This window comes from Ensifer sp. LBL, from assembly GCF_050435225.1.
GTDB lineage: Bacteria > Pseudomonadota > Alphaproteobacteria > Rhizobiales > Rhizobiaceae > Ensifer.
Genome location: NZ_JBNDJY010000002.1, coordinates 169,683 through 227,353, shown reverse-complemented (window position 1 = coordinate 227,353; position 57,671 = coordinate 169,683). Strand labels below are relative to the sequence as shown.

The following is a 57,671-nucleotide window of genomic DNA, read 5'->3' as shown; positions in this document are numbered from 1 at the left end:
ATGCGTTCATGACCGTCGACGAGGAGGATGCCGTTTCGGTGATGAACCGGCTGGCGCGGCCCGCAGGCTCTGATCCAGCGATCGTGTCCGGCGAAAGCGGCGGCGTCGGCCTGGCCGGATTGCTGTCGGTTGCCCGTGATCCGGCGCTACGGGAGACGCTCGGATTGACGGCCCAATCGCGCGTCTTCGTCATCAATACCGAGGGCGCGACCGACCCCGAGCGTTATGCCGCCCTCGTCGGCCTGTCGCCCGAGACCGTTGCCAACACATCGAACGAGAGAGGGTGAGCCATGGCGGAAATGGATTTCGACCGGCTTGTGAAGGACATGACTGCCTGGCGGCGCGACCTGCATGCGCACCCGGAATTCGGCTTCGAGGAACAGCGTACCTCATCCTTCGTCGCGGCCAAGCTCCGGGAGTTCGGGCTCGACGAGGTGGTGGAGGGGGTCGGAGGCACCGGTGTCGTCGGCCGCTTGAAACGGGGCAGCGGCAACCGCGCGATCGCGCTTCGGGCCGACATGGATGCGCTCAGGATACCGGAGCAGGGAGAGCTGCCCTACCGCTCGACGAAGCCCGGCACCATGCACGCCTGTGGCCATGACGGTCACACGGCCATGCTGCTCGGCGCCGCCAAGATGCTCGCCGAGGATGGCGGCTTCGACGGCACTGCCTGTTTCATTTTCCAGCCGGCCGAGGAGTGGGGCAAGGGCGCTCTCGCGATGCTCGACGACGGGCTGATGGAGCGCTTTCCCTTCGACGAAATCTACGGCCTGCACAACATGCCGGGGTTGCCCGTCGGCCGTTTCGAGACCCGGGTCGGCGCGATCATGTCGGCGGAGGACAATTTCGAGATCGTGCTGAAGGGCGTCGGCGGGCACGCGGCGCGGCCGCACTCAGGCAATGAGACGCTGGTTGCCGCCTGCGCCACCGTCGTCAATCTGCAGACGATCGTCTCGCGCCGCCTGTCGCCGACGGATATCGGCGTTGTCTCTGTCACCGAGCTTTTGACCGACGGCACGCGCAACGCGCTACCCGGTCTCGCCCGCATCCTCGGCGATGCCCGCAGCTTCCGCCCGCAGGTCAGCGCCAAGATCGAGGCGGAGATGCGAGTGATCGCCCAGGGGACGGCGGATGCCTATGGCTGCGCGGTCGAGGTCAACTACACCCGCGAGTTCGTTCCGTTGATCAACGATGCGGCCCTGACCGGCCACGCCTTTGCCGCAGCGGAAACGGTGTTCGGTGCTGCGAATGTCGCGACGGCCGCCGAGCCGATGACCGGCTCGGAGGATTTCGCGCGCTTCCTCGAGCACGTGCCGGGTTGTTTCGTCTTCATCGGCAATGGCGAGGCGTCGGCGCCGCTGCACAATCCGCGTTACGACTTCAACGACGACGCCCTGATCTTCGGCGCGCGTTATCACGCCGAGATTGTTCGGCAGAGACTGGCGCCCACCGAAAGCCGGCCATGAACCGAAATCCGCATGAAAGCAGGACAGAGATGCCATTTCCTTCCATCGACTCCGCGCGTCTGATTGGCCGCATCCGTGAACTCGGCGACATCGGCTGCGACGCGGAGGGGCGATTGACCCGGCTCGCCGGCTCCGACAACGACAAGGCCGGTCGCGATCGCCTCGTCGCCTGGATCGAGGCGGCCGGGCTCGACGTTGCCGTCGACCGTATCGGCAACATCTTCGGCATCTGGCGCGACGACGCGAACGGCGGCGAAGCGCCTGTTTTGCTCGGCTCGCACATCGATACGGTCATCAATGCCGGCATCTATGACGGCTGCTACGGCGTGCTTGCCGCGCTCGAAGTGATCGAGACGTTGCGGGAACGTGGCGTGACGCCGACCCGACCGGTCGTCGTTGCCGCCTTTACCAATGAGGAGGGCGTGCGATTTGCGCCCGACATGCTCGGCTCGCTCGTCTATGTCGGCGGCCTGCCGCTGGGCGCAGCGCTCGCGACCATCGGCACGGATGGCTCGTCGCTGGGCGAGGAACTCGAGCGGATTGGCTATGCCGGCAACGTCGAGCCGGGGTTCCTCAAGCCCCACGCCTATGTCGAGCTCCATATCGAGCAGGGGCCGGTGCTGCAGCGCGAGGGCTTTGCGATTGGTGCGGTCGAGAACCTGCAGGGCATCTCCTGGCAGCGCATCACCATCGATGGCGTCGCCAACCACGCCGGCACGACGCCGATGGCTATGCGCAGCGATGCCGGTCTTGCCGCCGCCCGCGTTGGCCTGTTTCTGCGTGAACATATCGCACGCTCGAACGCGCCGAGCGTCGCGACCATCGGCACGATGCGTTTCGAGCCCGATGCGATCAACGTCATCCCGTCGCGCGCGGTCTTCACCGCCGATCTGCGCGACCCGGACGAGGAACGGCTGCAGGCATTGGAAACGGTGCTCGCGGACTTTCTTGCCCGCGTCGCAGAGGAGGAGGGCGTCGAGATCTCGGTCGAGCGCCTGGCGCGCTTCCAGCCGGTGGTCTTCGATCCGGCCATCGTCGCGGCCATCGAGGCGTCGGCACGCACACGAGGCCTCAAAAGCCGGCGCATGACTTCGGGTGCCGGCCACGATGCGCAGATGCTCGCCCGCATCGCCCCGACGGCGATGATCTTCGTCCCGAGCCGCGACGGCATCAGCCACAATCCGCGCGAGCACACCGACCCGGATGATCTGGTGGCCGGCGCCAACGTGCTGCTCGATGTGGTCGAGCGGATTGCTTGCAGCGGCTGGAAAGGAAGTTAGGAAGATTCACGACGAGAATGACGAGGCTCTGTATCCATGGCTCCGCCGCCTTACTCGGGCAGGTCGCAATCGGGATAGACGTATCTCGAACGTAATATTCTGACCCCGCTGATCTGTTCTCGCGCGTCAGAAACCGTTCCTGCACGCACATCCGAAGTCCGGTTTCGAGAAGGAGCGCAGGCCCGCCTTCGTTGCAACGAAGTTGACCTCCCTTCAAGGCTCTCAATTCGTGTGAACTGTCTTCTGCCGGGCAGACGATTGAGGCTGGCTCCCTTCGCCGCGCCGTTCCGGCGTCTGGCGGAACAGGTTCAGGAAGCTGCTGCCGCCGTGCCAAGTGCTGCCGCCAGGTCCGTAATCCCGCGAGTCGCGCATCGATGAGTGGGGCTCGCTGTGGCTGTTGCGATCGATGACGGCAGCACCTCCGCCGCCTGCGCCGGTACCGCCGGGCTCAAGGCCGGGCTCAGGGCCTGCGCCGCTACCGTCGCCGGAGCCCCAGTTGCCGCCACTCCCGTCACCGCCACCCTCGGTGCCGCCGCTCCCGACGTTTTCGCCGCCTTGGTCGCCGCCGCCCGGAGCACCTTCACCATTCCCGCCGCCGGTATTGGCGTCGTCCGCATGGGCGGCGGAAATCCAGGAAAGGCCCGCGGTAAAGCTCCCATCGCGCGGCAGGTCGCCTGCGAATGCAAGGACCCCGATGGACAGGGCCGTCAGTCTCAGCAGGCGTGTCCTCAAGTCTTTCTCCTTGTGCGAACGGCGTTGTTGCGTCGTTCTGCAACACCTTCTGCGCGTCATAGGACTGCAGCGCGTCGCGAATGAATTTCGGCGACAGCGACTTTTGCGAGTGCCTTGCATACCGTTCAATCGACGCGGGGACAAGCTATTCGGGTGCCGCGCAAGGTGCGGGCCCATGGCGGTGGCCGCAACACGCCGATGATCGCGGGTTCGACAGGGGGGCGCGTTCGCCGATTGGGCGGGTCGGTAGCGCGCCTCCCACTCTGGTCAAACCCGAACATGAAGAAGGAGGAGGAGACCGTTGGCGAACACCGGGAGATCCTGAGCGAATTGAAGGGGCCGTGACCGGCCCCTTCAATGGGCTTTGCCGCCTACTCGGCCGCGCCAGCCGCCTCTTCCACCGGCATGTAGAGGTCGCCGCCCTCGCGGTATTTTGCGGCCATCGCCTCCAGCCCTTCCTTCTGCGCCTCGGCACGGATGTCGTGCGAGATCCGCATCGAGCAGAATTTCGGGCCGCACATGGAGCAGAAATGCGCGACCTTGTGCGCCTCCTTCGGCAGGGTCTCGTCGTGGAAATTGCGGGCTGTTTCCGGGTCGAGCGAGAGGTTGAACTGGTCCTCCCAGCGGAACTCGAAGCGGGCGCGCGACAGCGCGTCGTCGCGCACCTGGGCTGCCGGATGCCCCTTGGCGAGGTCGGCTGCGTGGGCGGCGATCTTGTAGGTGATGACGCCGACCTTGACGTCGTTGCGGTCAGGCAGGCCGAGATGCTCCTTCGGCGTGACATAGCAGAGCATGGCTGTGCCGAACCAGCCGATCATCGCAGCACCGATACCCGAGGTGATGTGGTCGTAGCCGGGTGCGATGTCCGTCGTCAGCGGTCCGAGCGTGTAGAACGGCGCCTCGCCGCAGACGGCGAGCTGCTTGTCCATGTTCTCCTTGATCTTGTGCATTGGCACGTGGCCGGGGCCCTCGATCATCACCTGACAATCCTTGGCCCAGGCGATCTTGGTGAGTTCGCCGAGCGTTTCGAGTTCGGCGAATTGTGCCGCGTCATTGGCGTCGGCGATCGAGCCCGGGCGCAGGCCGTCGCCGAGCGAGAAGGAGACGTCATAGGCGCGGCAGATGTCGCAGATTTCCTCGAAATGTTCGTAGAGGAAGCTCTCGCGGTGATGATGCAGACACCACTTGGCCATGATCGAGCCGCCACGCGAGACGATGCCGGTGACGCGATCGACGGTAAGCGGGATGTAGTGCAGGCGGACGCCGGCATGGATGGTGAAATAGTCGACGCCCTGTTCGGCCTGCTCGATCAGGGTGTCGCGATAGACTTCCCAGGTGAGGTCCTCGGCAATGCCGTTGACCTTTTCCAGCGCCTGGTAGAGCGGCACGGTGCCGATCGGAACCGGCGAGTTGCGGATGATCCATTCGCGGATGTTGTGAATGTTGCGGCCGGTCGAAAGGTCCATGACCGTGTCGGCACCCCAGCGCGTCGCCCAGACCATCTTCTCGACTTCCTCGGCCATCGACGAGGTGACGGCGGAGTTGCCGATATTGGCGTTGATCTTCACCAGGAAGTTCCGGCCGATGATCATCGGTTCGGATTCCGGATGGTTGATGTTGGCGGGCAGGATAGCGCGGCCGCTGGCGATTTCCTGGCGCACGAATTCGGGCGTCACGTGATCGGGAACGTGGGCGCCGAAACTTTCGCCGTCGCGGGCCTTCGCGCGCGCCGCGTCGCGGCCGAGGTTCTCGCGGATCGCCACGAACTCCATCTCCGGCGTGATGATGCCGGCGCGGGCATAGGCAAGCTGCGTCACTGCCCGGCCACCCGTGGCCTTCAGCGGCGCATGCTGGAACGGGAAGGTTGGCGTCAGGCGGTCGCCGCTCACGAAGCCGTTGTCTTCGGGACGAACCGTCCGTCCCTCATAGGTCTCGACATCGCCGCGGTCGACGATCCAGTTGCGGCGCAGCCGCGGCAGGCCGTCCTCGATGCGGATCTCGGCACCGTCGGCGGTATAGGCGCCGGAGGAGTCATAGACCGTGACCGGTTGCTCGCCCGAGGTCGGGTGCAGAGCAATCTCGCGCATCGGCACGCGAATATCCGGATGAAGAACGCCCGGCTTGTGGATCTTTCGGGAGGCCGGAAGCGGGCCTTGCGTGACCGTGAGGGCTGCGGGTTTGGTGGCAATATTCATGACGAGGCTCCAAGTTTGCGATTGGAGACCCAGTTCTGATGCCGGAAAGATGAAAGACGCTCCGCCAGGTGCTCACCGCACGGAATCCTGGCTTCGATATCTGCACCGTCCCTACGCCAGTATGAACTGGATCAGGTTCAACGGGTCACTGCGCTATAGCCGGCAAGCCGGCCATCCAGCAGAATCTCAGCCCCTTGCGGGACCCCCCTGGTGAATGCCTAGATCATAGCCATCGAACGGCCCGGGTCGTCAAGCGTGAATTCGCCTGTCGACAAAGATGCACCTAGTGCGTGTGTTTTCGGATTCGAATTTGGCGCTAGCGGCCGGCCTTTTCCGGTGCTGTCCGCTCGGCATAGTCGGCGCGGTTGATGCCGTGGCGCTGGAGCTTGTCGTAGAAGGTCTTGCGCGGGATGCCGAGCGCCTCGATCGTCGCCTTGACGTCGCCGCGCTGGGCGCGCAGCACCTCCTTCAGGATCTCCGCCTCGTAGCGTTCAAGCCGTTCCGGCAGCGCAAATCCGGGTTGTTCGACCGGCGCAACCGTTTGGCCCAGCGGACCTTCCACACCAAGCGCCACCCGCTCGGCAAAATGCGAGAGTTCACGCACATTGCCCGGCCAGGCATGCGTCATCAGATGCCGTTGTACGGCCGGAGAGATCATCGGCACGTCGCGCTTGAAGCGCTCGGCCGCCCGGGTCAGGAAGTGCGAGAAGAGTAGCGGGATATCGTCACGGCGTTCGCGCAGCGGCGGGATCGACAGCGTCACGACGTTCAATCGGAAGTAGAGGTCCTCGCGAAAATCGCCACGCTCCGCCGGATTGCCAAGATCGATCTTGGCGGCCGCGATGACGCGGATATCGACCGGACGAACCTGGTTGGTGCCAAGCGGCGTGATCTCACGCGCTTCCAGAACGCGCAGCATCTTCACCTGCGTTGCCGGCGGCATCGCCTCGATCTCGTCGAGGAACAGCGTTCCGCCGCTCGCATGCTCGATCCGTCCGATACGCTTCTTCAAGGCGCCGGTGAAGGCGCCCGGTTCATGGCCGAAGAGTTCGCTTTCGATGACCGTTTCGGGGAGCGCGCCGCAATTCAGCGCCACGAAGTTGCCGTTACGGCGGCGGCTCCAATTGTGAAGCAGCGTCGCCACCACCTCCTTGCCGCTGCCGGTCTCGCCGGCGACGAGCACGTCGACATCGGTATCGGCGATGTGCCGGATGGTCTGGCGCAGGTGCTCCATGGCTGGCGTCTGGCCGATCAGCGGCAGGCTGTCGCCGGCCGTCTCTGCGGCCCGCTTCAGCGCGCGGTTTTCCATCACGAGCCGGCGTTTTTCGAGCGCCCGGTGCACGCTTTGCACCAGCCGATCGGCGGCAAAGGGTTTTGGGATGAAGTCGTAGACGCCGTCCTGAAGCGCCTGCACCGCCATCGGGATATCCCCATGACCGGTCACCAGGATCACCGGCAGGTCTGCGTCGAAGGCTTCGATACGGCGGAAGAAGGCGAGGCCGTCGATGCCCGGCATGCGGATATCGCTGACGACGATGCCGTCGAAATTGGCATCGAGCGTCTTCAACGCTTCGGCGGCGCTGGCAAACGGGATGACGGTGAGGCCGGCGAGTTCCAGCGTCTGCGTCATCGCCTTGCGCAGATGGGTATCGTCGTCGACGAGATAGACGGTCGGCTGCATCGCTCAGGCCCTCTTCAGGCGAACCGTGAAGACGGTGCCCTTGTCGCTGGTGTCGACGGTGATATCGCCGCCATAATCGGCGACGATCTCCTTGGAGATGGCAAGGCCGAGGCCGAGGCCCTCGTCCTTCGAGGTGTTGAACGGCGTGAACAGATCCTCGCGGATATGCGGGGCAATGCCCGGGCCGTTGTCGGCAACGACGAGCGAAACCGTCCCGGAGGTGCTGTCCTCGCAGCGCACGCGGATCTCGGCATCGCCGCGCGCGCCGAGCGCTTCCAGCGCGTTCTGGAGAAGATTGATCAGCACCTGTTCCAGCCGGATGCGGCTGCCGAGCACGCGGAGGCCATTTTCCGGCAGGTCGATGACGATCGCATCCATGCGGCCGGCAAAGCGGCTGCGCAGCAACAACATCGCCCCTTCGATCACGTCGCGCATCGGCGTCGGTTCGGCGACGAAGCGGCCCTTGCGGGCAAAGCTTCTGAGTTCGTCGGTGATGGTGCCGACCCGGTCGGTCAGTTCGGCGATGCTGACGAGGTTCTCGACCGCCGTCTGCTGCTGGCCCCGGTCAAGGAAGGTGCGGGCGTTGTCGGCATAGGCGCGGATGGTCGCGACCGGCTGGTTGATCTCGTGGGCGACGCCGGCTGCTACCTGGCCGAGGATCGCCAGCCGGTTCGCCTGGACGAGCTCCTGTTGCACCGCCTGCAGCTTTTCGCCGGTGCGCCGATGGTCGGCGATCTCCGTTTCGAGATGATCGCGGGCAAGGCTGAGATCATGGGTGCGCTCCGCCACACGGGTTTCCAACTCGTCGCGGGCGGCGCGATCGCGCGCTGAGACGAGCGCCAGCGTCTGGCGGCGGCGCAGGAGAAAGGCGGTAAGGGCGAGCAGCGGTGCGAGGAGGGCGAGCGCAATCAGCCGGGCCTCGCGGGTTGCCGCCGAGATTGCGCCGTCGAGCGGCGCCAGTTGCTCCAGCCGCCAGCTTGTGGTCGGCACCATGGTTTCGACCCGGAGGAACCGCCGTTCGCTGTCGCCGGGCAAAAGCGCGCGCAACTCGCTGGAGCCGTCGCTCGTCGGCTCGATGTCTCGGAAGGGCAGCGGCAGCAGCGAGGCATCGCCGAACTGCAGGCTGTCACGGATGGCGGCGACACGGTCGCGTGGAATGGTCCTCGTCGTCATGAAGCGCCAGGAGGGGAAGCTGGTGATCAGCACGATGCCGCGCCGGTCGGTGACGTAGACCGGCTTGCCGGAGGCGAACCATTCGGCTTCCACGTCGTCGAACTCGAGCTTTGCGACGACGACGCCGATCGGACCGTTAGGGCCCTGGACCCGCCGGGAGATATAGAGGCCGGGCCGCTTGCTGACATTGCCCATGGCGAAATGCTCGGCCTTGCCGTCGCGCATCGCCATGCGGAAATATTCGCGGAAGGCATAGTCGTTGCCGACGAAACTCGTCGGCTCGCGCCAATTGCTGGCAGCGACCGCGACGCCATCAAGGCCGATCACGTAGATGACGGCGGCATCCGTATTGGTGGCGAGCGCCTGAAGCTTCTCGTCCAGCCGCTGCAGCGCCGCTGGGCTGCGGGTCGAAAGGGCCGCCTTCACCTCGACATCGTCGGCCAGCACCAGCGGCGTCGAGCGCTGGCGCTCGAGCACGGCGCGCAGCAGCGAGGCCTTCAGATTGGCATCGATCCGGCTCTGGGCATCGACAGTTTCGAGCGCCTGGCTTCGGCCGTATTCGCCGGCAAGCAGCAGCGCGGCGACAAGCAGCGCGACGGCAAGGCCGGCAAAGACCAGCCAGGTGCGGCGCATCGACTGGTCGAGATCTGCCAGATTGAAGGGGGCGGAGAGGGCATCGAACATAGCCCAATTGTGCATTTTTTCGCTCAGGCTTCCAGATGGGCTGTGCGGAAATCCGCTCAACTCTTTGTGCGCACCAAGCCGCCCGCACAAAACATCCTCATCAATTCAAAGGCTTGGTTCCTGCCGCGGCGAACTGGCACGGCCGTTGCAAATGACATCCTCATGACAGCCCGCGCTGTCGCGCATCGGAAATTGACCCGGGAGGCCCGGCATGACGCCGGACTGGGTCCAGTGGAGGATCTCATGATTATCGAACAATCCGCGGAACCGCGCGGCAAGACACCTTTCTATCGCCATCTCTATGTCCAGGTTCTGGTGGCGATCGCCGCCGGCATCCTGCTCGGCCATTTCTATCCGTCGCTCGGCACGGAACTGAAGCCCCTCGGCGACGCCTTCATCCGTCTCGTCAAGATGATCATCGCGCCGGTCATCTTCCTGACGGTCGCGACCGGCATTGCCGGCATGACCGATCTTGCCAAGGTCGGCCGCGTCGCCGGCAAGGCGATGATCTATTTCCTGACGTTTTCGACGCTCGCGCTGATCATCGGCCTGATCGTCGCCAATGTCGTCCAGCCGGGCGCCGGCATGCACATCGATCCGGCTTCGCTCGACGTCAAGGCCGTGACGACCTATGCCGAGAAGGCGCATGAGCAGACGATCACCGGCTTTCTGATGGGTATCATCCCGACGACGCTGGTCGGTGCCTTCGCCGATGGCGACATTCTGCAGGTGCTGTTCATCTCCGTGCTCTTCGGCCTGTCGCTCGCCATGGTCGGCAAGAAGGCCGAGCCCGTCGTCGACTTCCTGCACGCGCTGACGCTGCCGGTGTTCAAGCTCGTCGGCATCCTGATGAAGGCGGCCCCGATCGGCGCCTTCGGTGCGATGGCGTTCACCATCGGCAAGTACGGCGTCGGCTCGATCGCCAACCTCGCGATGCTGATCGGCACCTTCTACATCACGTCCTTCCTCTTCGTGTTCATCGTTCTCGGCGCCGTTGCCCGCTACAACGGTTTCTCGATCGTGGCGCTCATCCGCTACATCAAGGAAGAGCTGCTGCTCGTTCTCGGCACCTCCTCGTCGGAAGCAGCCCTTCCGGGCCTGATGAGCAAGATGGAAAAGGCCGGCTGCAAGCGCTCGGTCGTCGGCCTGGTCATCCCGACCGGCTACTCCTTCAACCTCGACGGCACCAACATCTACATGACGCTGGCCGCGCTCTTCATCGCCCAGGCGATGGATATCCCGCTGTCGCTCGGCGATCAGGTGCTGCTGCTGCTCGTCGCGATGCTGAGCTCCAAGGGTGCTGCCGGCATCACCGGCGCCGGTTTCATCACGCTGGCTGCGACGCTTTCGGTCGTCCCGGCCGTACCGGTCGCCGGCATGGCGCTGATCCTCGGCATCGATCGCTTCATGTCGGAATGCCGGGCGCTGACCAACTTCGTCGGCAATGCGGTCGCAACCATCGTCGTAGCGAAGTGGGAAGGCGAACTGGATGAAGCGCAGATGGCGGCCGTTCTTGGCGGTCGCACGCCGGAAGCGCTGCCCCAGCCGGCACTGCAGCCGGCTGAATAAGTTTGCCTCCCAAGGCATGACTGCGAAAGCAGTCCGGACGCGGCTCGTGGCAACACGGGCCGCGTTTTCGTTTGGGTTATTGGCCGCTCAAGGTCATCTTCGACGTCTCAGGCGCACCGGCGTTCAGATAGGCGACGAAATCCCGGAGCATCGGCACCCGGCGCGGGCGGAAACTCTCCTCCGTCATCGCGACATCGACGATGCGGTCGACGCGGAACTTGCGGAAATCCTGGCGCAGGCAGCACCAGGCAAGCAGCACCAGCATCCGCTCGAGATAGACGATCGCCAGCGGCAGGACCTGTCGTTCGGTCCGCTGCTGGTCGGCGTCGACATAGCCGATCATGACTGCGCGCTCCTGCCAGCAGGCCTCACGCAAAAGAGCGACATCGGCAACCGGCGGCTCCCGGCGCTCGAAGCGGTAGACCTGCGATGCCGCATGCAGCGCCTGGCGCTGCAACCGATCGGGCAATGTCGCCGTTATCTTGGAAAGCACGGCGCCTGCTGCGGCCGCGAGATCCGGCTCTCCCATGTGCTGCACCTCGGCAAGGCCGAGCACCAGTGCCTCGATCTCCAGGCGCGTGAAAGTCTGTGGCGGCAAGGCGATGTCCTCCGTCAGCCGGTAGCCGAAGCCGCGCTCGCCGTCGATGACGGCGCCGGCGGCGCGCAGGCTGTCGATGTCCCGATAGAGCGAGCGCAACGACACGCCCGTTTCCTCGGCGAGGCGCGCGGCCGTTACCGGGGAGGGGAGTGTGCGAAGCGCCTGGAGCAGGCGGAACAGACGATCACTGCGGGCCATGACTTTGGAGGATAGAGGAAGCCTACTGACGAAAACTGGCAGTTGGCCGACTGTATAAGATCCGCATTGCCAAACGCAACCGAGGAACCAGACCATGCTGACACTCTTTCACGCCCCGCGCTCGCGCTCGTCGCGCATCATCACCCTGCTTCGCGAACTCGATGCCGTGGACAAGGTCGCGATCGAGATCGTCGATATCACTCGAGGCGATGGCAGCGGCCGCAAGGATCCGAAGAACCCGCATCCGGAAGGCAAGGTTCCGCTGCTCGTCCATGACGGCGTCGTGCTCTGGGAGAGCATCGCGATCATCCAGTACCTGACGGATCTCTTTCCGGAAAAGCAGATGGCGCCGGTCGCAGGCGACCCGCAGCGCGGCCGATATCTGAGCTGGCTTGCCTGGTATGCCGGCGTCGTCGAGCCGGTACTGATCACCCACGCTGCCGGGCTCTCGCACCCCTATCTCGACGCCACGTTCCGCGGCCCGGCGGAAATCGCAGAGCGGCTCGAAAACGCCTTGAAGGACAGTCCCTATCTGATGGGCGACCGCTATACGGCCGTCGACCTTCTGCTGCACTCGCCCTTTGCCTGGTATCCGGCGGCAACGCCCGATAGCGCCGTCGTCAATGCCTGGGTCGAGCGCTGCGGCGAGCGCCCGTCGCTGCAATGGACCACCGACTTCGACAATCGCACCACGGCTGCGGCCTGATCGCCGGCCAAGGCCGCTCCGGTGGGGCGGCCTATTTTCGCTTGAGATTGATCTCGCTCGTCACCACCCGCTTTCCCGAAGCGGGATCGACATCGATGGTCGTCAACCGCATTCCATTGGCGCCGATCTTGCGCAAGGTGAGGTCGGCGCTGCGGTCGCCGTTGACTTCCTTGGCCCAGCGGATGGTGAGGTTGATCGCGTCGCCGCGCCGGCTGCCATTAAGGCCGGCGCGCCCGCCGCGCGGGCCGAGATAGGAGCCGCTATAGGTCGAGCCGGAATAGCGCAGCTTCGCGTCGACCGAGCGCGAGATCACGAGCAGGCCGCGGCAGACGCCCTCCATCGACAGGGCAAGGCCGCTGGCCTCGGAATTGAAGCTGCAGGTGACATTGACCGGTGACAGGTTGGTGCGGATGCGCACCGTTCCTGTTCCCGCCCAGTTGCCGCCGAGCGTCTTCAGGAACGCGCCTTCGTCTGCGCGCGCACCGCCGGCAGCGAGTGCGGTCATGGCGACAAGCAGCAACCATTGGGGCATGGACGCAACCCTCCCTCCAGGGCGTCGATCTTACAAAAAGGGCATCTGGATAACCAGCCGAACGTGTGACGGCGGCGGATGTTCCGTTCGCGGCGTCATATTCCGTGCAGAACCTGCGTGGCTTTCACCGCGGCGGATGCCCGGTTCTCGACGCCGAGCTTCACATAGATCTGCTCCAGATGCTTGGTGACCGTGCGCGCGCTCAGGCCGAGGATCTCGCCGATGTCGCGGTTCGCCTTGCCCTTGGCGATCCAGAGCAGCACCTCCGATTCCCTGGGGGTCAATGCGAAGTGCTGACGCAACACCGCATCGTCTGAGCGGCGACTTTCGGCCGTGAGGCGGAAGAGGTGTTCATTCGGACCGATCGAGCCGAGGAAGGATATCTGCAGCGACGACTGCTCGGGCTGGTCGAGCGTGAAGCTGCCGTCTTCGGGCACGCTGGCGCGCAGGCGGCTTGCCATCCAGCCCGCGATGCGCCGGGTGACGATTGCCATGCCATCGTCGCGGCCGGTTGCGGCGTTGACGAGACGCGTTGCCTGCGGCGTCGACCAGCAGACGCTCCCGTCGCTACGCACCGCGAGCAGATGACGGCCGGCCGCGTCGAGGGCGACCCGTGCGCTCTGGGCCGAGCGGGCATTGGAGAGATGGACGCGGATGCGCGCCCTCAACTCGTCGATGTTGATCGGCTTGGTCAGATAGTCGACGCCGCCGGCTTCAAGCGCGCGCACCACGTGTTCGGTCTCTGTCAGCCCGGTCATGAACAGCACGGGCGTCTGGCCGACAGCGGCGTTGCCCTTGAGGCGGCGGCAGGTCTCGAAGCCGTCGATGCCGGGCATGACGGCATCGAGCAGGATGACGTCGGGCGTGATGCGCTCGGCAATCGAAAGGGCGGCGTTGCCGGAGGTCGCGATCAGCACGGAAAAGCCGGATTGCTCCAGCGCTTCCGTCAGGAAGCCGAGCGCCTCCGGGGAATCGTCGACGAGAAGCACGATGTCGCGGCGGTCGCTGGTCTCAGCCATGGGCGTCGTCTCCGTTGGCCGCGTTGTTCTTGAGGAAAGCGTCGTAGCCCGAGAGGTCGAAGGCCTGCACATAGGCGCGGGCGGCCTCGGCGAAGGGCTGGTGTTCAGGCTGCAGGGCAATCTCCGTCAGCTTGGCCTCGATGCCCCTGACGTAGCCGATCTCTCCAAGGCGGATCAGTTCTTCGACGTGATAGGCGTCGGGGCGCATCAGCGGTTTTGTGGCCGGTGCCGGGCCGGCTTGCTTCTCCTCTCCCTCGTGAACCCAGGTAAGGCCAAGGTGCACAGCGAGCTTGTCGGCGAGTTGGCCGACGGGGAAGGGCTTGGCGAGCGTGTCGCTGTGGCCGCGGAACGCTCCGGTCGCCGAACCGTCGCCGATATTGGCCGACAGCATGATGATCGGCGCGACCTGTCCGCCCTGACGCAGCCGATCGACAAGCTCCCAGCCGCTCATGCCCGGCATCGAGATATCGATGAGAAAGAGGTCGGCGCCGAGGTCTTGAAGCAGCGCCAGGCAATCGGCTCCGGAGGCGGCGGTCAGCACCGTGAAGTCCATCGGCACGAGGATCTCGCGCATCAGGTCACGATGGTCGGCGTTGTCGTCGACGACAATGATGGTGCGGCGCGGGCCGAGATAGGAGGTGATGCGGCGCGGGGCTGCGGGAGGTAGCGGACGATCGACCGCCGACAGCATCAGCCGCACCCGGAAGCTGGTGCCTTGCCCGAGCGCACTGGTGACTGAAATTTCGCCGCCAAGCGTCTGCGTCAAAAGCCGCGTGATCGTGAGGCCAAGGCCGAGGCCCGGCATGCCGCCTTGATGTTCGGCCTCGCCGCGCTGGAAGGGATCGAAGATGCGCGGCAGGTCCTTGTCGGCAATGCCGCGGCCGCTGTCGGCAATGGTGAAGGTCGCCACCTGGCTGCGATAGGTGACATCCAGACGAATTCCGCCGCGCTCGGTGAACTTCAATGCGTTGGAAAGGAGGTTGACGAGGATCTGGCGCAGGCGCTTCTCGTCGGTCTTCACGTAGCGTGGCAGGCTGGCGGCGCGCTCGTGCTCGAAGCTGATGCCCTTGGCCAATGCCTGCGGCCGGAACATCTCGACGATCTGGTCGAGGAAGTCGTGAATGTTGATCTCGTTGGAATAGACCTGCAGCTTGCCGGCCTCGATCTTCGAGATATCCAGCAAACCGTCGATCAGACCGGAGAGATGGTCGGCGCTGCGCTTGATGACCTTGATCGCGCCCTGGCGCGCCGGAGGGATCGTCTCGTCGCGCTCCAGCACCTGGGCGTAGCCGAGCACGGCGTTGAGTGGCGTTCGGAGTTCATGGCTGAGGCCAACGACATAGCGGCTCTTGGCGCGGTTGGCGGCCTCCGCCGTTTCCTTCGCTTGCTGCAGGGCGGCGTCGGTCTTCTTGTGGGCGGCGATTTCCTTCAGGAGCAACGTGTTCTGCCGGGAGGATTCTTCCTCGGCGACCACCCGGCTGTCATGGGCAAGCACGTAGAACCACGAGACGATGCCGGCGAGCATGGCAAAGACGAAGAAGACGACGGCGACGGTGCGTTCGACGACGGCCGCGACCTCCGGGGATGCGCCGGCCGCCTGATGCGCGATCATTGCGAGGATGAGGCCGATACCGGCGATCGACAGCACCGCGGAGATGGCGTAGCGGCCGAGCCGCGTCGCGAGCTTCTCGGTGACGGTGCGGGGAAGCAGTGCGTTGGCAACGGTCGCGACCTGGGTGTTGAAGCGCGCCTTCGGCTTGCACATGTCATGGCAGCGGCTATCGAGCGAGCAGCAGAGCGAGCAGATCGGCGCCGCATAGGCAGGACACCAGGCCATGTCCTCCGGTTCGAACGGGTGCTCGCAGATCGAGCAGGTGATGTCCGTCCGGTTCGCCCAACTCCGGCGCGGCTTGCGCGCGAGGTAGAACTTGCCGTCGGTCGCCAAAGCGATCGCAGGCGAGGCGATGAAGGCGGCGACTAGCGCGATATAGGGGGCGAGCGAGGCAGCGATTTCGCCGAAGGCGCCGAAATGCGCTGTCAGTGCCACCGTCGCCGAGATCGCCATGGCGCCGAGGCCGACAGGGTTGATGTCATAGAGATGGGCCCGCTTGAATTCGATGCCCGGCGGCGACAAACCAAGCGGCTTGTTGACGAAGAGGTCGGCCGAAATCGTGCAGAGCCAGGCCATGGCGATGATCGAGAAGACGCCGAGCGTTTCCTCGAGCAGCCGGTAGATGCCGAGTTCCATCAACAGAAGCGCGATCGCGACGTTGAACACCAGCCAAACGACGCGGCCCGGGTGGCTGTGGGTGAGCCGCGAGAAGAAGTTCGACCAGGCGAGCGACCCGGCATAGGCGTTCATGACGTTGATCTTCAACTGCGACACGACGACGAAGGCGACCATCAGCAGCAGTGCTGCCGTTTCCGACGGGATCATGTAGCCGAAGGCGGTGTAGTACATCTGCGCCGGATCGGCAGCCTTGGTCGATGGCACCCCGGCCGAAAGCGCCAGCACCACCAGGAAGGAGCCTGCGAGCAATTTCGGCGCGCCGACGATCACCCAGCCAGAGCCGGCGAGAAAGACGGCGATGCGATGATGCAGCTTGCGCTGCCCGTCCGGTGGCAGGAAGCGCAGGAAGTCGACCTGTTCGCCGATCTGCGCCATCAGCGCGAAGATCACGGCAGATGCCGCGCCGAATTCGACGAGATCGAACGGCGCGAAGGTGCCGGGTGGACCCGATGCGTGATGCATGCCCGCATAGGCGAGCCAGGTGCCGACCTTTTCCCAATCGGCGAAGGCAATGAAGACGAAAGGCAGGACGTTGAGCACGATCCAGAACGGCTGCGTGATCAGCTGGAACTTGCTGATCAGCCGCACGCCGTGGGTGACGAGCGGGATGACGACGACTGCGCTCAGGATGTAGCCGATCCACAGGGGAATACCGAGCGCCAGTTCGAGCGCGCCCGACATGATCGAGGCCTCGATCGCAAAGAGGATGAAGGTGAAGCTGGCATAAATCAGCGAGGTCACCGTCGAGCCAATGTAGCCGAAGCTGGCGCCGCGGGTCAGAAGATCGATGTCGACGCCGTGGCGGATCGCATAACGGCTGATCGGCAGCCCGACAGTCAGGATCATCAGGCTGGCGACAACGATCGCGACGATCGCATTGGTCGTGCCGTAGGACATGGTGATGGCGCCGCCGATCGCTTCCAGCGCCAGGAAGGAGATGGCGCCGATGGCGGTCTGTGAAATGCGTTCGGAGGAAAACCGCCGGGCACTCTTGGCGGTGAAGCGCAGCGCATAGTCCTCGAGCGTCTGGTTGGCGACCCAACGATTGTATTCCCGCCTTATGGGAATGATGCGCTGGCGTGCCGCCATGGGTGTCCTAACGTGCCGTCGAGGGAACTTATGCCTCATTTATTAGCACGGAAGATTTCTGCTTAAAATTGCTGCACACGAAAAATTTGCGGGAAGGGCAGACTGGGGCGACCCGTTCCCAATGACCATAGGTCAACAGACGGCAGGCGGTAGCTGATGCCGTGGAAACCAATGCAAACGAGAGCAGGAAGCGTGCGTCAGCCAGCGCGGCAATAGACCGGGTTGCTGAGCGCTCGGCGGATCGTCTGGCGCGAAAGATCCTCCTCGGAAAGCTGCCAGGGCAGGCTTTTTCCGGCGAATGCGTCGCGGAACTCGGCAACGATCGTCTCGCGGCTTGCGATGGCGACGATTTCGGTCCGCAGGAAGCGATCAGGCGAACCGGCATAGTGACCGGTCCAATCGTCGGCTTCGATCACCTGTTCGTTGACGATGCCTGACGCGTCGAGCCACAGCAGCCTGTCGCCGCCGGCGCCGCGAACCAAAGCCTCCGCAGCCACCGGGCCAGCCACCGTCGATCCCATCGGCTGGCCGTTGGCAACGAGTTCCAGATGCGGCCCGGTTGGGCTTTCCGTGACGTAGCCGTGGCCTGATTTCATGGCCCCGAGCACGGCGTCTTCGGAAAGCTCATTCAGATAGAGAACCGTCGTCGGGCGGGCGAGGACCAGCGGTCCCTCGGGCATCAGTCGCGCCGGCTGATGGAAATCGCTGCCGCCGATGGCGGAGATCTTCAGGCCCGAGGCGAGGCGCTGCTGGTAGCGCTCCAGCGACACCCAGTTCCAGGCGAGCCAATGGGATTGCCAGACCTCCATGCAGTCGATCTTAGGCAGTTCGTAGTCCCAGGGGATCGTCGGCTTGTCGTGGTTGACCGAGATCAGGCCGTCGCTTTCGTGCACCAGGCGCGCGAGCGTGTGGGCATGTTCCGGCTTCGTCATGCGGAAATCGATCCAGGCGTCGACGCCGAAGACATTGGCGTGGCCGACCGCGGTGGTGATTTCCATGGCACGGACAAAGACGAGGTCGGCGGACGAGTGCGGATGGAAGTAGCGCCGCTGGGTGATGGTGTTGTGGTCGGCAACCGCAAGAAAATCGAGCCCCGCCTGTTTGGCGGCGGCGTGCAGCAATTCGGGCGAGCCGGCCGCATCGGAGTGGAAGGTGTGGCAGTGCAGATCGCCGCGATACCAGCCGGCCTGTCTGCGCACGGGGAAGGTTCTTTCCGGTTGCGGAGCAATCGGACGCGGGCTCTTGTCGAAATCGACCGTCACGAGAACCTCGGCGCCATCTTCGGGGATCTTGTAGAGACCGAGCATCACCTTCCACCGGCCGGGCGGTATCTGGCCGTGAATGTAGCCGGGCGTGGCGTCATCGGTGGCGATGAAGAAGCGGTCGCGCGCCCCGCCGCTCCAGCCGCGAAAACCTTGGCTGGTCGGATAGTCGGTCGCCCGCGGATCGAGCGCGCCGAGATCGATGATGCAATCCTCCGCTTTCGGATAGCTTAGCGTGGCCTCGATGCGCGTCACCCCATCGGGCACCTCGAAGGGGAGGTAGAAATAGGGATCGGCCGCCTGATGCTGCCGGGTGATCCGGATGGAAAACTCCTGCATGGTTGCCTCAGCGCTCGTCGGCGGCGGGAATACGGGCGCCGCTGTCGTCGAAGAGGGTGATGTGCCTGGCGTCGAAGGCGAGATGGACTGATGTTCCGACCTTGATCTCGTCGTCGGTGAAGATGCGCGCGGTGACGCGACCGTTGTCGCCGCGCTCCAACGTGACGAGGCTCTCCGGTCCCATGTTCTCGTTGGCGAAGAGTTCGCCGGAAACCACGTTCGGGTCACCCGCGGCAGCAATGCGCAGATGTTCGGGGCGGACGCCGAGCGTCATCTTGCCTGATTTTGCCGCCTTGGTGAACGCGTCCGTGAGCGTGATCGATGCAAGCTGGAGGCCATCGGCCTTCAGGTGCAATGCGCCTTCGCCGATGGATGCCTCGACCGGCACCAGGTTCATCGGCGGATTGCCGACGAAGTTGGCGACGAAGGTCGTTGCCGGCCGGCGGTAGATCTCGATCGGTGGCGCGAACTGAACGATCCGGCCCTTGTCCATGACGGCGATGCGGGTCGCAAGCGCCATGGCCTCGGCCTGATCGTGGGTGACGTACACCGCGGTCATGCCCATGTCGCGCTGCAGGTGGTTGAGAAAGCCGCGCGCTTCGAGCCGGAGCTTCGCGTCGAGGTTCGAAAGCGGTTCGTCGAAAAGATAGACCTCGCTCGGATAGACGAGCGCACGCGCCAGCGACGTGCGCTGCTGCTGGCCGCCGGAGATCTGGCTCGGCAGTCGCTTCATCAGGTCGCCAATCTTCAGGACATCGGCGACTTCCTTGGCCCGGGCATGGCGCTTGGTCTCCTGCTCGCCGCGTACCTTGAGAGGATAGGCGATGTTGTCGGCGATGTTCATGTGCGGGTAGAGCGCATAGTCCTGGAAGACCATGGAGATGCCGCGGTCCTTCGGATGCAGGTAGGTGACGTCGCGGCCGCCGATCATCACCCGGCCGGAGGTCGGGGTTTCGAGTCCCGCGATCATGCGCAGGCTCGTCGTCTTGCCGCAGCCCGATGGGCCGAGCAGGCAGATGAATTCGCCATCCGCGATCTGGAAGCTGATATCGGGCACGGCGACGAAGGCGCCGAAGGTCTTGGAGATGTTCTGGAATTCGACAGAGGCCATGACAGATTTCCGATTACGACTTGATGCCACCGAAGAACCGGAAACCGAATTTCCAATTCACGAAGAGATAGAGGGCGATGACCGGCAGGGAGTAGATCAGCGAATAGGCGGCAAGCAGCGTGACGATCGGCGTGCCGGCCTCCGAATAGAAGGAATAGATGGCGACCGACGCCGGCATCAGCTTGTCGCTGCGCAGCAGGATGAAGGGAATGAGGAAGCTGCCCCAGATGTTGACGAAGGCCCAGACGACGACCACGACGATGCCCGGCCGGATGACCGGCAGCGCCACATCGAAGAAGGCCTGGAGCGGCGAGGCGCCGGCGACCATTGCGCTCTCCTCATAGGAACGTGGAATGGCGTCGATGAAATCGCGCAGAATGAACATCGCCGTCGGCAGCAGCCCGCCGGCAAAGACGAGGATCACGGCGAGATGGGTATCGATCAGCCCGGCCGCCGAGATGATCAGGAAGATCGGTACCATCGCCGCCGAGCCTGAAACGACCGACGAGAAGAGCAGCAGGATATAGGTGACCGCGCCCTTGCCGGGGATCGGCGAGCGCGAGAGGGCATAGGCGGCAAGCGTCGCCGCCGCGCCGACCAGCACCACGCCGCCCGCCGCCTGGATCAGGCTATTCAGCAGTGCCTGCATCGCAAACGTGTTCTGGAAGACGGTGGCGAAGTTCGAGAGCGTGAAGGGCGAGGGGATCGCGAGCCCGAGTTCGGCACGCGCGTTGAACGGTGCGAAGATGAACCAGGCGAGCGGCAGCGCGAAGACAGTGCCGAGAAAGGTGGCGGCGGCCGCAAAGATCGTGCGCCGCACGAAGATGTTTTGAGTTTTCTTCCGCATCATTCCGCCTCCACCGGCTTCTTGTGGGCAAGCCGAAGATAGACGAGGGCGAATGCCAGGTTGATCAGCATGATGACGACGCCGACGGCAGCGCCCTTGCCGAACTCGAAGTCCTTGAAGGCGATGCGGTAGGTGTAGATCGAGAGGATCTCGGTGCGATAGGACGGTCCGCCATGGGTGAGCAGGAATGGCGTGAAGACGTTGAAGGTCCACATGGTGATGAGGATCAGGTCGGTGACGACATGGCCGCGGATCAGCGGCAGCGCGATGTCGCGCAGCTTCTGCCAGGAGGTGGCGCCGGCCACATCTGCCGCCTGGAAATAACTTGGCGGGATCGACTGGAAGGCCGAGTTGAACAGCATCATCGAGAAGGCGGCACCCCGCCAGGTGTTGAAGAACACGATCACCCAGAAGGGTTGCTGCAACAGCCAGTCGCCGGGCGGCAGGCCGAGGCCGCGCAGGATCATGTTGAGCGTGCCGTTGTCGTAGTCGAGGAAGGCGAACCAGGCGAAGCCGATCACCACCTCCGGCAGGATCCAGGCGGCGATGACGGCTGTTTGCAGGAAGGACTTGAGCGTCGGCGTGACTGTCTGGCTGAGCCAGGCGAGCAGCAGGCCGAGCAGCGCCTGGCCGATGAGGGCCGAGAGCAGCACGAACTGGATCGTCAGGATCAGCGAGAAACCGAACTGGCCGCGGGTAAAGAAGGTCGTGGGATTGAAGAGCGCGAAATAGTTCTGCAGGCCGACGAAATCGGGGTCGACGGCCGTGCGGCCGAGCAGCGTGCGGTTGGTGAAGGATACGAAGATCACCCAGAAGAAGGGAATGATGACGAAGACCCCGACGAGGGCCGACGCCGGTGCCAGGAAAAGCGCGCCGGCGCGCGTCGAAAGCAGGGAGAATTTCTTCATGCGCGTTTCATGCCCATATCCTGGATCGGGAGCCCGGCCACGGATGGCAGCCGGGCGCTCTGTCGTTGGATCGAAGCGGGATGAGGGCCTCGCTGAGACCGTATCCCGCATTGGCTTTAGAGCGTGCTGACGGTGTTTTCTTCGCCGACGATGGCGATGACGGCCGCCTTGTACTGGGCCATCGCGTCCTCAGGCGAGAGCTCGCCGGAAACGACGCTTTCCGTCATGCGCTGGATCTCGGTCGAGACCTTGTTGTAGTTGGCGTCGTTCGGACGGGCCGTGGTGATCGGCAGCAGGGTCGTCGCCGTTTCCGTCAGGAACGGCGAGTTCGGGATTGCCACGTCGTCGCGGATGCGGATGGCCGGCTGGATTTCCTGGAAGGCGTCGAGCTGCTCCTTGCTGTTCATGAAGGACAGCAGCGCCCAGGATTCGGCAGGCGCGTCCGTATGCGGATTGATGACGAAGCCGGTGCCGCCGGACATGGTGACGAAGTCCTGGCCGCGCAGGCCCTTGCCGGGCGCCGCGGCCGGCATCTTCTTCCAGGTCATGTTGTTGTCGCGATCGGCAACGGCGAATTCGGCGCCGGGCGCTGTCACCGAGCGATAGAACCAGTCGCCCTCGACGAGCATCGCCGTCTTGCCGTCGCGGAAATTGGCGAAGGTGCGGTTGCGGCCGTCGGCCAGCAGCTGCGCGCGCTGGTCGCCGAGCTTGTCGTCGACATAGATGGTCTTGTAGAGCTTCAACGTGTCGAGAATGCCCTGGCTCGAAACGATATATTTGCCGCTGTCGTCGGTGACCTGTTCGCCGGTGCCGAGCAGCGCCATCCAGTAGCCCTGCATCGTCGTCGCCTCGCCCATGGAGACGCCGGCATTGAGCTGCAACGGGAAGCTGTCGGGGGCGGCCGCCTTGATCTTGCGGGCGGCGTCGAGCAACTCGTCCCAGGACTTCGGCTGCCAGCTGTCGGCATCGAGGCCGGCCGATTTGAACAGGTCCTTGCGCACGAAGATCATGCGGGCGTCGGTGCCGAGCGCGATGCCATAGGGCTTGCCCTGGTAGCTCATCAGCGCCTTGGTGCCGTCGGAAATATGCTGCCAGCCTTCCCATTTCGGAACGTCTGGGCCGGCCACTTCCTCGAGCGACTTCAGGAGATTGCCCTGGACGAAGCTCGGGATCAGGAAGCCGTCGAAGCCGGAGACATCCGGGCCGGCGCCGGTGGAGAAATCGAGCGCGAGCTGCTGCGTCAGCTGCTCGTCCTCACCGCCGAACTGGGTGAGCTTGACGGTGACGTCCTTGCCTTCGGCCTTCATCTTCTCGGTAAAGGCCGGAATGACCTTCTTTTCGATCCACTCGGCCATGCCGCTGTTTACGCCGCCGATGATGCAGCGGCAGGTAATGTTGAGTTCGGTGGCGCTCACGGGTGCTGCAAAGGCGATGGCCGCGGCTGCGCTGAGCAATAGGGAATGAAACCTGGTACGCATGTTTTCTCCTCCCGGTCGATCCTCTCAAGGACCTATGTGTCTGGTTGCGACAGTCCGTCCCTCCTCCAGGTTCGGCGTCTCGACGACGGTCAAGAATGAACACGCTTTCATCTTTGTCAACATGGATCATGTGTTCTACGCGTAAAATTTGGCGGAACACCTATTCCGCTTGACGAAATCGCCGCATTGCTCTCTTTTGTGAATGAACACGTTTTCATTTTGTGACGGATCGATGAACGAGCGCGCCGACAAGAAAGCTGCCCGAGCCACCGCAGACCAGGTGGCGCGCGAGGCCAATGTTTCCCGCGTGGCGGTTTCGCGGGCCTTCAACCCGAACGCTTCGCTGAAGCCGGAAAAGCGCGACCGCATCCTGCAGGTGGCGCGGGAACTGAACTACACGCCCGACATGGCGGCGCGTTCGCTGGTGACCGGCCGCTCGCATCTCGTCGGCATGATCGTGCCCGACGTCTGCAGCCCCTGGGAGAGCCAGGAGATCGACGCATTGACGACGGCGCTGCAGGCGGAAGGCTTCGCCACGCTGCTCTTCAAGGCCAAGGCCGATTTCAGCATGGATCCGCGGCTGCTCACCTATATGCGCGGCTTCAATCCGGATTCGGTGATCGCCTTTACCGAGAACATCCTGCCCGACGTGCTCTGCGGCTTTCTCGACCGCGCGGTACCGATCTACGTGATCTACGACGACGTGAAGCAGTTTGCGGGGGCCTCCTCCGGCACGCTTTACGACCGGCTGCTCGTGCGGCAGAAGAACGGCATCGAGCAGGCCGTGGCCCTGCTTCAGGGCTATGGCGCGCGGCGCATCGCCTATCTCGGCGGCAAGGCGCAGTCGCTCGCCAATGCCGAGCGAGAGCGCACGCTGAAGGAAACGCTGGCCGAACGCGGCATGGATGCGCCGGTCGTGCTTGCCGGCGATTACACCTATGACACCGCCTACCAGGCGACGCTCGATCTCTTCAGGATCGGCGAAGGTGCCGATGCGATCTTCGCGGCCAACGACGTCGGTGCCTTCGGAGCGATCGACGCGCTACGCCACGAACTCGGGCTTTCGGTGCCAGAGGACGTCAAGGTCGTCGGTTTCGACGACATCCCGCAGGCGCACTGGAAGAGCTACAACCTCACAACCGTGCGCATCGACCTCGAAGAGCGCGTGCGTGCGCTCGTCCGCCTCATCCTGATGCGGCTTAGGGCACCCGATGCCGAGCCGTTTACCGAGACACTCAACACCCGCCTGATCGTGCGGGGCACCGTCGGCTGAAGGTAGCGAACATGACCGAAAAACGCATCCACGTCGTCTTCAAGACCCATCTCGATATCGGCTTTACCGATCATGCCGAGAAGATCCGAAAGCAGTATCACGAGCGCTTCATTCCGCAGGCGATTGAAACCGGTGCACACTTCTACAATGAGAACCCAAACGAGCCGCTGTTCGTCTGGACGACCGGCGCCTGGCTGATCTGGGATCATCTGAATACACGTTCGAAGGAGGAGGTTGCCCGGCTGGAGCAGGCGATCGAGCACGGCCTGATCCGCTGGCACGCGCTGCCCTTCACCACCCATACGGAACTGATGTCCCCGGACCTTTTCAAGGCGGGGCTTTCCTACGCGCAGGAGCTCGACCATCGCTTTGGCCTGAAGACGATAGCCGCCAAGATGACCGATGTGCCCGGCCATACGCTCGGCATGGTACCGCTGCTCGCGGAAGCCGGCGTGCGCTTCCTGCACATCGGCGTGAACTCCGCTTCGCCGCCGCCGGAAATCCCGGATATTTTCCGCTGGCGGGCGCCGGGCGGCGAGGAAATCGTCGTCATGTACCAGCGCTCCTATGGCGAGACGTATTTCCCCGAGGGTCTCTCCGATGGCCTGAGCTTCGCCCATACCAGCGACAACATCGGCCCGCAGAGCGTGTCGCAGGCGGCCGAAGCCTATCGCGAAATCCTCAAACACGAGCCGGCTGCAACCGTGCGCGCGGCGACGCTCGAGGACTACGGCAAGCTTATGTGGGCGGCGCGCGAACGTTTCCCGGTCGTGGAGAAGGAACTCGGCGATAGCTGGATCCACGGCAGCGGCACCGATCCGGAAAAAATCGCCCGGTATCTGGCGCTGCAGCGGCTCTATGACCGCTTCGCCGAGGAGCGGTTGACGGCAAGCCGCCAGGCGTTCGGACGCAAGCTGGCGCTGGTCGCCGAACATACCTGCGGCGTCGACATCAAATCCTTCCTGCGCGACGAGAAGGCCTGGGCACGATCGGCGTTCGAGACCGCGCGAAAGACGGATCCGCGCTTCCAGTACACCGAGGCGTCCTGGGCCGAGCAGCGTGCCTATCTTGAGCAGGCAGTGGCGGAACTCGACGCAGAAGATGCCGCGCGTGCCGGAGCGGCGCTGATCGAGCTTGCCGCGCCGCCGTGTCCCGAACCGGTAAATTCCGCCACCCGGCTGCAAGTTGGCGGCTGGATCATCGACCTCGATCCGGCAACGGGCGATGTCGCCGCCTTGACCGCGCCGGACGGCCGGACCGTGCGAGGTGCCGAGGGCTCGCTGATCGCCTATCGCTACGAAAGTTATGATGCCGGCGACGTGCGGCGTCATATGGATACCTATCTGACCCAATGGATGGACTGGGCGGTGCTTGATCACGACAAGCCCGGCCTTGCCAATGTCGTGGAGGCCCGGTCTCGGACCTATGCTCCGAGGCTTCGGGGTACGACGGCGACATCGATCGTCGCGGAAATGCCCATCGAGGCCGTGGAGCAATTGGGTGCGCCGGCCGAAATCGCCATCGACTTTTCCGCAGGCAAGGACGGGCTCGATGTCCGGCTGTCCCTCTATGGCAAGAACGCCAACCGCATGCCGGAAGCGAGCTTCCTGTCGTTCACGCCTGAGGGGCAATCCGCCTGGGACGTGCGCAAGATGGGGCACTGGCACGCCACCGCGAATTTCACCCGCGCCGGCGGTGCACAGCTACAGGCCGTCACGGCGGTGAAGGGACGCTCGGAATCGAGCGTCGAGCTGATGGTCGAAAACCTCGACACGCCGCTGGTGGCGCCGCAGTCCTGGCCGTTCATGGCCTTCTGCAAGGACCTGCCCGATTACTCCGCCGGTGTCCGCTTCAACATCCACAACAACAAGTGGGGCACGAACTTCCCCATGTGGTGGGGCGGCGATTTCACCACGCGCTTCAAGCTCAGCTTCAGCGGTCGGTAATCGTCAGCGACTGCGGAGCGGCGGAGGGCTCGTCCTCGGTCGCATGAGCTGACCCGGCCTCCCGTTGGAGGCACCAGATGTCGACCGGAAGGCGACGACCTGGCAGCACGACCGCCTCGTGCGATATCCATGCGGCCTCCGGTGCGGGTCCTTGAAGCCGGCACATCAGTGAGGCGGAGACGACGAGCGGCACCTGCAGCGTCTTGGTCATGGATTCCAGGCGCTGGGCGACGTTGACCGCGTCGCCGATGACGGTGAATTCGCTGTGGCAGCCGCTGTCGAGAACGCCGCCGACGACGGTGCCGTAGTGCAGCCCGATGCCGGCATCGAGCGCCGGATGGTTGTTGCGCGCGTTGTGGTTCTTCCAGTCCGTGAGGATGTCGACGAGATCGAGCGCGCAGGCAAGCGCCCTGTCGGCGTCGTCTTCCTTTGGCCTTGGCTGGCCGAAGACCGCCATGACGCCATCGCCGATGAACTTGTCGACCGTACCGCCGTGTTCGAAGATCGTCTGCGAGACGAGCTGGCGGTATTCGGCAAGCACGAAGGCGAGTTCAGGTGCCGGTGCCGCCTCGGCAAAGCTGGTGAAATCGCGCAGGTCCACGAACATGATTGCGGCGCTGCGCCGCTCCAGGCCGAGCACATCGCCTTTCTCCTGAAGCGCGGAAACAACCAGCGGCGAGAAGAAGCGCGAGAGATTTTGCCGCCGCTGGTCGGCCTTCAACGCTTCCTTGCGCGTCCGGTCGTGGTCGCGCGCAAGAAGATAGATGGCAAAGGCGGTGAAGCCGAAGCTCACGGTCAAACCAAGATCCTGGTTGAAGAACGCTCCGAGCAGCGAAAGCGGACCGGACGCATCGTGCCTTGCTGCAGTCATGGCCAGCATCGTTACCCAGGATAGGAGCACAATGGCGGAAAAGAGCAGGACCAGGCGTCTCTCGAGCTTGAGGCCGACATGGACGAGCAGGATAAAGGCGACGACGAGGCTGGTCGTCGTCAGATTGTGGTTCGCCGTCACCGGACCGGCCAGAATATGGGCATAGAGCAGCAGCGCGACCAACAGCGCATCGAGAACGACGAAGAGGGTTGTCAGCGAGGTGCGGCCGGGCAGATAACGCGCCGTCGCCACCGACGCCACGCTGATGGCGAGGTAGCTGACGACGACGACCGCGTGCATGCGTTCCGCACCCGCGTTTCCGCCGAGCAGAAGACTTGCCAGCAGGATTGCGAAGGCAACAAAGCGCAGGACGAGCGAACGTTTCTCCCGGGCCGTATCCCAATGCGGATGGAGTGAGGACGTCATGTCTTTCGGCATTCCCCTGCGTCAACGACCGGCGATAGCCGCTCTGCTACCAGTCGATTCGCGTCGAATATGTGGCGAGGCCGCACGCCCCCTGACCTGCGGCCAGATTAGGTTCTAGGGCTTCCAACGATGGGAAGGTCAAGGCCGCTGCCATCGTTGCTATGCAACTGCCCGCGGCCAGGCGATCTCTGGCGTTCCTCTTTGCCCCCGGCGCCTACGTAGAATGACGTATGTGCAGTGCAGCGTGGCTGTCCGATGATCCCCTCAAGCAGCGGCTAGAAGCACCGAAAGGCCAGTTGCTCCAGAACGAGAGGGGTTCCATCAGATGACTATCAAGGCAAGCGTGACCGGCGCATTCCTGGCCGCCATCCTGTCGACAACGGCGTTCAGCGGCGCTTTCGCCGCGGACGACACGATCAAGGTCGGCATCCTGCATTCGCTCTCCGGCACCATGGCGATTTCCGAAACGACGCTGAAAGACGCCATGCTGATGCTGATCGACGAGCAGAACAAGAAGGGCGGCCTGCTCGGCAAGAAGCTCGAGGCCGTCGTCGTCGACCCGGCGTCCGACTGGCCGCTCTTTGCCGAGAAGGCGCGCGAACTGGTCTCGGTCGACAAGGTCTCGGCGGTTTTTGGTTGCTGGACGTCCGTGTCGCGCAAGTCGGTTCTGCCGGTGTTCGAGGAGCTGAATTCGATCCTCTTCTATCCCGTCCAGTATGAGGGCGAGGAAAGCCAGCGCAACGTCTTCTACACAGGGGCTGCACCGAACCAGCAGGCGATCCCGGCCGTCGACTATCTGATGGAGAACGAAAGCGTCGAGCGTTGGGTGCTCGCAGGCACCGATTATGTCTACCCGCGCACGACCAACAAGATCCTCGAAGCCTATCTGATCGCCAAGGGCGTGAAGCCCGAGGACATCATGATCAACTACACGCCCTTCGGTCATTCCGACTGGCAGACGATCGTTTCCGACATCAAGAAGTTCGGCTCGGCCGGCAAGAAGACCGCCGTCGTCTCGACCATCAACGGCGATGCCAACGTGCCGTTCTACAAGGAACTGGCGAACCAGGGCGTCAAGGCCGAGGACATCCCGGTCGTCGCCTTCTCGGTCGGCGAAGAAGAGCTTGCCGGCCTCGATACCGGCCCGCTCGTCGGCCATCTCGCCGCCTGGAACTACTTCCAGTCGGTCGATACGCCGGCTAATGCCGAGTTCATCAAGACCTGGAAAGCCTACACCAAGAACGACAAGCGCGTGACCAACGACCCGATGGAAGCGCATTACATCGGCTTCAACATGTGGCTGAAGGCGGTCGAGAAGGCCGGCACGACCGATACGGACAAGGTTCTCGACGCGATGATCGGCGTCTCCGTGCCCAACCTTTCGGGCGGCTACTCGACGATGATGCCGAACCACCACATCACCAAGCCGGTGCTGATCGGCGAGATCCAGGCCGACGGCCAGTTCGAGACCGTCTGGGAAACGCCCGGCCTCGTCGTCGGCGACGAATGGTCCGACTATCTGCCCGACTCGAAGGACCTGATCTCCGATTGGCGCGCGCCGATGTCCTGCGGCAACTTCAACGTTGCCACCGGCAAGTGCGGCGGCAAGGGCTCCTGATTTCATCACCTAGTCATAGACCGGGCGGCTTGCCGCCCGGACAGTGATTGCATGACGAAAACTTGAGACAGGCATGCCCTTCGTTCGGCGGCGCGCACGAGCGAAGGGAGCCTGCCTGGGGCTATGACGGGTTTGTGCATGCGCCGCATGACCGGACCCGGACGAGGGGGCCATGTACCGAATTCTGCAGATCCTGTTTGTTGCGCTGTGCCTGGTGATATCGGCCCATGTGGTCGGTTCTCGCGCAGCCGAAGACCTCGGCCCGCTGATCGACCAGCTGGGCAGCGCGAAACTTTCCGACATGGACGACCACATAACGGCGCTGGCGAAGACCGGCGAAGCGAAGGTTATTCCGGTGCTTGAGGCGCTGGGCGAGGGGGAACTTTATCAGCGCAAGTCCGACGGCAAGGTCTTCCTCGTCAAGGCGCAGGGCGCAGACCTGTTGCTCGTCGATCCCGTGACCGCTGCCGAGGCCGGAACTGCACCGAAGGCGGCGATGCAGAAGGTGAAGGTCAACAACGCCGTGCGTCGTGCCGTTCGCAGCGCGCTCGGAGGCCTTACGCTCTTCAGCGACGATACCAGTGCGCGGCTGAAGGCGGCGCAATCCATGCTGCAGGCGCCGAATGCCGATGCGCTCGAGTCAATCGAAACGGCGATCGCGGCCGAAAAGGACGGGACCGTGCGCCAGGTTCTCGACGAGGCTCGCGCGGTGACGCTGCTCGTCTCGGATCGCCCCGACGATCAGAAGCGGCAGGCGATCGCGCTGCTTGCCGAAGGCAATGGGCGGAACGGGCTTGCCGTCCTGACCTCTGCTCTCGCCACTGCCGATGTTTCCCTCAAACCCGATATCGAGGCGGCGATCGCCCGGATCGAGCAGACCCAGGCCTTCTGGAGCGCCGGCCAGAACGTCTGGTACGGGCTGTCGCTCGGTTCGGTCCTCTTGCTGGCGGCAATCGGCCTTGCCATCACCTTCGGCGTCATGGGGATCATCAATATGGCCCATGGTGAGATGGTCATGCTCGGGGCCTACACGACCTTCCTGGTGCAGGAGGTCATACGCAACGCCTATCCCGGCCTCTTCGACTGGTCGCTGGCGATCGCGCTGCCGCTTGCCTTTCTCGTGACCGGCGCGGTGGGCCTTGCAATCGAGCGCGGCGTCATCCGCTTTCTCTATGGCCGCCCGCTCGAGACGCTGCTCGCCACCTGGGGCATCTCGCTCATCCTGCAGCAGTCGGTGCGTTCGCTCTTCGGGCCGACCAACCGCGAGGTCGGCAATCCCTCCTGGATGTCCGGCGCGTTTGATCTCGGCGGGCTGACGATCACCTGGAACCGCCTCTGGATCATCGTCTTCGCGCTGGCGGTCTTCGCGGCCCTCCTGTTCCTGCTGAAGAAGACGCCGATGGGGCTTCGGATGCGGGCTGTGACCCAGAACCGGCGCATGGCGTCCTCCATGGGTATCCGCACGCCGCTCGTCGATGCCCTGACCTTCGCGCTCGGCTCCGGCATTGCCGGCATGGCTGGCGTCGCGCTCTCGCAGATCGACAACGTCTCGCCCAATCTCGGACAGGGCTACATCATCGACAGCTTCATGGTTGTCGTCTTCGGTGGTGTCGGCAATCTCTGGGGCACGCTCGTCGGCGCCTTCTCGCTCGGCATTCTCAACAAGTTCCTCGAGCCCTATGCCGGCGCCGTGCTCGGCAAGATCCTCGTCCTGGTGCTGATCATCCTCTTCATCCAGAAGAAACCGCGCGGGCTCTTCGCACTCAAGGGAAGGGCGGTGGAAGCATGATCACCTCGTTTCTGATGAAATCAGCAGACCGCAGCATCCTCACAGTCGTGGCGATCCTTGTCGGCCTCGCCATGCTTGTCCCGGCGCTCAATCTCTTGACCGCGCCCGACCATCCACTGCACGTGCCGACCTATCTGGTCTCGCTGTTCGGCAAGTATCTCACCTATGCTCTCCTGGCACTGGCGCTCGATCTCGTCTGGGGTTTCTGCGGCATCCTTTCGCTCGGGCATGCGGCCTTCTTCGCGCTCGGCGGCTATGCCATGGGCATGTATCTGATGCGCCAGATCGGCGCGCGCGGCTCCTATGGCAATCCGCTGCTGCCGGATTTCATGGTGTTCCTCAACTGGAAGGAACTGCCCTGGTTCTGGCACGGCTTCGACATGTTCTGGTTCGCCGCCCTCATGGTGGTTCTGGTGCCCGGGCTGCTTGCCTTCGTCTTCGGCTGGTTCGCCTTCCGCTCGCGCGTCAACGGCGTCTATCTCTCGATCATCACCCAGGCGATGACCTATGCGCTGCTGCTCGCCTTCTTCCGCAACGACATGGGCTTCGGCGGCAACAACGGCCTGACCGACTTCAAGGACATCCTCGGCTTCAACATCCAGGCCAACGGCACCCGCGCCGCCTTGTTCGCGGCCTCGGCGCTGATGCTGGCGCTCTGCCTCATCCTGACGTCGGCGATCGTGCGCTCCAAATACGGCAAGGTGCTCGTCGCAGTCCGCGACGCGGAAAGCCGGACGCGCTTCCTCGGCTACCGGGTCGAACACATCAAGCTCTTCACCTTCACCGTCTCGGCGATGATGGCGGGTATTGCCGGCGCGCTCTACGTGCCGCAGGTCGGTATCATCAATCCCGGCGAGTTCGAGCCCGGCAATTCGATCGAGGTGGTGATCTGGACGGCGGTCGGCGGGCGCGGCACGCTGATCGGCCCGGTCGTGGGCGCCATCCTCGTCAATGGCGGCAAGAGCATCTTCACGGCAGCGTTCCCGGAATTCTGGCTCTTCGCACTCGGCGGCCTCTTCGTGCTCGTCACCCTGTTCCTGCCGAAGGGCGTCGTCGGAACGGCCGGCGGCTATCTCGCCCGCCGGCGTGCGGCGCGCAAGGCGCGGGCGGCTGAAGCGCCGGACAATCTGGCCGTTGAACCCATGGCGGCGGAGTAACGACATGAACCAGACAATCGGGCAGACCAAGCCGACCAGCCTTCTCTATCTCGACGGCGTCTCCGTCTCCTTCGACGGCTTCAAGGCGTTGAATGCGCTTTCTTTCGTTATCGAGCCCGGCGAACTCCGGGCGATCATCGGCCCGAATGGCGCCGGCAAGACGACGATGATGGATATCATCACCGGCAAGACCCGGCCGGACGAAGGGCAGGTCTTCTTCAAGGGCGAGATCGACCTGACGAAGAAGGACGAAGCGGAGATCGCCTCGCTCGGCATCGGCCGCAAGTTCCAGAAGCCGACGGTGTTTGAAAGCCACACGGTGTGGGACAACCTCGAACTCGCGCTCAACCGCAAGCGCGGCGTGTTTTCGACGCTGTTCTATCGCGTGACGGCCGAGGACAAGGCGCGGATCGAGGAAATCCTTGTCACCATCCGCCTCTCTTCGCGTCGGGGCGATCTCGCCGCCAACCTGTCGCACGGACAGAAGCAATGGCTGGAGATCGGTATGCTGCTTGCCCAGGAGCCGGAACTGCTGCTGGTCGACGAACCGGTGGCCGGCATGACTGACGCCGAAACCGCCGAGACGGCGGTCCTGCTGAAGGAGATCGCCAAGACCCGATCGGTCGTCGTTGTCGAGCACGACATGGGCTTCATCCGTGAACTCGGGGTCAAGGTCACCTGCCTTGCCGAAGGGGCGGTGCTGGCGGAAGGCTCGATCGATTTCGTCAGCAGCGATCCGAAAGTGATCGAGAACTATCTTGGCCGGTGATGACCGACACCGAAAATCTTCAAGGAGGGCGCGCCATGCTCAGCGTCGAAAACGTCAATCTACATTACGGCGCCGCGCAGGCGCTGCGAAACGTGTCGATCACGGCCGAGATGGGCAAGATCACCTGCGTGCTCGGGCGCAACGGCGTTGGCAAGTCGAGCCTGCTGCGAGCGATCACCGGCCAGCACCCGGTCAGCGCCGGCGCGATCGGCTTCAACGGCGTCGCACTCGCCGGCATGGCGCCCTATCGTCGGGCAAAAGAAGGCATCGGCTACGTTCCCCAGGGGCGTGAGATCTTCCCGCTGCTGACCGTCAAGGAAAACCTCGAGACCGGCTACGCGCCGCTGAAACGCGGCGACCGCTCGATACCCGAGGACGTCTTCAACCTGTTCCCTGTGCTGCGCTCGATGCTTGGCCGTCTCGGCGGTGACCTCTCCGGCGGCCAGCAGCAGCAACTGGCGATCGGCCGGGCGCTGGTGACACGGCCGAAGATCCTTGTGCTCGACGAGCCGACGGAGGGCATCCAGCCCTCGATCATCAAGGATATCGGCCGGGCGATCCGCTACCTCAGGGATTCGACCGGCATGGCGATCCTCTTGGTCGAGCAATATCTCGATTTCTGCCGCGAGCTCGCCGACCACGTCTACATCCTGGACCGCGGCGCTGTGGTTCACGAGGGCGCGCCCGAAACGCTGGACACGCCAGAGGCGCGCCGGCATCTGACGGTCTGATCGCATCCTGAACAGCGGCGCCTGCGGCGCTCCGACGCTGGATTTCGTGGCGCTTGAGGCAAGCGACTGCAGGTTTTTGCGGCAAAACCGCCTGCTCAAGGGAGTGAAATTCTCCCCTGCCATAAAAGCGCCTTCTAAAATCACTAAATCTATGCAGTAACTGACGTATTTTATTGAGAATGGTGCAGTTTGGGTGTAGGACATCCTAAGCGAAAGAGTGCGGCCGTCACAACCCGTTTCCCCCGGTGAATGCCGCGGAACGCGGACTTGTGGCGGCTTTCCTTGTTCAGGAAAGTGAAGTGACATGTTGACCAAAAAAGGAAAATACGGGCTCAAGGCCCTTGTCGACCTGGCTCAACTGGAGCCCGGAGAGACCGCCTTCATCACCGAGATCGCCACGCGGAACAACATTCCGAAGAAGTTCCTGGATGCGATCCTGCTCGAATTGCGCAATGCCGGCATCCTGCGCTCGAAGAAAGGTCCGGGCGGCGGCTATTCGCTCTCACGGCCGGCCTCCGACATTCGCATCGGCCAGGTCATCCGCACGCTCGACGGCCCCCTGGCGCCGATCCGCTGCGCCAGCCGCACCGCATTCGAGGCCTGCGACGACTGTGCCGATCCGGTCAACTGTCATGTGCGCAAGTCGATGAGCAACGTTCGCGACGCGATCGCCTCGATCCTCGACAATATGACGCTGGAGCAGTTCGCCGCCAACGACAACGCCTCCGAGATCGTCGCCTTGAGGGACGCCGAAGCCGGCTGACCTCGTCGGCTGTACCTGCGATCGCGCGCGACCGAACAATCGCGGCGTCAGAGCTTCCTGATGATCGCGGCGGCCACAGGTGGCGCTATCATTTCGAGCAGGCGCAGCAGCCGTGCCTTGCCGACATGGATGCGGGTGGCGCCCGGTTCGAGCGCGCGCAGGATTTCCTTTGCCGCATAGGCCGCGCTGATCTTTCCCTTCCCCCGCCCCGAGGTCATCGGGGTATCGACAAGCGGCAGCACCACATCGACCACCCTGACCGCGTCTGCCTGGTGCTGGACGGAGAGCGCGTCCGAAAACATGCGCAGCCCCGCCTTGGTCACGCTGTAAACCGCAGACGTCGTCTTTGGATGGCAGGCGAGCGCTGAGCCGACATTGACGATAACGAAGGGGCGTCCGGGCGTCTTCGGCAGAAGCAGCCGCGACAGCAACATCGGCGCAAGCAGATTGGTATCGACCTCGTCGGCGATGTGCTCGACGTCGTAGTAGGGGTCATCGAAACGGACATTGTGCTGGATAGCCGCGTTGTTGATGAGACCGTCGATCGGATCGCCCGCCAGCGCGCTGCCGCAGGCGATGGCCGCGGCCCGATCGCGGAGATCCACCACCCGCGTTTCGATCCTCCGGTTTCGCAGGGCCAAGTCCTCCAGCCGCTCCCGGTCGCGGCCAAGTGCTAAGACATCGTGCCCTCTCGCAGCCAGTTGCAGTGCGATTTCCCGGCCGATTCCCGAGCTTGCCCCGGTGACGATGTAGCGTGCCATGTGATCTATTTCCCGTTGTTGCGCTGTCGAATCTGCAACGGGGGGTCGGGGATGGCATTAACCGAGGTTAAGCGCGGACAGGGCGCTGCGATTTCACTGTTCGAGCGTATCGCCGGGCACCCGTTGGCGCAGGCGGAGCGGCTGGCCGAGGCGATCCAGGTGCGCAGCATCAGGGCCGGCGAAACCGTCTTCCATCAGGATGAGCCGCATCCCTATGTCTACGTGATCGAAAGCGGCCTGGTGAAGCTCACCTATCTGCGTGCCGATGGCGAGGAATGGATCAAGTCCTTCGCCATCGAAGGTCGGTTCTTTGCGAGCCTCTCGGCTCTGGTGCCCGCCGGGCGGGCGAGCTTTTCGGCGATCGCGGTCGAAGGTGGGCGCCTCGAGAGAATTCCGTTCGTGACGCTGCAGGCGCTGGCCGACACCGATCTTGGCTGGTCGCGGATGATCCGAAGCGCGCTGATGATGCTGGCTGAGCGCAAGGAGCGCCGCGAACGCCAGTTCCTGACGCTTGATCCCGCGGAACGTTATCGCGCGCTGCTTGTCGAGGAACCGGAGGTGGTCGCGCGCGTGCCGCAGAAGGACCTCGCCGGTTATCTCGGCATTACCCCGGTCGGCCTCAGTCGCATCGCCAAGCGCGTGCGGGCCGAGGCCACCGCCCAAGCTTAACCCGGGTTAATGCGCGGCATCCGACAAGGAGCGATACCAGCCGCCGTTGCAAAACGGAGGCTCATCTTGACCAAACAGAAAACGGCATCGGATTTCCTGCTCTTCCTCAGATCCTGGGCAACAAGACCGCTTGAGGTTGCGGCGATCGCGCCTTCGAGCAGGCGGCTGGCGGTCGCCATGACCACCGAGATCGGCCCGCTCTGCGGCAATGTGCTCGAACTTGGGCCCGGGACCGGAGCCTTCACGCGGGCACTGCTGCGCAATGGCGTCTATGAGGACAATCTCATCCTCGTGGAGCGCAATCCGGCTTTCGCCAACCTGTTGCGGGAGCGGTTCCCGAGTGCGACCTTGATCGAGGGCGACGCCCAGAACCTGGCGCTGCCTTCGGTGAAGTCGGTCGGCGCGGCGATCAGCGGCCTGCCGCTTCTGTCCATGCCGGCGCAGACCGTGCGGGCGATCCTTTCGTCGGTCTTCCATCACCTTGCCGAGGACGGAAGCCTGTTCCAGTTTACCTATGGACCGCGATGCCCGATCTCTCCCCGCGTTCTGGACGAGCTTGGCCTCAAGGCTTCGTTCCGGCGCTGGGTGCCGCTCAACCTGCCGCCCGCCAGCGTCTATCGCATTTCGCGGAGCCGCGCCTGAGGTAGGCGGTCTCGTTACCTTGGCGGGTAGGACTTTCTCGGCGTCCTACCTAAGTCGAAATCCATTTGCTGTTATTGTCTATAGAATAAGTTCATTATATCGCCTCAACCAAGGAGAGGCGGATGAGCAACGTACACTTCCTCAGGGAACCGGCGCTGGTGAATGCCGAGCATGACGAAAGGCGACGGGAGCTTTTTGCCCGCGCCGAGGCGCTGTCACAGGATCTTGCCCGGCGGGGCGCCGAACTCGACCGGGTGGGCGCGCCGCCGCGTGAGGAGATCGAGGCACTCCGCCAGGCCGGTCTGTTGACGGCGCTGCATTCGCCGGAGATCGGCGGGGCCGGCTTGAACTGGATCGACGGCCTGCGGCTGGTGCGCATCGTCGCGCGCGGCGAAAGCTCGATCGGGCAATTGCTGGGCTACCACTACGTCAACAGCCAATACGTCTACTGGGCGGCCGCCGACCCCCGGCAGGCCTGGGTGCTGGGTGCCGAAACGGTGGAACGGCAGCTCTACTGGGGGGCCGCCGTCAACCCGCGCGACCCCGGGCTGACGCTGGAGCGGCGCGGCGCGCACTACGTCTTGAATGGCCGCAAGACGTTCTCGACCGGCGCCCATGTCTCCGACCGCATCAACGTCAATGCGGTGCTCGACGGCAAGATCGCCAACTTCGTCGTGCCCACCGACCGCCCCGGCTATATCGCCAACGACGACTGGGACAATATCGGCCAGCGCCTGTCGGACAGCGGCAGCGTCGAGTTCCGCGACTTTCCGGTCTATGGGCGAGATTTCATCCAGCCGCTTGCCGATCCGTCCGACCCGCCAGCGGTGCTGGCGACCTTCAACACGCCGCTGATCCAGCTGGTCTTCGTCAATTTCTATCTCGGCACGGCCGAGGGGGCGCTGGCAGCGGCGCTCGACTATGTCCGCAGCACGACGCGTCCCTGGGTGACATCAGGCGTCGAACGCGCTGGCGACGACCCCTATATCCTCGAGGCGATCGGCGGGCTCCAGGCGAGCCTTAAGGCGTCAGTTGCGCTCGCCGATGCGGCAGCGGGAGCGGTCGAAGCGGCCTTGTCCGAGGGCCAATCGGTGACGGCCGAGGCACGGGGCAGAGCGGCGATCGAGGCCTATGCGGCCAAGGTGCATTCGACCCACGTGGCGCTCGACGTGACCGCAAGGGTGTTCGAATTGATGGGCGCGCGGGCGACGGCCGGCCACTATCGCTTCGACCGCTACTGGCGCAACGTTCGCACCCACACGCTGCACGATCCGGTCGCCTATAAGGCGCGCGAGGTCGGCGACTTTGCGCTCAACGGGCGGATCCCGCCGGTCAGCCTCTACAGCTGAACCTGGCGCACAGGTAATTGTGCAAAAAAAACGCCGCCTGAACAGAAGTTCCGGCGGCGTTTCTGTGATGTCTTCGATTAAGCGGAGGCTGCGACGGCCTCCCTCTGACCGGCGAGGTCGCGATAGCCGGCGCCCGGATGCGGCGCCGCAAGCCTTGGACCGGCGCCGAAGAGCTTTTCTCGCAGCGTGCCTTCGCGGTAGCCGGTCTTGTAGACGCCGCGCCTTTGCAGTTCCGGCACCAGCAGGTCGACGGCGTCCTCGAAGGTCCCGGGCGTGACGGCATAGGCAAGGTTGAAGCCGTCGACATCGGTGTCCTCGACCCATTCCTGAAGCAGATCGGCGACCGTCGAGGGCGAGCCGACGAACACCGGGCCGAAGCCGCCGATGCCCACCCAGTCGGCCATTTCGCGCACGGTCCACACCCGGTCCGGATCGATGGTCGTAAAGGTCTCGACGGCCGATTGCACCGCGTTGGTGTAACGGTGGCGCAGCGGTTCGTCCGGGCCGAACTGGCCGAAATCGATGCCGGTCCAGCCCGAGATCAGCGCCAGCGCACCCTCGTAGGAGACGTGGCTGCGGTACTCGTCGAACTTCTTCTTCGCCTCCGCGTCGGTTTCGCCGAGGATCACCGTCTGCAGATTGAAGGCAAGGATTTCGCGTGGGTTGCGGCCGGCGCGCGCGGCTGCCTCGCGGACATTGGCGACATAGCGCTTCAATACGGTTTTGGATGGCGCGGCGACGAAGATGCACTCGGCATGCGCCCCGGCAAAATCCTTGCCGCGGCTCGAAGAACCGGCCTGGTAGAGCACGGGCGTGCGCTGCGGCGACGGTTCGCTGAGGTGAATGCCGGGAACGGTGAAGTGGCGGCCATTATGGTTGATCGGGTGCACTTTTTCCGGATGGGTGAAGATGCCGCTTGCCCGGTCGCGCACGACGGCTGCGTCCTCCCAGCTTCCCTCCCAGAGCTTGTAGCAGACCTCCAGATACTCTTCGGCGAGATCGTAACGGTCGTCGTGGCGCGCCTGCTGCGCCTGGCCGATGTTGAGTGCGCCGCTGTTGAGATAGGAGGTGACGATGTTCCAGCCGACGCGCCCCTTCGTCAGATGGTCGAGCGTCGAGATGCGGCGCGCGAAGGTATAGGGGTGCTCGAACGAGAGCGAGGCCGTCAGCCCGAAGCCGAGATGCTGGGTCTCATAGGCCATGGTCGGCACCAGTTGCAGCGGGTCGTTGACCGGCACCTGGGCCGAATGGCGAAGGGCCGCATCCGTATTGCCGTTCAGCACGTCATAGACGCCGAGCACGTCGGCGATGAACAGGCCGTCGAACTTGCCGCGCTCGAGCGTCTTTGCCAGATGCACCCAGTAATCGAGATCCTTGTAGCGCCAGGACTGGTCGCGCGGGTGGGTCCAGAGCCCCGGCGACTGGTGGCCGACGCAGTTCATGTCAAAGGCATTCAGCCGGATTTCGCGGCTCATGGGTCTCTCCTCGGGCAAGGTTGGGCGTTGCCCGAAGCGTCGGTCACGCCTCGGGCCGATCGCGCGCGGTCGATGGGCTCAGAGTGCGCCGTTCTTCGGCGGCTTGATGCCGTTCAGGTGGTAGTTGCCGACGACGTGATGCTTCCAGCGCACCGGGTCGTGCAGCGTATGGGTGCGGGCGTTTCGCCAGTGGCGGTCGAGGTTGAGGCCAATCTTCGTCGATGCGGTGCCGGCGAGTTCGAAGAGCGTGTTGCTCGCCTCCAGGGCGATTTCGGTCGTCAGGACCTTTGCCGCGGCAACGGCGAGCGTCGCTTCGACCACGCTTTCCTCGGTGCCGTTGATCTGGGCGACGTCGACCTTCTTGCCGGCACGCTCGACCGTTGCCGTTGCCGCCTCCAGGCGGATGGCCAACTGGCCGATGCGGGCGATCGTCAGCGGATCGTCGGTCGCCCGTTCGACGCCGCTGTCCATCCAGGGGCGGGCATGATTGCGCACGAAGTCCAGGGTCTCGGCAAAGGCCGCGCGGGCAATGCCGAGGTCGATGCCGGCGTGGATGATCTGGCCGACGGAACCGATCGTCGTCGGCCGCTCGAAGCCGCGGTGATGGCGCACCACCGCATCGGCCGCCACATAGACATTCTGCAGCACGGTCGTGCCGCTACCGGTCGTGCGCTGGCCGAAGCCGTCCCAGTCGTCGATGATCTGCAAGCCTTCGGCGCCACGGGGCACGAAAGCCATGGTCAGCTTGTCGTTCGGATCGAGGGCGAAGACGACGATCCATTCGGCAAAGAGCACGCCGGTGGAATAATATTTGCGCCCGTTCAGGCGGAAGCCGGGGCCGTCGGGCGAAAGCCGGGTCTCATAGTCGCCGACGGTTTTCGTGCCGCGCTCGGAAAGGGCGTTGCCGAAACGGTCGCCGGCAAGCGCCCGGCCGAAGAAAAAGGCCTTTTGCTCCTCGGTGCCGTCGGTGCGCAGCGCCTCGAGAATGTAGAAATGGTTCTGCGGAATCTGGCCGATCGAGGAGTCCGCTTCCGAAAGAATGGCGGTGACTTCGGCAAGAACGGCATTGGAGACGTCTATGCCGTCATATTCCGGCGGCACGGTGATCGCCAGCAGGCCGGATTGGGCGAGCGCATCGAGCTCGTCGAAGGGCAGAATGCGATCGGTGTCCCGCTCGTTGGCGCTCCCCGCAAATTCCGCCGCTAGCGCACGCGCGATCGACAGCGCTTCCTCTTCGCTTTCGATCCGGTGCGCCGGGGCTCTTGTTTTCTCGGAAAGCCGCGAGATCGTTCCCATGTGACTGCTCCCTGTCGATTGAGGTGCATATCAGTGAATTATCTGGCCTGATCGGGTAAGATAGTATATTCTATAGAAATTATCGATTGGAGTATTTCGTTTCGGCCTTGATGGCGACTTGGTGTTTACCTTCGGGTCGGGATGGGTAAAATCGATTCGGGGGAAGGCCGGGGAAGAGGACCCTGGTGACGGTCGGCGGCGTGCATGCTCACCGATTTCCCGCCAAAATTGACTGCGGCTCAGGGAACTATCGCCCGATTTGTGCATTGCCTCATCGCCTGCAGTTTGACCCGTCGCGTGGCCCCAGAGTATCGGCCACCCGGCACGAACACAAATACATGCTGACAGAATTGGCCATTCGCGTTTCCCGGCCTTAACCACTGAAGGAGACACAAATGACGAATTTCCTGCCTGCTCTCCATGAAGGGCACGCCTCCATCACGCTGCAGAACCTGTTTCGTGATGCTCTGGAGGCCTATGATGACTGGGGCGCCAACATGCCCGAGCCCATCGTTGCGTTCGAAGGCAAGCGCATTCCCATCAGCGAGGTCTTCGACTGGATGAAACCTTGCACCGACATCATGCCGGCAAACCTCATCGGCATCGTGACGGACCGGCTAAACAAGCCGTGGAGCGGTGAGGGGCCGCTCGACGCCATGACCGTCTCGACGGCGGCGCGTGTCATGTCGGTGCTGACGCGGCGGCAGCTGCGCAGCTTCGGCCGCGGCTCGATCGAGATCTTCGCCGACCGCTTCAACCATCCGGTCCATGCCAGCGCGTGAGACCGGTGACCTCTGGGGAGCGCGTGCGCGCGCTCCTTGTTCCCGGACGGTATCCGGCACGGATTTTCCCGCAGCTTGCCCACCCCTTCCTTGAAGCATCGCCTTCCCGTAAACACGAGGGGAGAGCAAGCGGATGTTCGAGCGGACCGGGGGCGGCGTGAATTTTCGACAATTGGAAGTGCTGCGCACGCTGTTGGCGACCGGATCGACGATCGCGGCCGCAAAGACCATGGGGCTCAGCCAGTCCGGCGTCAGCCGGCTGTTGCAGCAGCTCGAGGAAGAGCTGTCGCTGACACTTTTTGCCCGCGACAAGGGCCGGCTGATTGCGACGCCCGAGGCGATGAAGCTCGCCGAGGACGCGGAGCATATCTTGCTGGGCATCGACCGTTTCACCAACCTGGCGCAGGACCTGCGCAGCGGCGCGGTCGGGCCTGAGGTCGTGCGCATCGGCCTGCCGAACAGCATGTCCGAAACCTTCGCCCCGGCGATGCTCGCCGACTATGCCAAGGATTTTCCCGGCGTGCGCGTCGAGACTTTCTTCGACACGACCGTCGCGATCGCCCGCCTCGTCGAGCAGCGCATCATCGATTTCGGCTTCCTACGCTATGAGGGGCAGCTGAGCGCCGGCCTTGAAATGCAGCCGGTCGCAACCGGCCTCAGCGTCTGCGTCATGGAAAAGGGGCATGCGCTTTCGCAGCACGAAACCGTGACGCCTAGGGAATTGCGGGGTGTGCCCTTGATCCTGATCGGCCGCCGCCGGCCGACGCGGGTCATGCTCGACGAGATTTTCCGCAAGGCCGGCGTGCCGCAGAAGGTCAAAATCGAGACCCACAGCAACAGCTCGGCCTGCGCCTACGCGGCCTATGGCCTTGGGGTCGCGATCATCAGCAGCTTCTTTGCCAATCTGCACCGGCACCTGCCTATCGAGATCCGTCCGTTTTCGCCGCACCTCACCCAGGATTTCGGCGTTGCCACTGCGGCCGGCGTTCCGCTGTCGTTGGCGGCGCAGGCAATGATCGACTGCCTGAAAAGGCAGGTCGCCGCTTCGCAGCAGCCGTGAGACAATGGCCTGTCGGCTGCGGACAGGGGGTGCCATTGGCAATGGAACGGACGCGACACTACATTGCGGACCGATACGAACAGGGAAGTGGATGGAATCATGTTTCAGGCGGCCGCAATCGACACAGGCGACAAGCGTGCTTTCTACGCGGAGCTGGCCCAACAGCTCGAATCGCTGCTTCACGACGAGCCCAACCTGATCGCCAACGCGGCCAATACGTCGGCGCTGATGTTCCAGGCCATGCCCAGCCTCAATTGGGCGGGGTTCTATTTTCTCGAAACCGACCAAGAGCTCGTGCTCGGGCCGTTCCAGGGAAAGCCTGCCTGTGTGCGCATCGCAGTCGGCCGCGGGGTCTGCGGCACGGCCGTCAAGGAAGGCCGCTCGATCCTCGTGGAAGACGTCCATGCCTTTCCCGGCCACATCGCCTGCGACGCGGCCTCGCGCTCGGAACTCGTCGTTCCGGTCCGGCGCAACGGCCGGGTGATCGGCGTCATCGATCTCGATAGTCCGGAGCCCGCGCGCTTCGACCGTGACGACCAGAACGGCATCGAAAAACTTGCCGCGATCTTCGCGGCGGCAATCGCATAGGGCCGCGGCGGTGGATGATCTGGCAAGGGTAGACAAGCTCCGGCTTCGGGCCGCGCCATGACGGATGCCGCTCCGGCCGTGGACGTCGAAACGCATGCGCGCGTGGCCCGCAAGATCGACGTCGTCGTCATCGGTGCCGGGCAGGCGGGACTGTCTTCGGCCTATCATCTGAGCCGGCTCGGGCTGGAGCCTCACAGGCAGTATGTCGTCATCGACCGGTCGCCGCAGCCGGGCGGTGCCTGGCAGTTTCGCTGGCCGTCGCTGACCTTGAACACGGTCAACGGAATTCATGATCTCCCCGGCATGAAATTTTCCGAAGCGGTCGATACCAGCAAGGGCGAGGTCCACGCGGCCGTCGCCGTGCCGCAATATTACGGCGCCTACGAGAAGGCGTTCGGTCTCCCGGTCCGCCGGCCCGTGGCCGTCAAGGTCGTGTGCGACCGCGGCGAGCGGTTCAGGGTGGAGACGGACGGCGGCGCCTATGCCGCCCGCGGCATCATCAACGCGACCGGCACCTGGGAGGCCGCCTATATTCCACCCTATCCCGGCGCGGAGCGCTTCAAGGGGCGCCAGTTGCACACGAAGGATTATCAGTCGGCGGGACAGTTCGCCGGGCAGCATGTGCTGGTCGTCGGCGGCGGCATCTCCGCAATCCAGCTGCTCGATGAAATATCGCAGGTGACATCGACCACCTGGGTAACGCGGGAGGAGCCGGCCTTCCGCAACGAGCCGTTTACGCCGGAGGTCGGACGCGCCGCAGTAGCGATGGTCGAGGATCGGGTCCGCCGGGGCCTGCCGCCGGGTTCCGTGGTCTCGGTGACGGGCATTCCGGTGACGCCGGCGATCATTGCCGCACGCGCACGCGGCGCGCTCGAGCGCCAGCCGATGTTTGCCGAAATGACTGAACAGGGCGTGCGCTGGCCGGATGGACGTGAACTGGCCGTCGACGTCATTCTGTGGAGCACCGGCTTCAGAAGCGCGCTCGATCACCTGGCGCCGCTTCAATTGCGCAATACCGATGGCGGTATCCTGATGACCGGTCGGCTGGCGACACAGGTGGCAAAAGACCCTCGGATCCATCTCGTCGGCTACGGTCCGTCGGCTTCCACCATCGGTGCGAACCGGGCGGGAGGCGCTGCCGCTCGCGAACTCTCAGATTTTCTTCATCTGACCTGACGGAACCGGCGCGATCGCGAAGGCTTCGTCGCCGGCAAGCCAGCGGGCAACGCCCGTCCGGCGGCGCTGAAGTTGCATGCCCTTTTCATAGAGGTATGACATTTACTCATAATATTGCGCGATTTTTTCCAATCGATCATAGTCCCTGTAGCAAGAGAGCCGACGGGCGGGAGAATCGCGGTAACGCGTGCGGCCTGCCTCAGTACGGGGAACCCATGATCAAATTCATTCTCAATCGCCTCGTGATGGCGATACCGACGATCGTAATCGTCTCGGTGGCCGTCTTCACGCTTATCCGTCTCATTCCCGGTGACCCGGCAGCGCTGATGCTCGGCGACATGGCCGAGCCGCAGCAGATTGCCGCGTTGCGCACGGAGCTCGGTCTCGACCGCAGCATCCCGGAGCAATTCGTCATCTGGGCCGGCAATATCCTCTCCGGGGATTTCGGCACCTCGATCGTCACCGGCGAGCCGGTGCTGCATCTGGTGGTCAGCCGCTTCTTCGTCAGCGCCGAAATCGTCGTCATCGCCGTGTTCCTTGCAAGCCTGATCGCGGTTCCGGCCGGCGTCATCGCCGCCTGGCGACAGAACAGCCTGACCGACCTGGCGCTCGTCGGTTCGGCGACCGTGCTTCTGTCGATCCCGACCTTCTGGCTCGGCCTTCTCTTGCTGCTCGCCTTCGGCCTGAAGCTCGGCTGGCTGCCGGTGCTCGGCTACGTGCCGATCTCGGAGAACTGGAAGGCCGGGCTTCTCTATCTGGTGCTGCCGGTCATGACCCTCGTCATCCACGAGATGGGCGTGATCATCCGCATGGCCCGCGCCTCGACGCTCGAGGTGCTCAGGCTCGACTACATCACCCACGCCCGCGCCAAGGGGCTCTCGGAAAGTGCCGTTCTCTGGCGCCACGCCTTCAAGAACGCCTTCGGCCCCACCTGGACGATGATCGGCCTGATCCTCGGTAATCTGCTCGGCGGCATCGCCGTCATCGAGACGGTGTTCACCATTCCGGGTCTCGGACGGTTGATGGTCGATGCGATCTTCCAGCGCGACTATCCGGTGATCCAAGGCTGCCTGCTGCTCGTCGCCTTCTCCTATGTCGTCGTCAACCTCGTGGTCGACCTTCTCTATCCTCTCTTCGATCCGCGGGTGGTGGCAGAATGAGAAAGTTCACGTTCAACGGCGTCATCGGCGGCGGCCTGATCGGGCTGCTGGTCATCACCGCCCTCATCGGCCTTTTCTGGACGCCCTATGATCCGATGGCGCTCGGCTTCACCGCGCGTCTTGCCGCCCCCGGTGCAGCGCACTGGCTCGGCACCGACGAGTTCGGCCGCGATGTCGCCAGCCGCCTGATGGTCGGCGCCCGCGCCAGCGTCTGGATCGGCTTCCTCACCGTTACCTTCGCCGTCGTCTTCGGCACCTTCATCGGCATCGTCAGCGGCTATGCCCGCGGCTGGATCGATGGCGTCATCATGGCGATCAACAATGCGCTTCTGGCCTTCCCCGGCATCCTGCTGGCGCTCGGCCTGCTCGCTGTCTTCGGCGCCAACCAGTACGGCATCATCTTTGCGCTCGGCATCGCCTATACGCCGTCGATGGCCCGCGTGGTACGCGGTGCGGTGCTGTCGCTGCGCGAACGCGAGTTCATCGAGGCGTCGCGGGTGATGGGCAACGGCGAGATCTACACGATGCTGCGCCATATCCTGCCGAACTGCCTGGCGCCGATCACGGTGCTTGCGACCTCGATGTTCGGCTGGGCAATCCTGTCGGAAAGCGCGCTTTCCTTCCTCGGCCTCGGCGTGCCGCCACCGGCTCCCACCTGGGGCAACATGCTCGCCGCCGGCCGCCCGTTCATCGAACAGGCCGTCTGGCTCGGTTTCTTCCCCGGTCTCTGCATCGCTCTCACCCTGCTCGGCATCAACCTTCTGGGCGACGCCCTGCGCGACAAGCTCGACCCCCGCATGCGAGGCCTGAAATGACCGGCAAGACCCTCTTAAGCGTCGAAGGCCTCTCGTTGGCCGTCAGCCATACTGGCAACCAGGTGGTCAAGAACGTCAGCTTCGACGTCGCGCCCGGCGAAATCGTCGGCATCGTCGGTGAAAGCGGCTCCGGCAAGACGCTCGCGACCCGCGCGATCATCGGCCTCATTCCGCCGGCCGTCCGCCATACCGGCGGAAAGGTCCTCTACCGGGGCAAGGATGTGCTCGGGATGAAGGACCGCGAGTTGCGTGAGCTTCGCGGCGGCGAAGTCGGCGTCGTCTTCCAAGAGCCGATGACCTCGCTGAACCCGTCGATGACCATCGGCCGGCAGCTCGAAGAAGGGCTGATCCTGCACACAAAGATGTCGGTCGAGGAGCGCCGCACCGCGATCCTCCCGATGCTTGGTCGCGTCGGCATCCGTGAGCCCGAGCGGGCCTTCACCGCCTATCCCCACGAGTTCTCCGGCGGCATGCGCCAGCGCATCATGCTGGCCTCGGTCATGCTGTTGAAGCCGGCTTTGCTGATCGCCGACGAGCCGACCACTGCGCTCGATGCCGTCGTGCAGCGCGACGTCATGGAGTTGATGGTCGAGCTGACCCAGGCCCAAGGCACGGCGGTGCTGCTCATCAGCCACGACCTGCCGATGGTCGCCCGCTACACCAACCGTTTCGTGGTGATGGAAAAGGGCGTCGTCGTCGAGCAGGGGCTGACCGAGGAGATCCTGCAGGCGCCGCAGCATCCCTATACCCGCAAGCTGCTCTCTTCGCTGCCGTTCCGCGGCGCGGCGCGTGAACTCGACACGACGCGCACGCCGATGGTTTCGGCGCGCAACGTCGTGGTCGAATATCCGGGCCGCAAGGGGCTGTTCCGCCGCCACGAGCCGAAGCGCGCGCTGCATGGCGTCAGCGTCGATATCCATGTCGGCGAGGTCGTGGCGCTTGTCGGCGGCTCCGGCTCCGGCAAGACGACACTCGGCCGCACCATCGCCGGCCTCGTCCAGCAGGCCGAAGGCGAGATCCTGTTCCAGGGCCGCGAGCGCAGCGCCGACTGGCGCGACTATCGCTTGAACTGCCAGATGGTGTTCCAGGATCCCTATTCCTCGCTCGATCCGCGCATGACCATCCAGGCGCTGGTCGAGGAGGCGCTGCGGCTGGTGCCGGATCTCGACACGCCCGCAAAGCGTCGCCGGGCGCTGGAAACCTTGGAGGAGGTCGGGCTCAGCGCCGATTTCGCCAATCGTTACCCGCATGAGCTTTCGGGCGGCCAGCGCCAGCGCGTGGCGATTGCCCGGGCGATCGCGCGAAGGCCGAAATTCCTGATCGCCGACGAGCCGGTTTCGGCGCTCGACGTCACGGTTCGCGCCCAGGTGCTGGAACTCTTCTCCAATCTGCAGAAACGTTACGGCTTCTCGTGCCTGTTCATCAGCCACGATCTCGGCGTCGTCGAGCAGGTCGCCGACCGGGTCATCGTCATGCAGGACGGGCGCATCATCGAAGAAGGCGACCGCGATCGTATCTTCGATGCGCCGAGGGAGGCCTATACCCGCAAGCTGCTGTCCGCGATCCCGGCGCTCGATCTCAACCAGACCGGCGGCGTCACCCTCAAATGGCGTCTGGAGGCCTGAGATGAGCACGGAAATCAAGACCGGCGCGATCGCGGCCGAACTCCATGCGATCGCCGATGCCGAGCCCTTCGTTACCCGCTTCCTCGTGCGCAACCTTCGGACCGGTGAAACCATCGGCCGCGGCGAGCGTGAGGAAACACCGTCCGCCAGCACCCGCAAGACCTCGATCATGATGGCGGCGCTGAAGGCGGTATCCGAGGGGCGGCTTAACCTCGACGAGCGCATCACCTACGAAGCACGCCTCGCCCAGGAAGTGGCGAGCGGCATGTTCCGCTACCTGACGCCCGGCATCGTCATTTCGCTGCGCGACGCGATCGTCGGCATGATGGTGCTGAGCGACAATGTCTGCACCAAGATGGTTTTCGAGCGGCTGACGCTCGAAGAGGTCGACCGCTACTGCAAGGCGCTCGGCATGGTGGGCACGCACCACCGCTTCCTCATTCCGCCGCTGGCGCTGAAACCCGATCATTCGCTCGCCGATGTCACGACGACGACGGCCGCCGACCAGGTGATGCTGCTGGAACTGATCCTCGCCGCCGAGCACGATGCCGCGGCCGCCGCGAAGCTTGGCGTTTCGGTCGAGCTGGCCGCCTTTGCCGTGCAGACGCTGAAGAACCAGGTTCTTCGCTACGGCATCCGCGCGCGGCTGCCCTTCGACACGGTTGCCGCCTGCAAGGGCGGCCGTGGCAAACGCGGCCGCATGGATGCCGGTGTCGTCTATCGCGACGGCAAGCCGCTCTACGCCATTGCCGCCTTCACCGACGGTGTGCCCGCGCTGATGCCCGACGGCACGCCCGGCTACACCATCGCGCTCGAAACCATCGGCAAGCTGTCGCAGGCCTGCTGGCGCGCATTTTGAACCGACAACGCCAACAATCAGAAAAGAGAGAGGAACCATGAAAACCATACTGCTCGCCGGAACCATGCTGATGAGCGCGATCGCGCTCGGCCACGCACGTGACCTGACGGTCGCCCAGAGTTCGGACATCCGCAGCAACGAGCCCGGCGTCAACCGCGACGGCAACACCGACTCGGTGATCTTCCACATCGTCGAAGGCCTGGTCGGCTACGCAGAGAACGGCGAAGTGAAGCCGCTGCTCGCGAAAAGCTTTGAGGTTTCGCCCGATGGCCTGACCTATACGTTCAAGCTGCGCGATGACGTGAAGTTCCACAACGGCAAGCCGCTGACGGCCGAAGACGTGGTCTGGAACTGGAACCGCTACATGAAGCCGGAGACCAAGTGGACCTGCGCCGCTGACTTCGACGGCAGCAAGTCGATCAAGGTGACGAATGTCGCCGCCACGGATGCATCCACCGTGACCATGAGCATCGAGAAGCCCTCGGCCGTCTTCCTCGGCCTGATGGCGCGGCCGGAATGCGGCTACACCGGCATCGTCTCCCAAGATTCCGTCGGCGCCGACGGCGCCTATGTCGCGCCCATCGGCACCGGTCCGTTCAAGTGGGCCGAGTGGAAGAAGGGCGAATATGTCCGGCTGGAAAAGAATGCCGATTACGTTTCGCCTGCCAATGACGGGAAGCCCGATGGCATGGTCGGCTCGAAGCGGCCGCTCGTCGACGGCATCAAGTTCATGGTCATCCCGGACGCCTCGACGGTGAAGACCGGCCTGCTTTCGGGCGCACTCGATACGGCCGAAGTCTCGGCCGATCTCATTGCCGAGTTCAAGGACAGCGACACGATGCAGCTCATCGTCAAGCGCAACAACGGCAAGAACCTGCTCTACTTCCAGACCCGCGACAAGGTGCTGAGCAACGTGGCTGTCCGTCGCGCCATGGCCGAAGCGCTCGACCTCGACCAGCTCGTCGCCGCCGTCTCCAACGGCACCGGTGAAGCCAACGCCTCGATGGTCTCGGCCGACTCGATCTTCTACTCCGACGTCCAGAAGAAGAAGATCCCGATGGACCTGGAAAAGGCGAAGAAGGATCTCGCGGAAGCCGGCTACAACGGCGAGCCGATCACCATCATCGCCAACAAGCGCGGCAACGTGCCGAGCTTCCCCGCCGCCGTCGTCGCCCAGGCGATGATGCAACAGGTCGGCCTCAACGTGCAGATCGAGGTGCTTGACTACGCGACCCAGGTCGATCGTCGTCGTTCCGGCAACTACCAGGTCATCTCGCAGTCGGTCTCGCCGCGCCTCGACCCGGCGCTGATGTACAGCTTCTATGTCGGCAACAAGGACAAGAACGCCTCGCTGATGTGGGACAATCCGAAGGCGATCGAACTGATGAAGGCGGCCTATGTCGAGGCCGACCAGGCCAAGCGCCAGGCGATCTTCGACGAGTTTCACCAGCTGATGCTCGACGAAGTCCCCGGCATCTTCATGTACGACATGGTCGACATCTGGGGCGCCACCAAGAAGCTGCATGGCCAGCCGGTATGGCAGTCCAACACCCGCCTTTGGGAAGTGACGCTCGACGACTGATGCGGGCGTAGCCCTTCCTCTCCAGCGGATGGCGGCCGGTTGCCGCCCTCCGCACCTCCCTAGACAAAACTGCTGATGCGACCGCGCCCCGCGCCGTCGCAAAAGGATGATTGATGCCAAATCCAGCCGCACGAACCGCCCTTGTCGAAACGATCGAAGCGCTGAAGCCCGAATTCGCCGCAATGAGCGACGCGATCTGGGACCACGCGGAACTGAGTTTTCATGAGGAAAAGTCGGTAGCGACACAGATCGCCATGCTGGAGAAGCACGGGTTTCGCGTGTCGCGCGGGCTGGCGGAGATCGACACCGCCTTCGTCGGCGAGAGCGGGCAGGGCCTGCCTGTAATCGCCTTTCTCGGTGAGTTCGACGCGCTGGCCGGTTTGAGCCAGGTGGCCGGCGTTGCCCAAGCGCGCGCCGAAGTCGAAGGCGGTACGGGCCATGGCTGCGGCCACAATCTGCTCGGCACCGGTTCGCTGCTCGCCGCTGTCGCGCTTGCCCGCTACCTCCAGGAAAACGGCTTGCCGGGCACGGTGCGCTATTACGGCTGCCCCGGCGAGGAAGGCGGCTCCGGCAAGACTTTCATGGCGCGCGCCGGCATCTTTGCCGATGTCGATACGGCGCTGACCTGGCATCCGGCACCCTTCAACGGCGTACGCTCGACCAACAATCTCGCTGTTCTTGAAATCTATTACCGCTTCAAAGGCGTGGCCGCGCACGCATCGAACGGTGCCCATCTCGGCCGCAGCGCGCTCGATGCGCTGGAACTGATGAATGTCGGCGTCAACTTCCTGAGGGAGCATATGCCGCAGGATTGCCGCGTGCACTATGCGATCACCGATGCCGGCGGGAAGGCGGCAAACGTGGTGCAGGCCCGCGCCGAGGCGCTCTATCTCGTGCGTGCGCCGCAGATGCCGGAGGCCCTGGCGCTCGCTGCCCGCATCGACAAGATCGCCAAGGGTGCGGCGATGATGACGGAGACCGAGGTCGAGATCGTCTTCGACCGCGCGGCGACCAACCTGCTGCCCAATATCGCGCTGGAAACGGCGATCCACGACAACATGGTGGCGCTCGGCCCGGTGCCCTTCGATGAGGCGGATATCGCCTTTGCCAAGGACATCCAGAAGACGCTGACGGCCGAAGCAATATCGAGCAGCATCCGGCTCTATCAGATCAAGGGCGACGTTTTTGCGAACAGCCGCATGGACGGTTCGACCGGTCTGCATCTCGGCCTGCGCGATTTCGAGGGCCAGTCGCATTTCCGCGCCGGCTCGACCGATGTCGGCGACGTCAGCTGGATTACGCCGACGGCGCAATGCTGGGCGCCCGCCTGGGCAATCGGCACGGCGCCCCATACCTGGCAGGTGGTGGCGCAGGGCAAGAGCCCGGCCGCCCACAAGGCGTTTGCCCACGCGGCAAAATCACTGGCCACGACCGGTCTCGACCTGATCCTCGACGCCGATCTCTTGGCGCGGGCAAAAGCCGAATGGCGGGAAAAGACCGAGGGCAAACCCTACCAGTGCCCGATCCCTGATCATATCGGTCCCAAGCTCTGAGTTCACTTTTTCGATGTTTGCAAACGCCCGCGCCACCCCGCGGGCGTTTCGCTTTTGCGGGCGTCCGGAACGCCTGCCCGTCAAGCGCACGCGCCTTTGGTTGGCGCCCGACTCTTGACGCGAATCGCAAGCTCCGGCATCTCTGTTACGGAGTTTTCCGAATAAGTGCCGATTGGCCGTATTTGAGTTGAATCTCTGTTAGCGCGATGGGGCGCCGTTGGGCCGCTGACGCGCGCAAGGAGTATGGCAGAATGAATATGACGGCAACCCAAGCAAGACAGGACGCAGGCCACGCCCAGGCCCGGCGCCCGGCCGACGAGGCGATCGCGGCGGATGCCCGCGCGCTTTCCGAACAGTTGAAGGCGATGCGCGAGCGGCTGTTCCCGCCGACGGCGATGAAGACGCTGCGCAGCTTCACCTCGGGCGAGGCGGCCAAGCTGATTGGCGTTTCCGACGGTTACCTGCGCCAGCTTTCGCTTGCCGGCGAGGGACCGCAGCCCGATACCGGTCTTGGTGGCCGCCGTTCCTATTCGCTCTCCGACATCAATGCGCTGCGCCGGCATCTGGCCGAACAGGCTCTTGCCAAGGGCAACGCCGCCAAGGCGCGCAGCTATCTGAAATGGCGCGATGCGGAAGCGGGTGAACATCTGCAGGTGATCTCGGTCACCAACTTCAAGGGTGGCTCCGGCAAGACGACCTCTTCGGTGCACATCGCGCAATATCTCGCCATGACCGGCCACCGGGTACTTGCCGTCGACCTCGACCCGCAGGCGTCGCTGTCCGCCCTCTTCGGCTACCAGCCGGAACTCGACCTCACCGGCAACGACACGCTCTATGGCGCGATCCGCTACGACGCCGAAGCGCGGCCGCTGAAGGACATCATCCGCAAGACCTATTTCGACGGTCTCGATCTCGTGCCCGGCAATCTCGAACTGCAGGAGTTCGAGCACACGACGCCGCAGGCTCTGGGCGCGCGCCAGAACGGCACGGACGCTGGTCCGTTGTTTTTCGCCCGCGTGCAGGCAGCGCTGGCCAGCGTTGCCGACGACTATGACGTCGTCATCATCGACTGCCCGCCGCAACTCGGTTACCTGACGCTGTCGGCGCTGTGTGCCTCGACGTCCGTCGTCGTCACCGTGCATCCGCAGATGCTCGACGTCGCCTCGATGAACCAGTTCCTCTACATGACGTCGGATCTGCTCAGCGTCGTGCGCGAGGCCGGCGGCGAGCTCAATTTCGACTTCCTGCGCTATCTCGTCACCCGCTTCGAGCCGAATGACGGGCCGCAGGCGCAGATCGTCGGCTTCATGCGCTCGCTCTTCGGCGACCGCGTGCTGACATCGGCCATGGTGAAATCGACGGCGGTTTCCGATGCGGGCCTTACAAAGCAGACGCTCTACGAGGTCGGGCGGGAGAACTTCACCCGCGCCACCTATGACCGCGCGATCGAATCGCTGAATGCCGTCAACGGCGAGATCGAAACGCTCATTCACGCGGCTTGGGGGCGCTGACCGACATGGCTGGCAACCGCAAGAACGAACTGCGCGCACTCTTCTCGGGCAATGTCGCCCCGGCGGCGCCTGCCGCAGAAGTGGACGACAAGGCGCCTGCCGCACCAAGCGTGCAGCCGGCAAAGCCGGTCGTCGTCCCTGCAGCCCAGGCCGACGTGCCTCGGGCGGCCTCCGGCGCGATTAAGGCCATGGGGCTTTCGCTCGGCAGTATCACTCGCGAGGCGGAAGAGGCGCGCGCACTGCGCGAGGCCCTGCACCAGGGCGAGCGCGTCGTCGAGCTTGATCCGGACCTGATCGACGCGTCCTTCGTCGGCGATCGCCTGACCGATGGCGAGACCGACGATCCGGAATTCCTGGCGCTCGCTGACAGCATCCGCGACAGTGGCCAGCAATCTCCGATCCTCGTGCGCCCGCACCCGCAGAAGCAGGGCCGCTACCAGACGGCCTACGGTCATCGCCGCCTCAATGCCGTGCGCAGCCTCGGCATCAAGGTCAAGGCCATCGTCCGGCCGCTGACCGACGACGAGCTGGTGCTGGCGCAGGGCAAGGAAAACGCCGAGCGGCGCAACCTCTCCTTCATCGAGCGCGCCATGTTTGCGTCCGCTCTTGCCGACCGCGGCTTCGACCGCAAGGTCATCGGCGAGGCGCTCGCCGTGCAGAAGAGCGAGCTGTCGCGCCTGCTGCAGGTAGCAGAAGGCGTGCCGCCGGCGATTGCCCGCGCGATCGGCCCGGCGCCGAAGGTCGGCCGCGAACGCTGGATGGCCTTTGGCGCGCTGCTTGAAGATATGGCGACCGTGGAACTGGCGCAGGAAGAGTGCCGCTCGCGCCGCTTCCTCGAAGCCGAAAGCGACCAGCGGTTCCAGATCGTCTTCACTCGCCTGTCGCGCAAGCCGAAGCCGGATGCAGCGGCGACCAAGCCGGAAACGCTGGTCGATGCCGGCGGACGCGCCTTTGCCAAGCTCAAGCGCGACGGCAAGAATGCCCGCATCGAGTTTTCGGCCGATGTCGATCCCGCCTTCATCGACGAGGTCGTCGAGCTGCTTGCCAGGCATCATGCGGTGTTTGCGTCCGGCCGCGAAGGCTGAGCGAAGCCTACGTCTTAGAAACGTCCGATCGGGCCCGCGTGATGCTCTCACGCGGGCCCGATTCGTTTTCCCGGTGGAGCCGGTGGCGAGCCACCGTGGGCATCCCTTAGTGAGCGCCGATACCGCCTTCATCCAAGAAATATTTTCGGCCGTGTGAGGGCGGCGACGGGATGTCGCGGCCGCCTTGGGGCGTCGGGCCTTGCCGTTGCATCAAGCCCACAGAAAGACGGCAATCGACCGCCGAGTCCGGTTCGAAACGGGGCGTTGGAAGGGACTTGTTAACCTTCATTTCCTATCGCTTAGAAGGCCCCGCGGCGATGTCTCTAGCTCTTCCAGGACCCATGCGTATTCCCAGGACAAACTTCTCACAGGCTGCTTTGCATGATGCAAACCAGGCGGATTATTTCGATGGTCCGCAGGATGATGCGTTGAGCGGTATGCCCACCCATGAGGCGGACCCCGCCGACCCCTATCAGTTGTACGAGGCGCCTGCGGCGCCCCGCCGGCCGGCAAACCAGCAGGCCGAAACCGCGAGCCGTGCGACCCGCCTCTATGGGCAGGGTTCCGCCTACGCTCCTGCACAGGTGACGTCGACGATGAGCGAACCCTTGCCGACCCTCTCGGAGATTGCCGGCCACTACGGTGATTCCACCTGGGAGAGCCATTTCTTCCTGGCACCGAACGTGCGCTTTACCCGCACGCCCGAGCGCGAATTCATGAAGCGGCGCGCGCCGCAGGTCGACGAAAGCGAAACGGTTACCGAAGTCGAAGAAGCGATCGTCGCGGTGGCGGCGGAGCCTGCTCCGGTCGTCGTCGAAACCGTCGAGCCCGTCGCGACGGCTCCGGACGAACCCGCGCCGATCGAAGCTTCGGCCGCTGCGGCTGACGAGGCGCCACTGGCCGAGGTCGCGCTGCCGTCCTACAGCCCGTCCGAACTGCTGCGTATGCTGACCAACCAGTTGCCGACCTGGACCGCGGCACAAAACACGATCGAGCCGGCCATGCTCGAGCGCGTCGAAGCGCCGGCCGATGAGGGCGTCGCCCTCGCGCCGGTTCTGACGACGCCGATCGCCGTTTCCGCACCGGTCGCCGAAGTGACGCCCACGCCCGCCCTGACCTCAGCCGAAGCTCCCGTCGATCAGAGCGCTGCGCATTCCGTCTTCCTGTCGGATTTCGCCTTCTTCGAATTCGGCCCGGCCGACGATGCAGACGTTGCGGGCGCCGAAGCCGTGCATCCGAAGCCCTTTGTCGAGACGCCCGCGCCGGCTGCGATGACGCCTGTTATCACTCCCGTCGCCGTTGCGCCCGTTGCGGTCACGCCGCCAGCGCCCGTGCGCCCGGTTGAAATCCGCCGCGTGCCGCCGACGGCGATCACCTCGCTGTTCCGCGTCGTGGACGTCCGTGGCGCAAAGCCCGAGGATATGCCGGCATCGCAGCCGCTTGCCGACGTTGCCCCGGCTCCCGTTGCCGTGGCTGAAGAACCGGCGTCTGTCGCCGCCGCTGACATCATCGACGCCGAACCGGTCGAAATCGAACAGCCGGCGCCGGTCGCCACGAAGGCGGCGATCACCATGCCGGCGCAGGTGACCCGCGCGCCGAGCAACATGCCGGCTATCGGCTCGACGGACCGCGCGCCGAGCGCCGACGGCTACGAGTTCCCGTCCGAGGAGCTGCTGCAGGAAGCGCCCGTCGGTCAGGGCTTCTTCATGACGCAGGAACAGCTGGAACAGAATGCCGGCCTGCTTGAAAGCGTGCTCGAAGATTTCGGCGTCAAGGGCGAGATCATCCATGTGCGTCCCGGCCCGGTCGTCACGCTCTATGAATTCGAGCCGGCACCCGGCGTGAAGTCATCGCGCGTCATCAACCTTGCCGACGATATCGCCCGCTCCATGTCCGCGCTCTCGGCCCGTGTCGCGGTCGTGCCCGGCCGCAACGTCATCGGTATCGAGCTGCCGAACGCCACGCGCGAGACCGTCTATTTCCGCGAGCTGATCGAATCCGTCGATTTCCGCAAGACCGGCTACAAGCTGGCGCTGTGCCTCGGCAAGACGATCGGTGGCGAGCCTGTTATCGCCGAGCTTGCGAAGATGCCGCATCTGCTCGTTGCCGGCACCACCGGCTCGGGCAAGTCGGTCGCGATCAACACCATGATCCTGTCGCTGCTCTATCGGCTGAGCCCGGATCAGTGCCGCCTGATCATGGTCGATCCGAAGATGCTCGAACTCTCCGTCTATGACGGCATCCCGCATCTGCTCACCCCCGTCGTTACCGACCCGAAAAAGGCGGTGATGGCGCTGAAGTGGGCCGTTCGCGAGATGGAAGACCGCTACCGCAAGATGTCGCGGCTCGGTGTGCGCAACATCGACGGCTACAACCAGCGTGCCGCCGCCGCCCGTGAAAAGGGCGAGCCTGTCATGTGCACGGTCCAGACCGGCTTCGAAAAGGGCACCGGCGAGCCGCTGTTCGAACAGCAGGAAATGGACCTGGCGCCGATGCCTTACATCGTCGTCATCGTTGACGAGATGGCCGACCTGATGATGGTCGCCGGCAAGGAGATCGAAGGCGCGATCCAGCGGTTGGCGCAGATGGCGCGTGCTGCCGGTATCCACCTGATCATGGCGACGCAGCGTCCCTCGGTCGACGTCATTACCGGCACGATCAAGGCGAACTTCCCGACCCGCATCTCGTTCCAGGTGACCTCGAAGATCGACAGCCGTACCATCCTTGGCGAACAGGGTGCCGAGCAGCTGCTCGGCCAGGGCGACATGCTGCACATGCAGGGCGGCGGGCGCATCGCCCGTGTCCATGGCCCGTTCGTCTCCGATCTGGAAGTCGAACACGTGGTCGCGCATCTGAAGACGCAAGGTCGCCCGGAATACCTCGACACCGTAACGGCGGAAGAAGAGGAAGAGGAGCCGCAGGAGGAGACCCCGGTCTTCGACAAGAGCGCGCTTGCGTCGGAAGACGGCAACGAACTCTACGACCAGGCGGTCAAGGTGGTGCTGCGCGACAAGAAGTGCTCGACCTCCTACATCCAGCGCCGCCTCGGCGTCGGCTACAACCGCGCGGCCTCGCTCGTCGAGCGCATGGAAAAGGAAGGCCTCGTCGGACCGGCAAACCATGTCGGTAAGCGCGAGATCATCTACGGCAACCGCGACCATATGAGCGCGCCCGACAACGACG

46 protein-coding genes and 1 riboswitch (2 of these 47 cut by a window edge) are annotated in these 57,671 nt (G+C 64.2%); of the genes, 29 read left to right on the top strand and 17 right to left on the bottom strand.

The genetic code is table 11. The annotated features are described in order from the left end of the window. The 3 genes in view from OKW20_RS08340 to OKW20_RS08330 are tightly spaced (at most 29 nt apart) and all read left to right on the top strand, a layout consistent with a single transcriptional unit that may run on beyond the window. Nucleotides 1–287: the final stretch of a diaminopropionate ammonia-lyase gene (locus OKW20_RS08340; RefSeq protein WP_429171434.1), read on the top strand. Its footprint begins 919 nt before the window's first position; 287 of the gene's 1,206 nt are visible here — the last part of the coding sequence; its start codon lies beyond the left edge, outside the window; it ends in the stop codon at nt 285–287. A gap of 3 nt (nt 288–290) precedes the next feature. Further along, nucleotides 291–1,466, top strand: coding sequence for a M20 aminoacylase family protein (locus OKW20_RS08335; protein WP_429171433.1), 1,176 nt, complete (start codon nt 291–293; stop codon nt 1,464–1,466). Between the two features lie 29 nt (nt 1,467–1,495). Then, a complete protein-coding gene (locus OKW20_RS08330) occupies nt 1,496–2,746 on the top strand; it encodes a Zn-dependent hydrolase (protein WP_429171431.1) in 1,251 nt (416 codons plus the stop codon). A gap of 222 nt (nt 2,747–2,968) precedes the next feature. Here the strand turns inward: OKW20_RS08330 and OKW20_RS08325 are convergent, their stop codons facing one another. From OKW20_RS08325 to OKW20_RS08310, 4 genes are all read right to left on the bottom strand, one after another. Continuing rightward, entirely contained in the window at nt 2,969–3,478 is a 510-nt protein-coding gene (locus OKW20_RS08325) for a hypothetical protein (protein ID WP_429171430.1), read from the bottom strand. A gap of 371 nt (nt 3,479–3,849) precedes the next feature. Beyond that, nucleotides 3,850–5,673 carry a phosphomethylpyrimidine synthase ThiC gene (gene thiC / locus OKW20_RS08320; RefSeq protein ID WP_429171428.1) on the bottom strand — a complete coding sequence of 608 codons (1,824 nt, stop codon included), beginning with the start codon at nt 5,671–5,673 and terminating at the stop codon, nt 3,850–3,852. A 90-nt stretch (nt 5,674–5,763) separates the two neighbouring features. Continuing rightward, nucleotides 5,764–5,892: riboswitch (TPP riboswitch) on the bottom strand. A gap of 97 nt (nt 5,893–5,989) precedes the next feature. Then, nucleotides 5,990–7,354, bottom strand: coding sequence for a sigma-54-dependent transcriptional regulator (locus tag OKW20_RS08315; RefSeq protein WP_429171426.1), 1,365 nt, complete (start codon nt 7,352–7,354; stop codon nt 5,990–5,992). Between the two features lie 3 nt (nt 7,355–7,357). Then, on the bottom strand, nt 7,358–9,226 hold the full coding sequence (locus OKW20_RS08310; RefSeq protein WP_429171424.1) for an ATP-binding protein: 1,869 nt from the start codon (nt 9,224–9,226) through the stop codon (nt 7,358–7,360). Nucleotides 9,227–9,454: 228 nt separating this feature from the next. On the opposite strand from OKW20_RS08310, the gene OKW20_RS08305 reads away from it, so the two are divergent. Beyond that, complete coding sequence (locus OKW20_RS08305; protein ID WP_043617482.1) at nt 9,455–10,780, top strand: dicarboxylate/amino acid:cation symporter; 1,326 nt, start codon at nt 9,455–9,457, stop codon at nt 10,778–10,780. Nucleotides 10,781–10,856: 76 nt separating this feature from the next. Here OKW20_RS08305 and OKW20_RS08300 read toward each other — a convergent pair whose 3' ends face one another. Continuing rightward, nucleotides 10,857–11,576, bottom strand: a complete 720-nt coding sequence (locus OKW20_RS08300; protein WP_429171422.1) for a helix-turn-helix transcriptional regulator — start codon at nt 11,574–11,576, stop codon at nt 10,857–10,859. Between the two features lie 94 nt (nt 11,577–11,670). Between OKW20_RS08300 and OKW20_RS08295 the strand changes: the two genes are divergently transcribed. Further along, entirely contained in the window at nt 11,671–12,282 is a 612-nt protein-coding gene (locus OKW20_RS08295; RefSeq protein WP_043617488.1) for a glutathione S-transferase family protein, read from the top strand. A gap of 31 nt (nt 12,283–12,313) precedes the next feature. Here OKW20_RS08295 and OKW20_RS08290 read toward each other — a convergent pair whose 3' ends face one another. The 8 genes from OKW20_RS08290 to OKW20_RS08255 form a co-directional block, all read right to left on the bottom strand. Next, nucleotides 12,314–12,814, bottom strand: coding sequence for a hypothetical protein (locus tag OKW20_RS08290; RefSeq protein WP_043617491.1), 501 nt, complete (start codon nt 12,812–12,814; stop codon nt 12,314–12,316). 95 nt (nt 12,815–12,909) lie between these two features. Then, entirely contained in the window at nt 12,910–13,833 is a 924-nt protein-coding gene (locus OKW20_RS08285; protein ID WP_429171420.1) for a response regulator, read from the bottom strand. After that, on the bottom strand, nt 13,826–17,212 hold the full coding sequence (locus OKW20_RS08280) for a hybrid sensor histidine kinase/response regulator (RefSeq protein ID WP_429171418.1): 3,387 nt from the start codon (nt 17,210–17,212) through the stop codon (nt 13,826–13,828). Before OKW20_RS08280 ends, OKW20_RS08285 begins: the two co-directional genes overlap by 8 nt. Before the next feature lie 197 nt (nt 17,213–17,409). Beyond that, nucleotides 17,410–18,813, bottom strand: a complete 1,404-nt coding sequence (locus OKW20_RS08275; protein ID WP_429171416.1) for a CehA/McbA family metallohydrolase — start codon at nt 18,811–18,813, stop codon at nt 17,410–17,412. Between the two features lie 7 nt (nt 18,814–18,820). Then, entirely contained in the window at nt 18,821–19,924 is a 1,104-nt protein-coding gene (locus tag OKW20_RS08270) for an ABC transporter ATP-binding protein (protein ID WP_429171414.1), read from the bottom strand. A gap of 13 nt (nt 19,925–19,937) precedes the next feature. After that, nucleotides 19,938–20,774: a carbohydrate ABC transporter permease gene (locus OKW20_RS08265; RefSeq protein WP_429171413.1), complete on the bottom strand. Its 837-nt coding sequence runs from the start codon at nt 20,772–20,774 to the stop codon at nt 19,938–19,940. Beyond that, complete coding sequence (locus OKW20_RS08260; protein ID WP_429171412.1) at nt 20,771–21,679, bottom strand: carbohydrate ABC transporter permease; 909 nt, start codon at nt 21,677–21,679, stop codon at nt 20,771–20,773. Before OKW20_RS08260 ends, OKW20_RS08265 begins: the two co-directional genes overlap by 4 nt. Before the next feature lie 116 nt (nt 21,680–21,795). Beyond that, a complete protein-coding gene (locus OKW20_RS08255) occupies nt 21,796–23,157 on the bottom strand; it encodes an extracellular solute-binding protein (RefSeq protein WP_429171410.1) in 1,362 nt (453 codons plus the stop codon). Nucleotides 23,158–23,389: 232 nt separating this feature from the next. Here OKW20_RS08255 and OKW20_RS08250 point away from each other — a divergent pair, with 232 nt between their 5' ends. Both OKW20_RS08250 and OKW20_RS08245 read left to right on the top strand, forming a co-directional pair. Further along, entirely contained in the window at nt 23,390–24,430 is a 1,041-nt protein-coding gene (locus tag OKW20_RS08250; RefSeq protein ID WP_429171408.1) for a LacI family DNA-binding transcriptional regulator, read from the top strand. Nucleotides 24,431–24,441: 11 nt separating this feature from the next. Then, nucleotides 24,442–26,376, top strand: coding sequence for a DUF5054 domain-containing protein (locus OKW20_RS08245; RefSeq protein WP_429171407.1), 1,935 nt, complete (start codon nt 24,442–24,444; stop codon nt 26,374–26,376). Here OKW20_RS08245 and OKW20_RS08240 read toward each other — a convergent pair. Continuing rightward, on the bottom strand, nt 26,363–27,673 hold the full coding sequence (locus OKW20_RS08240; protein ID WP_429171405.1) for an adenylate/guanylate cyclase domain-containing protein: 1,311 nt from the start codon (nt 27,671–27,673) through the stop codon (nt 26,363–26,365). The genes OKW20_RS08245 and OKW20_RS08240 overlap by 14 nt on opposite strands. A 325-nt stretch (nt 27,674–27,998) precedes the next feature. Here OKW20_RS08240 and urtA point away from each other — a divergent pair, with 325 nt between their 5' ends. From urtA to OKW20_RS08210, 6 genes are all read left to right on the top strand, one after another. Then, nucleotides 27,999–29,291 carry an urea ABC transporter substrate-binding protein gene (gene urtA / locus OKW20_RS08235; protein ID WP_402324985.1) on the top strand — a complete coding sequence of 431 codons (1,293 nt, stop codon included), beginning with the start codon at nt 27,999–28,001 and terminating at the stop codon, nt 29,289–29,291. Between the two features lie 172 nt (nt 29,292–29,463). Beyond that, entirely contained in the window at nt 29,464–31,080 is a 1,617-nt protein-coding gene (urtB, locus tag OKW20_RS08230) for an urea ABC transporter permease subunit UrtB (RefSeq protein WP_429171403.1), read from the top strand. After that, the gene (urtC, locus tag OKW20_RS08225; protein WP_429171401.1) at nt 31,077–32,237 is read left to right on the top strand and encodes an urea ABC transporter permease subunit UrtC; all 1,161 of its coding nucleotides are present in this window, start codon (nt 31,077–31,079) and stop codon (nt 32,235–32,237) included. The genes urtB and urtC overlap by 4 nt, the downstream gene beginning before the upstream one ends. A 4-nt stretch (nt 32,238–32,241) precedes the next feature. After that, nucleotides 32,242–33,006, top strand: coding sequence for an urea ABC transporter ATP-binding protein UrtD (gene urtD / locus OKW20_RS08220; protein ID WP_429171399.1), 765 nt, complete (start codon nt 32,242–32,244; stop codon nt 33,004–33,006). A gap of 35 nt (nt 33,007–33,041) precedes the next feature. Beyond that, entirely contained in the window at nt 33,042–33,737 is a 696-nt protein-coding gene (gene urtE / locus OKW20_RS08215) for an urea ABC transporter ATP-binding subunit UrtE (protein ID WP_429171397.1), read from the top strand. Nucleotides 33,738–34,041: 304 nt separating this feature from the next. Beyond that, the gene (locus tag OKW20_RS08210) at nt 34,042–34,500 is read left to right on the top strand and encodes an RrF2 family transcriptional regulator (RefSeq protein ID WP_029742909.1); all 459 of its coding nucleotides are present in this window, start codon (nt 34,042–34,044) and stop codon (nt 34,498–34,500) included. Nucleotides 34,501–34,547: 47 nt separating this feature from the next. Here OKW20_RS08210 and OKW20_RS08205 read toward each other — a convergent pair whose 3' ends face one another. Next, on the bottom strand, nt 34,548–35,261 hold the full coding sequence (locus OKW20_RS08205; RefSeq protein WP_429171395.1) for an SDR family NAD(P)-dependent oxidoreductase: 714 nt from the start codon (nt 35,259–35,261) through the stop codon (nt 34,548–34,550). A 51-nt stretch (nt 35,262–35,312) separates the two neighbouring features. Between OKW20_RS08205 and OKW20_RS08200 the strand changes: the two genes are divergently transcribed. From OKW20_RS08200 to OKW20_RS08190, 3 genes are all read left to right on the top strand, one after another. After that, entirely contained in the window at nt 35,313–35,930 is a 618-nt protein-coding gene (locus OKW20_RS08200; RefSeq protein WP_429171393.1) for a Crp/Fnr family transcriptional regulator, read from the top strand. Nucleotides 35,931–35,996: 66 nt separating this feature from the next. Next, nucleotides 35,997–36,572: a class I SAM-dependent methyltransferase gene (locus OKW20_RS08195; RefSeq protein WP_429171391.1), complete on the top strand. Its 576-nt coding sequence runs from the start codon at nt 35,997–35,999 to the stop codon at nt 36,570–36,572. Nucleotides 36,573–36,694: 122 nt separating this feature from the next. Then, nucleotides 36,695–37,921, top strand: a complete 1,227-nt coding sequence (locus tag OKW20_RS08190; RefSeq protein ID WP_429171389.1) for an acyl-CoA dehydrogenase family protein — start codon at nt 36,695–36,697, stop codon at nt 37,919–37,921. Between the two features lie 77 nt (nt 37,922–37,998). Here OKW20_RS08190 and OKW20_RS08185 read toward each other — a convergent pair whose 3' ends face one another. After that, nucleotides 37,999–39,396: an LLM class flavin-dependent oxidoreductase gene (locus OKW20_RS08185; RefSeq protein ID WP_043617538.1), complete on the bottom strand. Its 1,398-nt coding sequence runs from the start codon at nt 39,394–39,396 to the stop codon at nt 37,999–38,001. Nucleotides 39,397–39,474: 78 nt separating this feature from the next. After that, nucleotides 39,475–40,692: an SfnB family sulfur acquisition oxidoreductase gene (locus OKW20_RS08180; RefSeq protein WP_429171387.1), complete on the bottom strand. Its 1,218-nt coding sequence runs from the start codon at nt 40,690–40,692 to the stop codon at nt 39,475–39,477. A gap of 395 nt (nt 40,693–41,087) precedes the next feature. On the opposite strand from OKW20_RS08180, the gene OKW20_RS08175 reads away from it, so the two are divergent. From OKW20_RS08175 to OKW20_RS08115, 13 genes are all read left to right on the top strand, one after another. After that, nucleotides 41,088–41,474, top strand: a complete 387-nt coding sequence (locus OKW20_RS08175; protein WP_043617543.1) for a hypothetical protein — start codon at nt 41,088–41,090, stop codon at nt 41,472–41,474. Between the two features lie 157 nt (nt 41,475–41,631). Next, nucleotides 41,632–42,534 (top strand): LysR family transcriptional regulator, encoded by a 903-nt coding sequence (locus OKW20_RS08170; protein WP_429115817.1) that lies wholly within the window; start codon nt 41,632–41,634, stop codon nt 42,532–42,534. A gap of 99 nt (nt 42,535–42,633) precedes the next feature. Further along, nucleotides 42,634–43,122 (top strand): GAF domain-containing protein, encoded by a 489-nt coding sequence (locus OKW20_RS08165; protein WP_429171385.1) that lies wholly within the window; start codon nt 42,634–42,636, stop codon nt 43,120–43,122. A 57-nt stretch (nt 43,123–43,179) separates the two neighbouring features. Next, nucleotides 43,180–44,298: an FAD-dependent oxidoreductase gene (locus OKW20_RS08160; RefSeq protein WP_429171384.1), complete on the top strand. Its 1,119-nt coding sequence runs from the start codon at nt 43,180–43,182 to the stop codon at nt 44,296–44,298. Nucleotides 44,299–44,513: 215 nt separating this feature from the next. Then, a complete protein-coding gene (locus OKW20_RS08155; RefSeq protein WP_043617548.1) occupies nt 44,514–45,458 on the top strand; it encodes an ABC transporter permease in 945 nt (314 codons plus the stop codon). Continuing rightward, a complete protein-coding gene (locus OKW20_RS08150; RefSeq protein WP_429171381.1) occupies nt 45,455–46,273 on the top strand; it encodes an ABC transporter permease in 819 nt (272 codons plus the stop codon). Before OKW20_RS08155 ends, OKW20_RS08150 begins: the two co-directional genes overlap by 4 nt. After that, the gene (locus tag OKW20_RS08145; protein WP_429171380.1) at nt 46,270–47,898 is read left to right on the top strand and encodes an ABC transporter ATP-binding protein; all 1,629 of its coding nucleotides are present in this window, start codon (nt 46,270–46,272) and stop codon (nt 47,896–47,898) included. The genes OKW20_RS08150 and OKW20_RS08145 overlap by 4 nt, the downstream gene beginning before the upstream one ends. A 1-nt stretch (nt 47,899) precedes the next feature. Continuing rightward, nucleotides 47,900–48,757 carry a serine hydrolase gene (locus OKW20_RS08140; protein WP_429171378.1) on the top strand — a complete coding sequence of 286 codons (858 nt, stop codon included), beginning with the start codon at nt 47,900–47,902 and terminating at the stop codon, nt 48,755–48,757. Nucleotides 48,758–48,794: 37 nt separating this feature from the next. Continuing rightward, nucleotides 48,795–50,339: an ABC transporter substrate-binding protein gene (locus tag OKW20_RS08135; RefSeq protein WP_429171377.1), complete on the top strand. Its 1,545-nt coding sequence runs from the start codon at nt 48,795–48,797 to the stop codon at nt 50,337–50,339. 113 nt (nt 50,340–50,452) lie between these two features. Then, nucleotides 50,453–51,892, top strand: a complete 1,440-nt coding sequence (locus OKW20_RS08130; protein WP_429171376.1) for a M20 family metallopeptidase — start codon at nt 50,453–50,455, stop codon at nt 51,890–51,892. Nucleotides 51,893–52,143: 251 nt separating this feature from the next. After that, nucleotides 52,144–53,403 carry a plasmid partitioning protein RepA gene (repA, locus tag OKW20_RS08125; protein WP_402325009.1) on the top strand — a complete coding sequence of 420 codons (1,260 nt, stop codon included), beginning with the start codon at nt 52,144–52,146 and terminating at the stop codon, nt 53,401–53,403. 5 nt (nt 53,404–53,408) lie between these two features. Then, the gene (gene repB / locus OKW20_RS08120; RefSeq protein ID WP_429171374.1) at nt 53,409–54,488 is read left to right on the top strand and encodes a plasmid partitioning protein RepB; all 1,080 of its coding nucleotides are present in this window, start codon (nt 53,409–53,411) and stop codon (nt 54,486–54,488) included. A gap of 341 nt (nt 54,489–54,829) precedes the next feature. Continuing rightward, nucleotides 54,830–57,671: the 5' portion of a DNA translocase FtsK gene (locus OKW20_RS08115; protein ID WP_429171372.1), read on the top strand. Its footprint extends 11 nt past the window's final position; only the first 2,842 of its 2,853 coding nucleotides appear in the window; it begins with the start codon at nt 54,830–54,832; the stop codon falls past the right edge of the window.

What these genes read in the sequence shown, in the direction of transcription:
- OKW20_RS08335 (WP_429171433.1), top strand. Translation starts at nt 291, where the DNA reads ATGGCGGAAATGGATTTCGACCGGCTTGTGAAGGACATGACTGCCTGG.
- OKW20_RS08330 (WP_429171431.1), top strand. Translation starts at nt 1,496, where the DNA reads ATGCCATTTCCTTCCATCGACTCCGCGCGTCTGATTGGCCGCATCCGT.
- thiC (WP_429171428.1), bottom strand. Translation starts at nt 5,673, where the DNA reads ATGAATATTGCCACCAAACCCGCAGCCCTCACGGTCACGCAAGGCCCG.
- OKW20_RS08315 (WP_429171426.1), bottom strand. Translation starts at nt 7,354, where the DNA reads ATGCAGCCGACCGTCTATCTCGTCGACGACGATACCCATCTGCGCAAG.
- OKW20_RS08310 (WP_429171424.1), bottom strand. Translation starts at nt 9,226, where the DNA reads ATGCACAATTGGGCTATGTTCGATGCCCTCTCCGCCCCCTTCAATCTG.
- OKW20_RS08305 (WP_043617482.1), top strand. Translation starts at nt 9,455, where the DNA reads ATGATTATCGAACAATCCGCGGAACCGCGCGGCAAGACACCTTTCTAT.
- OKW20_RS08300 (WP_429171422.1), bottom strand. Translation starts at nt 11,576, where the DNA reads ATGGCCCGCAGTGATCGTCTGTTCCGCCTGCTCCAGGCGCTTCGCACA.
- OKW20_RS08295 (WP_043617488.1), top strand. Translation starts at nt 11,671, where the DNA reads ATGCTGACACTCTTTCACGCCCCGCGCTCGCGCTCGTCGCGCATCATC.
- OKW20_RS08290 (WP_043617491.1), bottom strand. Translation starts at nt 12,814, where the DNA reads ATGCCCCAATGGTTGCTGCTTGTCGCCATGACCGCACTCGCTGCCGGC.
- OKW20_RS08285 (WP_429171420.1), bottom strand. Translation starts at nt 13,833, where the DNA reads ATGGCTGAGACCAGCGACCGCCGCGACATCGTGCTTCTCGTCGACGAT.
- OKW20_RS08280 (WP_429171418.1), bottom strand. Translation starts at nt 17,212, where the DNA reads ATGGCGGCACGCCAGCGCATCATTCCCATAAGGCGGGAATACAATCGT.
- OKW20_RS08275 (WP_429171416.1), bottom strand. Translation starts at nt 18,813, where the DNA reads ATGCAGGAGTTTTCCATCCGGATCACCCGGCAGCATCAGGCGGCCGAT.
- OKW20_RS08270 (WP_429171414.1), bottom strand. Translation starts at nt 19,924, where the DNA reads ATGGCCTCTGTCGAATTCCAGAACATCTCCAAGACCTTCGGCGCCTTC.
- OKW20_RS08265 (WP_429171413.1), bottom strand. Translation starts at nt 20,774, where the DNA reads ATGATGCGGAAGAAAACTCAAAACATCTTCGTGCGGCGCACGATCTTT.
- OKW20_RS08260 (WP_429171412.1), bottom strand. Translation starts at nt 21,679, where the DNA reads ATGAAGAAATTCTCCCTGCTTTCGACGCGCGCCGGCGCGCTTTTCCTG.
- OKW20_RS08255 (WP_429171410.1), bottom strand. Translation starts at nt 23,157, where the DNA reads ATGCGTACCAGGTTTCATTCCCTATTGCTCAGCGCAGCCGCGGCCATC.
- OKW20_RS08250 (WP_429171408.1), top strand. Translation starts at nt 23,390, where the DNA reads ATGAACGAGCGCGCCGACAAGAAAGCTGCCCGAGCCACCGCAGACCAG.
- OKW20_RS08245 (WP_429171407.1), top strand. Translation starts at nt 24,442, where the DNA reads ATGACCGAAAAACGCATCCACGTCGTCTTCAAGACCCATCTCGATATC.
- OKW20_RS08240 (WP_429171405.1), bottom strand. Translation starts at nt 27,673, where the DNA reads ATGACGTCCTCACTCCATCCGCATTGGGATACGGCCCGGGAGAAACGT.
- urtA (WP_402324985.1), top strand. Translation starts at nt 27,999, where the DNA reads ATGACTATCAAGGCAAGCGTGACCGGCGCATTCCTGGCCGCCATCCTG.
- urtB (WP_429171403.1), top strand. Translation starts at nt 29,464, where the DNA reads ATGTACCGAATTCTGCAGATCCTGTTTGTTGCGCTGTGCCTGGTGATA.
- urtC (WP_429171401.1), top strand. Translation starts at nt 31,077, where the DNA reads ATGATCACCTCGTTTCTGATGAAATCAGCAGACCGCAGCATCCTCACA.
- urtD (WP_429171399.1), top strand. Translation starts at nt 32,242, where the DNA reads ATGAACCAGACAATCGGGCAGACCAAGCCGACCAGCCTTCTCTATCTC.
- urtE (WP_429171397.1), top strand. Translation starts at nt 33,042, where the DNA reads ATGCTCAGCGTCGAAAACGTCAATCTACATTACGGCGCCGCGCAGGCG.
- OKW20_RS08210 (WP_029742909.1), top strand. Translation starts at nt 34,042, where the DNA reads ATGTTGACCAAAAAAGGAAAATACGGGCTCAAGGCCCTTGTCGACCTG.
- OKW20_RS08205 (WP_429171395.1), bottom strand. Translation starts at nt 35,261, where the DNA reads ATGGCACGCTACATCGTCACCGGGGCAAGCTCGGGAATCGGCCGGGAA.
- OKW20_RS08200 (WP_429171393.1), top strand. Translation starts at nt 35,313, where the DNA reads ATGGCATTAACCGAGGTTAAGCGCGGACAGGGCGCTGCGATTTCACTG.
- OKW20_RS08190 (WP_429171389.1), top strand. Translation starts at nt 36,695, where the DNA reads ATGAGCAACGTACACTTCCTCAGGGAACCGGCGCTGGTGAATGCCGAG.
- OKW20_RS08185 (WP_043617538.1), bottom strand. Translation starts at nt 39,396, where the DNA reads ATGAGCCGCGAAATCCGGCTGAATGCCTTTGACATGAACTGCGTCGGC.
- OKW20_RS08180 (WP_429171387.1), bottom strand. Translation starts at nt 40,692, where the DNA reads ATGGGAACGATCTCGCGGCTTTCCGAGAAAACAAGAGCCCCGGCGCAC.
- OKW20_RS08175 (WP_043617543.1), top strand. Translation starts at nt 41,088, where the DNA reads ATGACGAATTTCCTGCCTGCTCTCCATGAAGGGCACGCCTCCATCACG.
- OKW20_RS08165 (WP_429171385.1), top strand. Translation starts at nt 42,634, where the DNA reads ATGTTTCAGGCGGCCGCAATCGACACAGGCGACAAGCGTGCTTTCTAC.
- OKW20_RS08160 (WP_429171384.1), top strand. Translation starts at nt 43,180, where the DNA reads ATGACGGATGCCGCTCCGGCCGTGGACGTCGAAACGCATGCGCGCGTG.
- OKW20_RS08155 (WP_043617548.1), top strand. Translation starts at nt 44,514, where the DNA reads ATGATCAAATTCATTCTCAATCGCCTCGTGATGGCGATACCGACGATC.
- OKW20_RS08150 (WP_429171381.1), top strand. Translation starts at nt 45,455, where the DNA reads ATGAGAAAGTTCACGTTCAACGGCGTCATCGGCGGCGGCCTGATCGGG.
- OKW20_RS08145 (WP_429171380.1), top strand. Translation starts at nt 46,270, where the DNA reads ATGACCGGCAAGACCCTCTTAAGCGTCGAAGGCCTCTCGTTGGCCGTC.
- OKW20_RS08140 (WP_429171378.1), top strand. Translation starts at nt 47,900, where the DNA reads ATGAGCACGGAAATCAAGACCGGCGCGATCGCGGCCGAACTCCATGCG.
- OKW20_RS08135 (WP_429171377.1), top strand. Translation starts at nt 48,795, where the DNA reads ATGAAAACCATACTGCTCGCCGGAACCATGCTGATGAGCGCGATCGCG.
- OKW20_RS08130 (WP_429171376.1), top strand. Translation starts at nt 50,453, where the DNA reads ATGCCAAATCCAGCCGCACGAACCGCCCTTGTCGAAACGATCGAAGCG.
- repA (WP_402325009.1), top strand. Translation starts at nt 52,144, where the DNA reads ATGAATATGACGGCAACCCAAGCAAGACAGGACGCAGGCCACGCCCAG.
- repB (WP_429171374.1), top strand. Translation starts at nt 53,409, where the DNA reads ATGGCTGGCAACCGCAAGAACGAACTGCGCGCACTCTTCTCGGGCAAT.